The 55,030-nt window shown below is 64.9% G+C and carries 57 protein-coding genes, 1 tRNA gene and 2 pseudogenes; 35 read left to right on the top strand and 25 right to left on the bottom strand.

What is annotated here, in order from left to right; genetic code table 11:
• Positions 1 to 38 precede the first annotated feature (38 nt).
• The 8 genes from C8D95_RS17430 to C8D95_RS17395 form a co-directional block, all read right to left on the bottom strand.
• Entirely contained in the window at positions 39 to 791 is a 753-nt protein-coding gene (locus C8D95_RS17430) for a BatD family protein (RefSeq protein WP_109760479.1), read from the bottom strand.
• The gene (locus C8D95_RS17425) at positions 788 to 1,456 is read right to left on the bottom strand and encodes a tetratricopeptide repeat protein (RefSeq protein ID WP_109760478.1); all 669 of its coding nucleotides are present in this window, start codon (positions 1,454 to 1,456) and stop codon (positions 788 to 790) included. Before C8D95_RS17425 ends, C8D95_RS17430 begins: the two co-directional genes overlap by 4 nt.
• Complete coding sequence (locus C8D95_RS17420) at positions 1,453 to 2,352, bottom strand: vWA domain-containing protein (RefSeq protein ID WP_109760477.1); 900 nt, start codon at positions 2,350 to 2,352, stop codon at positions 1,453 to 1,455. The genes C8D95_RS17425 and C8D95_RS17420 overlap by 4 nt, the downstream gene beginning before the upstream one ends.
• Positions 2,349 to 3,323 (bottom strand): VWA domain-containing protein, encoded by a 975-nt coding sequence (locus tag C8D95_RS17415; protein ID WP_109760476.1) that lies wholly within the window; start codon positions 3,321 to 3,323, stop codon positions 2,349 to 2,351. The genes C8D95_RS17420 and C8D95_RS17415 overlap by 4 nt, the downstream gene beginning before the upstream one ends.
• Positions 3,316 to 3,690, bottom strand: coding sequence for a hypothetical protein (locus C8D95_RS17410; RefSeq protein WP_109760475.1), 375 nt, complete (start codon positions 3,688 to 3,690; stop codon positions 3,316 to 3,318). The genes C8D95_RS17415 and C8D95_RS17410 overlap by 8 nt, the downstream gene beginning before the upstream one ends.
• Positions 3,687 to 4,592: a DUF58 domain-containing protein gene (locus C8D95_RS17405; protein WP_109760474.1), complete on the bottom strand. Its 906-nt coding sequence runs from the start codon at positions 4,590 to 4,592 to the stop codon at positions 3,687 to 3,689. Before C8D95_RS17405 ends, C8D95_RS17410 begins: the two co-directional genes overlap by 4 nt.
• Positions 4,589 to 5,545 carry an AAA family ATPase gene (locus C8D95_RS17400; RefSeq protein ID WP_109760473.1) on the bottom strand — a complete coding sequence of 319 codons (957 nt, stop codon included), beginning with the start codon at positions 5,543 to 5,545 and terminating at the stop codon, positions 4,589 to 4,591. Before C8D95_RS17400 ends, C8D95_RS17405 begins: the two co-directional genes overlap by 4 nt.
• Before the next feature lie 289 nt (positions 5,546 to 5,834).
• On the bottom strand, positions 5,835 to 6,275 hold the full coding sequence (locus tag C8D95_RS17395) for a GFA family protein (RefSeq protein WP_109760472.1): 441 nt from the start codon (positions 6,273 to 6,275) through the stop codon (positions 5,835 to 5,837).
• Positions 6,276 to 6,445: 170 nt separating this feature from the next.
• Here C8D95_RS17395 and C8D95_RS17390 point away from each other — a divergent pair, with 170 nt between their 5' ends.
• Positions 6,446 to 7,165 carry an ABC transporter ATP-binding protein gene (locus C8D95_RS17390; protein WP_109760471.1) on the top strand — a complete coding sequence of 240 codons (720 nt, stop codon included), beginning with the start codon at positions 6,446 to 6,448 and terminating at the stop codon, positions 7,163 to 7,165.
• A complete protein-coding gene (locus C8D95_RS17385; RefSeq protein WP_109760470.1) occupies positions 7,162 to 7,953 on the top strand; it encodes an ABC transporter permease in 792 nt (263 codons plus the stop codon). The genes C8D95_RS17390 and C8D95_RS17385 overlap by 4 nt, the downstream gene beginning before the upstream one ends.
• Before the next feature lie 9 nt (positions 7,954 to 7,962).
• On the opposite strand, the gene C8D95_RS17380 is transcribed toward C8D95_RS17385, so the two are convergent.
• On the bottom strand, positions 7,963 to 8,166 hold the full coding sequence (locus C8D95_RS17380; protein WP_109760469.1) for a hypothetical protein: 204 nt from the start codon (positions 8,164 to 8,166) through the stop codon (positions 7,963 to 7,965).
• A 163-nt stretch (positions 8,167 to 8,329) separates the two neighbouring features.
• Between C8D95_RS17380 and C8D95_RS17375 the strand changes: the two genes are divergently transcribed.
• Positions 8,330 to 9,823, top strand: coding sequence for a sensor histidine kinase (locus C8D95_RS17375; RefSeq protein WP_241239747.1), 1,494 nt, complete (start codon positions 8,330 to 8,332; stop codon positions 9,821 to 9,823).
• A gap of 92 nt (positions 9,824 to 9,915) precedes the next feature.
• On the top strand, positions 9,916 to 10,629 hold the full coding sequence (locus C8D95_RS17370) for a response regulator transcription factor (RefSeq protein ID WP_109760468.1): 714 nt from the start codon (positions 9,916 to 9,918) through the stop codon (positions 10,627 to 10,629).
• On the opposite strand, the gene dapD is transcribed toward C8D95_RS17370, so the two are convergent.
• Positions 10,607 to 11,434, bottom strand: coding sequence for a 2,3,4,5-tetrahydropyridine-2,6-dicarboxylate N-succinyltransferase (dapD, locus tag C8D95_RS17365; RefSeq protein ID WP_109760467.1), 828 nt, complete (start codon positions 11,432 to 11,434; stop codon positions 10,607 to 10,609). The two genes, C8D95_RS17370 and dapD, sit on opposite strands and share 23 nt — an antisense overlap.
• 70 nt (positions 11,435 to 11,504) lie before the next feature.
• Positions 11,505 to 12,500 (bottom strand): asparaginase, encoded by a 996-nt coding sequence (locus C8D95_RS17360; RefSeq protein ID WP_109760466.1) that lies wholly within the window; start codon positions 12,498 to 12,500, stop codon positions 11,505 to 11,507.
• A 155-nt stretch (positions 12,501 to 12,655) separates the two neighbouring features.
• Here C8D95_RS17360 and C8D95_RS17355 point away from each other — a divergent pair, with 155 nt between their 5' ends.
• Complete coding sequence (locus C8D95_RS17355) at positions 12,656 to 13,189, top strand: invasion associated locus B family protein (protein WP_109760465.1); 534 nt, start codon at positions 12,656 to 12,658, stop codon at positions 13,187 to 13,189.
• Between the two features lie 21 nt (positions 13,190 to 13,210).
• Here the strand turns inward: C8D95_RS17355 and C8D95_RS17350 are convergent, their stop codons facing one another.
• The 3 genes from C8D95_RS17350 to C8D95_RS17340 all read right to left on the bottom strand — a co-directional run bounded on the left by C8D95_RS17350 (position 13,211) and on the right by C8D95_RS17340 (position 17,803).
• Entirely contained in the window at positions 13,211 to 16,402 is a 3,192-nt protein-coding gene (locus C8D95_RS17350; RefSeq protein WP_249033330.1) for an error-prone DNA polymerase, read from the bottom strand.
• Positions 16,403 to 16,796: 394 nt separating this feature from the next.
• Complete coding sequence (locus C8D95_RS17345; RefSeq protein WP_126918614.1) at positions 16,797 to 17,282, bottom strand: hypothetical protein; 486 nt, start codon at positions 17,280 to 17,282, stop codon at positions 16,797 to 16,799.
• A gap of 53 nt (positions 17,283 to 17,335) precedes the next feature.
• A complete protein-coding gene (locus C8D95_RS17340) occupies positions 17,336 to 17,803 on the bottom strand; it encodes an RNA pyrophosphohydrolase (RefSeq protein WP_109760462.1) in 468 nt (155 codons plus the stop codon).
• Between the two features lie 164 nt (positions 17,804 to 17,967).
• Between C8D95_RS17340 and C8D95_RS17335 the strand changes: the two genes are divergently transcribed.
• The 6 genes from C8D95_RS17335 to C8D95_RS22120 all read left to right on the top strand — a co-directional run bounded on the left by C8D95_RS17335 (position 17,968) and on the right by C8D95_RS22120 (position 22,098).
• Positions 17,968 to 18,435 carry a BrnA antitoxin family protein gene (locus C8D95_RS17335; RefSeq protein ID WP_109760461.1) on the top strand — a complete coding sequence of 156 codons (468 nt, stop codon included), beginning with the start codon at positions 17,968 to 17,970 and terminating at the stop codon, positions 18,433 to 18,435.
• A gap of 84 nt (positions 18,436 to 18,519) precedes the next feature.
• Positions 18,520 to 19,719 carry an AAA family ATPase gene (locus C8D95_RS17330; protein ID WP_164721761.1) on the top strand — a complete coding sequence of 400 codons (1,200 nt, stop codon included), beginning with the start codon at positions 18,520 to 18,522 and terminating at the stop codon, positions 19,717 to 19,719.
• A 3-nt stretch (positions 19,720 to 19,722) separates the two neighbouring features.
• A complete protein-coding gene (locus C8D95_RS17325; RefSeq protein ID WP_109760459.1) occupies positions 19,723 to 20,322 on the top strand; it encodes a DUF4276 family protein in 600 nt (199 codons plus the stop codon).
• Positions 20,323 to 20,392: 70 nt separating this feature from the next.
• On the top strand, positions 20,393 to 21,415 hold the full coding sequence (locus tag C8D95_RS17320) for an aspartate-semialdehyde dehydrogenase (RefSeq protein ID WP_109760458.1): 1,023 nt from the start codon (positions 20,393 to 20,395) through the stop codon (positions 21,413 to 21,415).
• A 276-nt stretch (positions 21,416 to 21,691) separates the two neighbouring features.
• A complete protein-coding gene (locus tag C8D95_RS17315; protein WP_109760457.1) occupies positions 21,692 to 21,910 on the top strand; it encodes a hypothetical protein in 219 nt (72 codons plus the stop codon).
• Positions 21,911 to 21,942: 32 nt separating this feature from the next.
• Complete coding sequence (locus C8D95_RS22120) at positions 21,943 to 22,098, top strand: hypothetical protein (RefSeq protein ID WP_164721762.1); 156 nt, start codon at positions 21,943 to 21,945, stop codon at positions 22,096 to 22,098.
• Here the strand turns inward: C8D95_RS22120 and C8D95_RS17310 are convergent.
• A complete protein-coding gene (locus C8D95_RS17310) occupies positions 22,095 to 22,745 on the bottom strand; it encodes a carbonic anhydrase (RefSeq protein WP_109760456.1) in 651 nt (216 codons plus the stop codon). The genes C8D95_RS22120 and C8D95_RS17310 overlap by 4 nt on opposite strands.
• Positions 22,746 to 22,894: 149 nt before the next feature.
• On the opposite strand from C8D95_RS17310, the gene C8D95_RS17305 reads away from it, so the two are divergent.
• Genes C8D95_RS17305 through C8D95_RS17295 form a run of 3 tightly spaced genes read left to right on the top strand, consistent with a single transcriptional unit; the run spans position 22,895 to position 25,517 of the window.
• Positions 22,895 to 23,239: a hypothetical protein gene (locus C8D95_RS17305; protein ID WP_126918615.1), complete on the top strand. Its 345-nt coding sequence runs from the start codon at positions 22,895 to 22,897 to the stop codon at positions 23,237 to 23,239.
• A gap of 59 nt (positions 23,240 to 23,298) precedes the next feature.
• Positions 23,299 to 24,687, top strand: coding sequence for a leucyl aminopeptidase family protein (locus C8D95_RS17300; RefSeq protein WP_420902681.1), 1,389 nt, complete (start codon positions 23,299 to 23,301; stop codon positions 24,685 to 24,687).
• Positions 24,684 to 25,517 (top strand): C40 family peptidase, encoded by an 834-nt coding sequence (locus tag C8D95_RS17295; RefSeq protein WP_109760453.1) that lies wholly within the window; start codon positions 24,684 to 24,686, stop codon positions 25,515 to 25,517. The genes C8D95_RS17300 and C8D95_RS17295 overlap by 4 nt, the downstream gene beginning before the upstream one ends.
• On the opposite strand, the gene C8D95_RS17290 is transcribed toward C8D95_RS17295, so the two are convergent.
• Positions 25,514 to 25,861, bottom strand: a complete 348-nt coding sequence (locus C8D95_RS17290; protein ID WP_109760452.1) for a DUF2794 domain-containing protein — start codon at positions 25,859 to 25,861, stop codon at positions 25,514 to 25,516. The two genes, C8D95_RS17295 and C8D95_RS17290, sit on opposite strands and share 4 nt — an antisense overlap.
• A 347-nt stretch (positions 25,862 to 26,208) precedes the next feature.
• Between C8D95_RS17290 and C8D95_RS17285 the strand changes: the two genes are divergently transcribed.
• Positions 26,209 to 26,598, top strand: a complete 390-nt coding sequence (locus C8D95_RS17285) for a hypothetical protein (RefSeq protein ID WP_109760451.1) — start codon at positions 26,209 to 26,211, stop codon at positions 26,596 to 26,598.
• Between the two features lie 115 nt (positions 26,599 to 26,713).
• Positions 26,714 to 27,586 (top strand): S-methyl-5'-thioadenosine phosphorylase, encoded by an 873-nt coding sequence (locus C8D95_RS17280; protein ID WP_109760450.1) that lies wholly within the window; start codon positions 26,714 to 26,716, stop codon positions 27,584 to 27,586.
• 54 nt (positions 27,587 to 27,640) lie between these two features.
• On the opposite strand, the gene C8D95_RS17275 is transcribed toward C8D95_RS17280, so the two are convergent.
• Positions 27,641 to 28,348 carry a DsbA family protein gene (locus C8D95_RS17275; RefSeq protein WP_109760449.1) on the bottom strand — a complete coding sequence of 236 codons (708 nt, stop codon included), beginning with the start codon at positions 28,346 to 28,348 and terminating at the stop codon, positions 27,641 to 27,643.
• A gap of 61 nt (positions 28,349 to 28,409) precedes the next feature.
• Between C8D95_RS17275 and C8D95_RS17270 the strand changes: the two genes are divergently transcribed.
• The 12 genes and pseudogenes from C8D95_RS17270 (at position 28,410) to yaaA (ending at position 39,426) form a co-directional block, all read left to right on the top strand.
• Positions 28,410 to 28,952, top strand: coding sequence for an adenine phosphoribosyltransferase (locus tag C8D95_RS17270; protein WP_109760448.1), 543 nt, complete (start codon positions 28,410 to 28,412; stop codon positions 28,950 to 28,952).
• A 316-nt stretch (positions 28,953 to 29,268) separates the two neighbouring features.
• A complete protein-coding gene (leuC, locus tag C8D95_RS17265; RefSeq protein WP_109760447.1) occupies positions 29,269 to 30,675 on the top strand; it encodes a 3-isopropylmalate dehydratase large subunit in 1,407 nt (468 codons plus the stop codon).
• Between the two features lie 137 nt (positions 30,676 to 30,812).
• Complete coding sequence (locus C8D95_RS17260; protein ID WP_109760446.1) at positions 30,813 to 31,550, top strand: THxN family PEP-CTERM protein; 738 nt, start codon at positions 30,813 to 30,815, stop codon at positions 31,548 to 31,550.
• Between the two features lie 206 nt (positions 31,551 to 31,756).
• On the top strand, positions 31,757 to 32,473 hold the full coding sequence (locus C8D95_RS17255) for a THxN family PEP-CTERM protein (protein ID WP_109760445.1): 717 nt from the start codon (positions 31,757 to 31,759) through the stop codon (positions 32,471 to 32,473).
• A gap of 117 nt (positions 32,474 to 32,590) precedes the next feature.
• On the top strand, positions 32,591 to 33,199 hold the full coding sequence (gene leuD / locus C8D95_RS17250) for a 3-isopropylmalate dehydratase small subunit (RefSeq protein WP_109760444.1): 609 nt from the start codon (positions 32,591 to 32,593) through the stop codon (positions 33,197 to 33,199).
• A 254-nt stretch (positions 33,200 to 33,453) separates the two neighbouring features.
• Positions 33,454 to 34,293 (top strand): hypothetical protein, encoded by an 840-nt coding sequence (locus tag C8D95_RS17245; RefSeq protein WP_109760443.1) that lies wholly within the window; start codon positions 33,454 to 33,456, stop codon positions 34,291 to 34,293.
• Between the two features lie 128 nt (positions 34,294 to 34,421).
• Positions 34,422 to 35,267: pseudogene (locus C8D95_RS17240) on the top strand (endonuclease/exonuclease/phosphatase family protein).
• Positions 35,268 to 35,338: 71 nt separating this feature from the next.
• Complete coding sequence (gene leuB, locus C8D95_RS17235) at positions 35,339 to 36,445, top strand: 3-isopropylmalate dehydrogenase (RefSeq protein WP_109760442.1); 1,107 nt, start codon at positions 35,339 to 35,341, stop codon at positions 36,443 to 36,445.
• Positions 36,446 to 36,548: 103 nt separating this feature from the next.
• Positions 36,549 to 37,430 (top strand): DUF2167 domain-containing protein, encoded by an 882-nt coding sequence (locus C8D95_RS17230; protein ID WP_206508372.1) that lies wholly within the window; start codon positions 36,549 to 36,551, stop codon positions 37,428 to 37,430.
• A 75-nt stretch (positions 37,431 to 37,505) separates the two neighbouring features.
• Entirely contained in the window at positions 37,506 to 38,507 is a 1,002-nt protein-coding gene (locus C8D95_RS17225) for a DMT family transporter (RefSeq protein WP_109760441.1), read from the top strand.
• Between the two features lie 15 nt (positions 38,508 to 38,522).
• Positions 38,523 to 38,599 (top strand) — tRNA-Pro (locus tag C8D95_RS17220).
• A 50-nt stretch (positions 38,600 to 38,649) separates the two neighbouring features.
• Entirely contained in the window at positions 38,650 to 39,426 is a 777-nt protein-coding gene (gene yaaA, locus C8D95_RS17215) for a peroxide stress protein YaaA (protein WP_109760440.1), read from the top strand.
• Here yaaA and C8D95_RS17210 read toward each other — a convergent pair.
• Complete coding sequence (locus C8D95_RS17210; protein ID WP_109760439.1) at positions 39,423 to 41,780, bottom strand: ATP-binding protein; 2,358 nt, start codon at positions 41,778 to 41,780, stop codon at positions 39,423 to 39,425. The genes yaaA and C8D95_RS17210 overlap by 4 nt on opposite strands.
• A gap of 65 nt (positions 41,781 to 41,845) precedes the next feature.
• Complete coding sequence (locus C8D95_RS17205) at positions 41,846 to 43,021, bottom strand: acetyl-CoA C-acyltransferase family protein (RefSeq protein WP_109760501.1); 1,176 nt, start codon at positions 43,019 to 43,021, stop codon at positions 41,846 to 41,848.
• Between the two features lie 132 nt (positions 43,022 to 43,153).
• On the opposite strand from C8D95_RS17205, the gene C8D95_RS17200 reads away from it, so the two are divergent.
• From C8D95_RS17200 to C8D95_RS17185, 4 genes are all read left to right on the top strand, one after another.
• Positions 43,154 to 43,678 (top strand): EF-hand domain-containing protein, encoded by a 525-nt coding sequence (locus C8D95_RS17200; protein ID WP_164721763.1) that lies wholly within the window; start codon positions 43,154 to 43,156, stop codon positions 43,676 to 43,678.
• Between the two features lie 61 nt (positions 43,679 to 43,739).
• Positions 43,740 to 44,345, top strand: coding sequence for an RNA polymerase sigma factor (locus C8D95_RS17195; RefSeq protein ID WP_109760437.1), 606 nt, complete (start codon positions 43,740 to 43,742; stop codon positions 44,343 to 44,345).
• A complete protein-coding gene (locus C8D95_RS17190; protein ID WP_109760436.1) occupies positions 44,338 to 44,700 on the top strand; it encodes a hypothetical protein in 363 nt (120 codons plus the stop codon). Before C8D95_RS17195 ends, C8D95_RS17190 begins: the two co-directional genes overlap by 8 nt.
• A gap of 4 nt (positions 44,701 to 44,704) precedes the next feature.
• On the top strand, positions 44,705 to 45,211 hold the full coding sequence (locus C8D95_RS17185; RefSeq protein WP_109760435.1) for a periplasmic heavy metal sensor: 507 nt from the start codon (positions 44,705 to 44,707) through the stop codon (positions 45,209 to 45,211).
• On the opposite strand, the gene C8D95_RS17180 is transcribed toward C8D95_RS17185, so the two are convergent.
• Complete coding sequence (locus C8D95_RS17180; protein ID WP_109760434.1) at positions 45,198 to 46,607, bottom strand: diguanylate cyclase; 1,410 nt, start codon at positions 46,605 to 46,607, stop codon at positions 45,198 to 45,200. The two genes, C8D95_RS17185 and C8D95_RS17180, sit on opposite strands and share 14 nt — an antisense overlap.
• A gap of 166 nt (positions 46,608 to 46,773) precedes the next feature.
• On the opposite strand from C8D95_RS17180, the gene C8D95_RS17175 reads away from it, so the two are divergent.
• Entirely contained in the window at positions 46,774 to 47,061 is a 288-nt protein-coding gene (locus C8D95_RS17175) for a DUF3572 domain-containing protein (RefSeq protein ID WP_109760500.1), read from the top strand.
• On the opposite strand, the gene phaZ is transcribed toward C8D95_RS17175, so the two are convergent.
• On the bottom strand, positions 47,062 to 48,327 hold the full coding sequence (phaZ, locus tag C8D95_RS17170; protein ID WP_109760433.1) for a polyhydroxyalkanoate depolymerase: 1,266 nt from the start codon (positions 48,325 to 48,327) through the stop codon (positions 47,062 to 47,064).
• A 103-nt stretch (positions 48,328 to 48,430) separates the two neighbouring features.
• Here phaZ and C8D95_RS17165 point away from each other — a divergent pair, with 103 nt between their 5' ends.
• Together C8D95_RS17165 and C8D95_RS17160 are read left to right on the top strand one after the other, a co-directional pair.
• Positions 48,431 to 50,233, top strand: coding sequence for a PHA/PHB synthase family protein (locus C8D95_RS17165; protein WP_109760432.1), 1,803 nt, complete (start codon positions 48,431 to 48,433; stop codon positions 50,231 to 50,233).
• 183 nt (positions 50,234 to 50,416) lie between these two features.
• Entirely contained in the window at positions 50,417 to 50,863 is a 447-nt protein-coding gene (locus C8D95_RS17160) for a phasin, PhaP (RefSeq protein ID WP_109760431.1), read from the top strand.
• 92 nt (positions 50,864 to 50,955) lie between these two features.
• Here C8D95_RS17160 and C8D95_RS17155 read toward each other — a convergent pair.
• The 4 genes and pseudogenes from C8D95_RS17155 to C8D95_RS17140 all read right to left on the bottom strand — a co-directional run.
• Positions 50,956 to 51,792 (bottom strand): annotated as a pseudogene (locus C8D95_RS17155) (ABC transporter permease); the annotation flags it as partial.
• 19 nt (positions 51,793 to 51,811) lie between these two features.
• Entirely contained in the window at positions 51,812 to 53,533 is a 1,722-nt protein-coding gene (locus tag C8D95_RS17150; RefSeq protein WP_109760429.1) for an ABC transporter permease, read from the bottom strand.
• Entirely contained in the window at positions 53,530 to 53,823 is a 294-nt protein-coding gene (locus C8D95_RS17145) for a DUF1330 domain-containing protein (protein ID WP_109760428.1), read from the bottom strand. The genes C8D95_RS17150 and C8D95_RS17145 overlap by 4 nt, the downstream gene beginning before the upstream one ends.
• A gap of 51 nt (positions 53,824 to 53,874) precedes the next feature.
• On the bottom strand, positions 53,875 to 54,996 hold the full coding sequence (locus C8D95_RS17140; protein ID WP_109760427.1) for an extracellular solute-binding protein: 1,122 nt from the start codon (positions 54,994 to 54,996) through the stop codon (positions 53,875 to 53,877).
• Positions 54,997 to 55,030 lie beyond the last annotated feature (34 nt).

Below are 55,030 nucleotides of genomic sequence, written 5' to 3'. Positions count from 1 at the left end.
GCTGCGGTGAGATGACGGCTACCAGCGACTGTCGCGTCTCAGTGTCGAAATAGGGGAATGTGATTGGCTCGACGATCGTCGAGACGTCGTTCGTGGGCCGGATCGTCCAGCGCCAGAAGGCATAGCTGACGGGTCCTTCGGGGGGTAAGTTCGGCCAGCCGCTGCTCGGGGTGCGGGAAGATCATCGCGGAGGGCGACCTCAGTTCGGGCATCGGCGGGATCATCTCGGGCGTGACTCCAAGCGCCTCGACCCGGATCACCCGCAGGACGGCCTCGCCTGGCGCCAATTGGTCGGGTGCGTTCGACCACTGGTCGCTCACGATCAGCCGCTTGACGGGGAACCACACGCCCTCAACCTCGGGCGCCGGCTTCACTTCGATATCGATAGGTTGCGACAGGACGGCGTGTTCAAACCAGTCGTCGCCTTCGTCGGTGAGGGTAAGGTCGTGCGTGAACGCTCCGACCGTCAGGGGTCCGGCCCGTTCGGGAAAGAGCGCCATACGCCGGGTGAAGACCTTCACCTTCTGCCCCCTGATCCGCGCTTCCGTCCACATGTCCTGGCCAAGCTGCGACCAGCTGAACCCCTCGAGCTCCGGTTGCTTGAGCGACTCCCGCGTGATGTGGCGGCGGTAGGTGCCCTTGATGGTGACGAGAACCATCTCTCCCACCAGCCGCTCGGCGGCGTCCTCGATTTCGATGGTCAGGGACAGGTCTTCAGGAAGCACTTCGCGGGTCTGGGCGACGGCAAGCGCCGGAAGGACAAGGCACAAAAGGACCAACAGGCGCATCATCGGTCTGCCTCCCCAGGAGATACGCCCGCCGCCAGTCGTCGCTTGTGCTCCTGAAGGATCCGGGCCGAGAGATAGGCGCCGGGAACGTCGGCCAGCTGAGACAGCCAGCGGTCGTTCGCCACCATGAACTTGTCGTCGAAGACGCGCCGCACGCCAGCTTCGCCCCGGCTTTCCAGCGCGGCCAGGCCAAGCATGGTGTTCGCGTTCGTCACATCGCTTCCCGTGCCCGATGCCCGTCCGCTGCCTTCTCCCACGCTTGCCTCGGTGGTCACCCCTTCCTTGGGCCGGGCGAAGAGGGCCAGCGTCTCGGCGTCGATGCCCAGACTGGCGTAGAAGGCGGATACCACGTCGAAGTTCGCCTGTGCCGTCGGATCGCCCCGCGCGATGGCCACGTCGAGCGCTTCGAGCGCGGCTGCATAGTCTCCCGCGCGTGCAAGTGCCGTCCCCTGGTCGAAGTGCATGTCCGCGTCCTCGAATGCTTCGGCCGATCCCTCGAAGTCGCCGGAACGATAAAGCGCGACGCCTTTCCAGCCGGGCTCATCGAACGCCATGGCGGAAAGGCGCGGCATGTCGAGCGCGAGGAGAATTCGCCCGAAAGGTGCGAGACCTCCCGAAAGAAGTGCCGCAGCTAGGGCGGCCAAGGCGAGGAGCGCGAGAGACCTCATGGACCCGATCTCGTCAGAAGCAAGGCCAGCGGCACCAGCGCCAGAAAGACGAAGACCCGTCCGAGATCCCGCCAGAAGAGAAGCGGCATATCCTGCCGTTCAAGCCTGGTCCGAGCGTCGGCTTCAAGAAATTCTCCGAAAGCCTCGAGGTCGCGCGGCGCGAAAACCATGCCCTGGCCGAGGGCAGCATGAGCCTCCATCTCGGGTCCCGGCTCCGACGCCGCCACGACCGACAGCCGCGCACCGGTTGCGGTGATGGCTTCGGTGGCGCGAAGAGAGTCCGGCCCGAGACCCGTGCCGTCGGTCAGAAGAATGACGTCGCCCGCAAGAATGTCGGCCTCGCGCAACATCTCAGCCGCCAGGTCGAGAGCGCGGTCGGGCCGGGTGCCAGCGTCGGGGACGGTCTCTGCGCCGATGAGGGACAGGGTCTGACCAAGTTGAAGATGGTCCTGCGTCATGTCCGTGGCGACGTAGGCGTCTCCAGCATAGACGATGATCCCCCCGGGACGGGACTGCAACGCCCCGATCCCGTACCGGCCGGTGAACAGAAGATCCTGCCACGATGACGTCTTCACGAGGTCCGGTGACGCATCGACGACGAACAGAACGCCGTCCAGATTTCGGAACGACAGCGTGTCGCGCCGTTGGACCGCAGGGCCAGCAAGGGCGATCACGACAGCCGCTGCCGCGCAGAGGAGAAGGAGCAAGGGCCGGCGCGTACCGCCCGGATCAACCCATCCGAAACGAGCCATTGCCGACAGCAAATCGCGGTCAGCGACTCTCACCCAGTCGCCGAGGGCGCCCTGCTTGCGCCAGAAATGCCATCCGGACAGCGCAAGCGGAACAAAGGCAAGAAGCCAAAGCGGTCGGAGGAGCGTGAGATCGGGCAGGCTCATGCCGACTGCCTCCAACCGAATAGCAGCATCAGGATCAGGGCGCCGCCCGCGGGCCACGGCCAGTGCTCGCGGAAGACCTCGGCGGAGAGGCCGTCGCTGTCCGTCGCCTCTAGCTCGTCGAGCGCCGTTGCGACCGCTTCGAGATCGTCCGTCGTGCGCACCCGAAAGCTCTCTCCACCCGAGATGCGGGAGATGCTGGACAGCGTTCTGGCATCGACGACTCCGAGCTCGCCTTCGTCGGCGGTGTCGAGGTCCTTCGGTCCAAGCGCAATCGTGTGGACTCTGATTCCCTTACGGGCAGCCAGTTCGGCAACTCCGCGGGGATTGGTGGCGCCGGCGTTGTTCACCCCGTCCGACAGCAGGATGACGACCCGCGTCGCCGCCTCGCTGTTCGACATGCGCTTCAGAGCGAGACCGAGCCCATCGGAGATATTTGTGGCGCGACCCGAGATCCCGATCACCGCCTCTTCGATCCGCCGCGCGACCGCTTCGACGTCGAAGGTAAAAGGCGAGGCGTAATAGGCTTCAGAGCCGAAGACGATCAATGCGATGCGGTCGCCGCCTCGTCCACGCACGAACGACGCGCCGACCTTCTTGACCGCGTCGAGGCGAGTGATCGCGGTTCCGTCCAGGAAGAAGTCGTCGCGCACCATAGACCCTGACAGGTCGACGACCAGCGCGAGATCGCGGCCCGACACGCGAAGGGCCGAGACCGGCTCGACTTCGCGCGGATTCGCAATCGCCAGGACGAGAAGCACCCAAATCGCCGTCAAGAGCCCCACCCGAAGCGGAAGTCTGCCCTGCCCAGTGACCGAGCGTCCTTCTGCCGCGACCAGCGCATGTCCAATGCGGTCGGGCAGGATCAGTGCGCGACCGGCCGGGGACGTGGTCTGCGCCAGGCGCGACAGAATGAAGGGCAAAGGCAGCGCTAGAAGAAACCATGGGTCGGCAAAGTGCAGCGTCTCAAACATGACGCGCCGCCTCGCGTTCGATCTCCTCCAGCGTGACCGCCCCTGGCCGGTAGAGACGTGCGCGAAGCCTAGAGAAGATATCGGGCGCAAATCGCTTGAGCCGATGGAGCAGGGCCACTCGGCGATCCGCGTCGGTCAAGCCGTTCGCAAGAGGAAGTGGATCCTCCGAAAGGCCCCTCGACCGGCGGACCGTGAAGAGACGAAGCAGACCCAGGACGAGGATCGCGGCGACACAGGCGATCGCTCCCGCAGCGGCCACGTCGGCAAATGCACCGCCGGCAGCCGAGGCCGGAAGGCGTATGTCGTGAAGGCTCGCCAGCATCGCGGCCTCGCTCATCGCGCCGTCTGTCGCTGCGTCTTCGCTCATGCCGCCCTGCCCGCCGCGTGGCGCAGACCAAGCCGCATGGCAGTCTTCGAGGGCGGATCGGCAGCGTCGACCACCAGCGCCGGACGTCCCGCGACCGTCACCCTTTCAGAATGCGCGGTCCCTTCGCCAGTGGCCCGGATGCGGACGCGTCGGCCGTCCGACAAGCGAACGGGATAGCGGCCCGCAGGCAGCTGTCCCGCCATCGCTGCTGTCACGAGGAACAGCGATACGTCCCGTCGTCGCGCAAGGTCCCCAAGGCGGTCCGCGAGACCCGCTCCCTCGATGTCGAAGCCTGAGGCGATGAACAGACCCGAGCCAGTGCCAGCCAGCCTTTCAGCCCGCAGGAGTTCTCGGTCGAGAGGAGGATCCGCCCGGGTCTCACCCGAGAGGATCGCGTCCAGAGCCTCTCCATGGGCGCTGACGAGGCCGGCGATGACGTCGAGCATCCCGCGAACCCGAGGGCGCGCGGGGACGATCACCGGTCCTACCGGCGTCAGGGCAAGCAGCCCGACGCGCCCGCCGGTTTCCACGACGCTCCATCCGATCAGGGCCAGTGTCTCGGCGGCGGCGACGGACCGGAAGGCGCGCGTAATGCCCCAGAACATCGACGCCCCGAAGTCGGCGACAAGCCAGGCGATGTGGTCGCGCTCTTCCTGGAACAGACGGACGTGGGGCCGACCGGTGCGCGCCGTGGCGCCTCGGTCAAGGTGGCGCAGATCGTCGCCGGGCGCGTAGTCGCGAAGGTCGGCGACCTCGAGCCCGGCACCCTTGTGGCGGGTCGCGATGCCGCCCGGCAGCGGCGACAGAACGGGCGCATCCGAAGCCCGAAGCGCCAGGCGGCGCAGAGCGATAAGGGCTTCTGGCCGCAGCGTTGCGCCCGGCGGAAGCCCGTCGCGGGTCATAGGGGTTCGACCGCGTCCAGGATGCCGCCCACGACCTCGCGCGCCGTGCGGCCCTCGGCGACCGCACGCCAGTTCAACACGATGCGATGCGCCAGCGCATCGCGCGCAAGGTCGGCCACGTCCTCGGGGAGTGCATAGTCGCGACCGGCCAGCCACGCCCGCGCCCGGGACGCAGCTGCAAGCGCCAGACTTCCGCGTGGAGAGGCCGCATGTCCTACATCGCCCGCAAGCGCGCCATCGCGCGTGGCGACGACCAGCCTCACGATGTAGTCCCTCAACTCGGGCGCCAGGTGAACGCGGCGGACCTCGTTGCGCGCCGCGGTCAGCTTGTCCAGAGAGATCGGCGCTGGCGGGTGCGCACCGTCGAGGGTCTCGGCTTCGACAAGGTCGAGGATGCGCCGCTCGGTCTCGAGGTCCGGCAGGTCGAGGACGACGTGCAGGAGAAATCGGTCCAGTTGCGCTTCGGGCAGCGGAAACGTCCCGTCGTGCTCGATCGAATTCTGGGTCGCCACCACCAGGAAGGGGTCTGGCAGCTTGCGGGTCTCGCCTCCCGACGTGACCTGCCCCTCGGCCATGGCCTCGAGAAGCGCGGACTGCACTTTGGGCGGCGCACGGTTTATCTCGTCGACATGCACGAGGTTGTGGAAGACCGGACCGGGTACGAAATCGAAAGTCCCCGACTGCGCGCGCCAGACGGGTGTGCCGGTCAGGTCTGCCGGCATCAGGTCGGGCGTGCACTGGATGCGGGCGTTCGTTCCCGACACGGCATCTGCCAGTGCCCTGACAGCGCGCGTCTTCGCAAGTCCGGGGGCACCTTCGACCAACATGTGCCCGCCAGTCAGAAGCGCGATCAGCATCCGTTCGACCAGCCTGTCATGCCCGATCAGCCGAGCGGCCAGCAAAGCCTGAAGGTCGCGTACCCCTGCGGCGGAAGCGTCGGTGACTGCGTTCATGAAAATTCCGGTTGCGTGGTCATTTCAGGGTAGTTCCGCCGCCCAAGTACGCAAGGACGGCCTGCGCCGGTCGTCGCGGGCGCAGGCCGTCGCACACCCTGCGACGCGGCCGGAGAGGGTCGGCAAAAGGTCCGGATAATGCGACAGGGTCGGGAGTGTACCCGCCGCATTCCTCCCATGCCGCTGCCCCTAGTCCTCCCCGCCGAAGCCGGGAGGACGCAGGGTGCGGGACGACACGCGGGCGCGCCGCGGCGCGCCGGCGTGATCGGGTCCGGTGATGTCCGGATCGTCAGGCGCCTGCCGGCCAGGCGAATTCTGGACGCAGGCCACTGTAGACCGGACGTCCGTCGTCTGGCTTGGGATAGCCCTTCGTTTCATCCCAGAAGGCGTGATAGCTCGCCGGCCCCGGCGCGGGGTCGTAGTTCATCACGTTCGGGACCGCGACGCGGATCCTCTTCTGCTTGTCGTCCAGCATCAGAACGGCGTTGCAGTCCTTGCAGAGACAGATTTCCAGAGGGCCGTTCGGGTTCTCGGCGTTGAACGGGACCCGGTTCATGTTGCCCTCGCTGGATGCCTTGAGGTCGCCGTAGTTGAAGAAAACTACGTGCGTCGTATGCTGCTTCGTCACCGACTTGCAGACGTTGCAGTGGCATTCATGGTTGTCGATCGGCTCGGCGTCCGAGTACACTTCCACGTGCTCGCAGCCGCCCTGATATTTGTGGTTCGACATTGCTTCTCCTCCCTTTTTTAAAGGTTCGCAGAGTGCATCCCTGCAAACGATTCCGGTCAATAGGTACGAAAGTGTGTGTTGTGGGGCGCTTGCATCGAAAGGTCCCCAAGGCCACAGTCTCAGCAGGAAACAAGGGGGTCTGACGGCATGATCGGGGGAGGTTCCGTCGCATGGAATTCGGCCTGACGGTCCGGGACCTGAGTTTCCGATACGGTCGCAAGCTCGCGTTGGACAGCGTGTCGTTCGACGTTCCCCGCGGCAGCTTCACAGCGTTGCTCGGACCGAACGGTGCGGGTAAATCGACGCTCGTGGCCCTGCTGACCCGGCTCCTTGTCTCTCGAGAAGGTTCGATTGTCGTTGCCGGTCATGACCTTGCCAGGGCGCCGCGACGCTCTCTTGCCGCGCTCGGCGTGGTGTTCCAGCAGCCGACGCTCGACCTCGATCTGACGGTCCGGCAGAACCTGTTCTACTTCGCCGCTCTCCACGGTCTGTCGAGGCGCGACGCCTCTGTACGGATCGACAGGTCACTCGATCGGCTTGGTATGCGCGAGAGGGCGGGCGAAAAGGTTCGCGCGCTCAACGGAGGGCACAGGCGGCGCATGGAGCTTGCCCGCGCCCTTCTCCATGAGCCCAGCGTCCTCATGCTGGACGAGCCGACCGTGGGTCTGGACGCGGCGGCCCGGCGAGCGATCACCGGTCACGTCCACGACCTTGCGGACCAAGGCGTCTCGGTTCTCTGGACGACGCATCTCACCGACGAGGTTGAGGACAGCGACCAGCTTCTCGTGCTTCACAAGGGCCGCATCGTCGCCAGCGGCCAGACGGGTGAAGTGCGCGGCGGCCAGGATCTTCAGGACTGGTTCCTGGCCCGGACCGAGGAGGCCGCATGACGGGGTATATGCGCGTAGCTCAGGCGGTAATCTCGCGCGAGTTCCTGCGCTTCATCCACCAGCGCGAGAGGTTTCTTGCGGCCCTCGTCCGTCCCCTCGTCTGGCTTCTTGTGTTTGCCGCAGGTTTTCGTGCCGCGCTTGGCCTGTCGATCATGCCTCCCTACGAGACGTACATCACCTACGAGACCTACGTCGTGCCGGGCCTCTGTGCGATGGTGCTGCTCTTCAATGGAATGCAGAGCTCGCTGAGCCTCGTCTATGACCGGGAGACGGGATCGATGCGCATCTTGCTGACAAGCCCATTTCCCAGATGGTGGCTTCTGATGACGCGCTTGTTCGGGGCGACGATCATCTCGGTCATACAGGTCTATGCCTTTCTCGCCATCGCCGCGATGTTCGGCATCGACATGCCGCCACTCGGCTATGTCGCGGTCCTGCCCGGCCTCGTCCTGGGAGGGATGATGCTGGGGTCGCTCGGGCTGGTTCTGTCCAGCGTGATCCGCCAGCTCGAGAACTTCGCGGGGGTGATGAACTTCGTCATCTTCCCGATGTTCTTCCTGTCATCGGCGCTTTACCCGCTCTGGAAGATGGCGGAAAGCTCCCCGCTTCTGAAGGAGATCTGCGCGTTGAACCCCTTTACCCACGCGGTCGAGCTCATCCGCTTCCTGCTCTACCTGAAGATGGACTGGTTGGCGCTGGCGGTGGTCGTGGGCAGCACGGTCGTGCTGTCGGCCCTTGCGGTCTGGGCTTATGACCCGTCACGCGGGCTGATGTTCAGGAAAGTCTGAGTGGACGTCTCAGGTCTCGCGCTCCTCGAAGTTCAGAGGCTGGCACTTCCAGCTTCGAATGCGGAAATTCGGGTGAGTTTCGACCCATTTGGCAAGCTCGGGCTGAGCGGCGAAAACGCAGGTCTGGGTCGAGATGTCCTGATAAAGCAGGCTTTGCTCTTGGCACTCGGTTGTGGACCCGGCCAGGCAGACGACGAAGAGAAGTTCGATCATATCGGTTCATTAGGTCTCGTGGCGTGGAACCTCCCTGAAAGACAGGGTAGTCCAAAAGTCCGAACATTTCCCTTCGGCGAATTAGCTCTGACGTCTGGAAAATCGACCTGACGCCGAAAAAGCACAGGAAAGTGGCACTTCGGACCCATGATGAGCGCCTAGTATGCGACAGTTTTCGCTCAAGACACGGCTGGCGGCGGGCGCGGTTTCACTTGGAGCCGCAACTCTTCTGACTGCCCTGATCCTCTGGCTGGGGATGGAGGCGGTTGCCCTGCGACTAGACAAGGCTCTCGCCACCGAAGCGCGGATGGACAGCTATGCCTCGCTTTCGACCCAAGCCGCGGGTTTCCTTGTTGTCGCGACCGAGGCCGTCCACAGGGGCCAGCCGCCCGCAACGCGTCAGGACAGGGTGGAGTCCGCTGCGCAGCCCCTACGGCGAACCTTCAGCATGTTGCGCACCGACGTCGAAAGCGCGGTCGAGGATGCGCGCGACCTGGGTCTCGACGAGCAATCCCGCTTCGGCACCCAATCTCTCGGCATTGCCCGGATGGAGGCGCTTCTCGACAACACCCTGCGCGCCCTCGCCGCCGACACCTCGGACACCGCCGCCCTTCAAGCCAGCATCGACATCTTCGCCTCGGGCTTCGATCCCCTCCTCAGCCAGGCCGTGAATACCGAGCTTCTGTTTCGTGCAGGCGTCCTGTCGAGCATCGAGACGCTGCGGGAACGTCTTCGTCTGGCGGCCCTGTCCATCGCGACTCTCACGCTTTTCGCCGTGGCACTGTTCTATTTCGGACTGATCCGGCCCCAGTTCTCGCGCCTCGATCGGCTGCGCGAGGCGGCCCGGAAAATCGGCGGAGAGGACTTCGGCGTCACGCTTCCCGAAGGCGAGACGGACGAGATCGGCCGGATCTACGCCGAGACGAACCGCATGGCCTCCGCCCTCGCGGTCCGTCAAGAGACCGTGGAAGCGGAATGGGAGCGGCTGAACGAGACTATCGCCGAACGAACCGACGCTTTGCGAAGCGCCAACGCGACGCTGGCCGAGATCGACGCGAACCGGCGACGCTTCTTCGCGGACGTAAGCCACGAGCTTCGCACGCCGCTGACCGTGATCCTGATGGAGGCGGAGATCGGCGCGCAGCGGGGCGGTGAGGCGGGCGCGGCCTTCGGAACCATCCAGTCCCGCGCCGCGCGCCTGACCCGGCGGATCGAGGATCTGCTGCGTGTCGCGCGATCCGAAAGCGGTCAGCTTCAACTGGACGCCGGTCCTGTCTCCCTGCCCGCACTCGTCGCGGATGTGAGGGCCGAAATTATCGCCGAGATCGACAATGCGGGCATGGTCCTTGCCATCGAGGAGCCGCCCGGTATCGACCTCGTCGTGGACGGCAACTGGATCCGCCAGGTTCTCGTAAGCCTTGTCCGCAATTCCATCCGCCACGCGCGCGACGGAAGAGCGGTCCGCCTGCGGTTCGCAACCGAGCCCGCCGCGATGGGGATCGAGGTCATCGACAACGGTCCTGGCATCTCGCCTGGAGATCGCGCGCGCGTCTTTGAGCGCTTCGCCCAAGGCGAGGCGAATGCGGCGCAGGGGTTCGGGTTGGGACTTGCCTCGCGAGGTGGGTTGTCGAGGCGCACGGCGGCACCATCGAGGTAGAAAGCCCGGTCGCGCAGGGCGAGGCTCTTGGGGCCGCAGCGGGCACCAAGATCGCCCTTCGCCTGCCCCGGGCAGACCGCTAGGGTGCCGCAATGACGACACGGCTTCTGGTCGTCGACGATGACCCCGAGATCACGTCGGCCGTCCTGCGCGGCCTGGCGCTACACGGCTTCGATGGCGAGACCGCGAACCGGGCCGACGTCGCGCTGGACCGGCTCGAGAACGGTAATTTCGCGGCTGCCATCGTGGACGTCATGCTCGGTGCCGACAGCGGGCTGGACCTCGTGCGTGAAGCTCGTCGGCGGGGGGTCGCAATGCCCATCCTCATGCTTTCGGCCCTGGCCGACGTCGAGGACCGCGCGGCGGGACTTGAGGCAGGGGCAAACGACTATGTCGTCAAGCCTTTCAGCTTCGACGAGCTGGCCGCGCGGCTCAGGGTTCAGGAACTGCGCATCCACCGTGACGAGCCCGTTCCCTGCGTCATCGAGATCGAGAGCCGCCGGCTTCTCTGCGGCTCGGGCGACATCGACCTGACAGAGAGGGAGACAAGCCTTCTCGCTTTCCTCGCCCGTCATGCCGGATCGCCCGTGCCGCGCGGCGACATCTTCGACGCGCTCTGGTCCGGCGGGTCGACCAGCGAGAACGTGGTCGACGTCTACATCGGTTACCTACGCAAGAAGCTCGCCCCGCACGACACGGGGTTCCGCATCGAGACCCTGCGCAACCAGGGTTTCGTTCTGGATGGAACGGCGCCGCGAATCGACGGTGAAGCCGACCCCAGCGTCAGTCGCGAAGAAGCTCGTTGATGGACGTCTTGGACCGCGTCTTCTCATCAACGCGCTTGACGATGACCGCGCAATAGAGGTTCACGCCGTTCTTCGACGGCATCGAACCCGACACGACGACCGAACCCGAGGGGACCTCGCCATACATGACCTCACCCGTCTCGCGGTCGACGATCTTGGTCGATTGTCCGATGAAGACACCCATGCCGAGGACCGAACCCTCACGAACGATGACGCCTTCCACGACCTCGGACCTTGCGCCGATAAAGCAGTTGTCCTCGATGATCGTCGGGCCGGCCTGCATGGGTTCGAGAACGCCGCCGATGCCGACGCCCCCCGAGAGATGGACGTTCCTCCCGATCTGCGCGCAGGAGCCGACCGTGGCCCAGGTATCGACCATCGTGCCGGTGTCGACGTAGGCGCCAAGGTTCACGAAAGACGGCATCAGCACGACGCCCGGCGCGATGTAGGCCGAGCGGCGGACGATGCAGTTCGGAACGGCGCGGAAACCGGCGGCCTTCCACTGGTTGTCACCCCAGTCCTTCCATTTCGAGTCGACCTTGTCCCACCAGGCGCCGCCTTGGGGGCTGCCGGGCTGCATCTCCATGTCTTTCAGGCGAAAGCCCAGGAGCACCGCCTTCTTGGCCCACTGGTTAACGCGCCACGCCCCGTCCGCCTGCCGTTCAGCCACCCGAAGCGTGCCAGCGTCGAGCGCGGACAGCGTCTCCTCGATCGCGTCGCGGGTCTCGCCCCGGGTTGCGGGTGTAATCCCGTCGCGGGCGTCCCACGCGGCTTCAATGGCGGTTTCCAGCGCGGCGTTCGACATGGTCCGTCCTTCCCTTCGATCGGTCCGCGGGGACATATCTCGGAGGCGACGCAAGGGCAATCGCGCAAGGTCAGGCGGGAAGAAGTCCTTCGGCCGGGCGCTCGAAGCCGGTCTTGAGGCCGTCCCAGTTCAGGATCGGACGATGCAGGAAGCTGGCCACGATAGGGTCCTTGGGGTCGAGAACGCCAAGGCGGACGAGGATCGCGGCGATCGCTAGTTCCGAGGCGCGGGTTGCGCCATCTGCCACCTTCAGTGCGACGCCCAGACCGAGTTCAGGCAGGATGGCCGTGTAGAAGCCTTCGGCGCCGGTCTTTATCGCGGCTCGGCCTTTGGCCGCCTGCATCAGTTGTGCGCAAGCCCGGCCTCTACCCGCTACGAGTTCGGGATGTTCGATCATTGCGTCGCGCAGACGTGCCGCTGCAGTGTCACGTGCGCCGCTACCATGACCGGCCACCGCGAAGCGCGCCATCGCGATCGCGATGCCCTTCAGGCTGGCCGCGAAGTTCGGCGCCGAGCAGCCGTCGATTCCGAATCCAGGACTGTCCTCGCCGCACATGTCCTCGAAGGCCTCGCGCACCTGCTTCTGCACCGGGTTCTCGGGATCGACATAGTCGAGACCCGCACCGATATGGCGCGCGACGGTCAGAAAGCCCGCGTGCTTCCCCGAGCAGTTGTTGAACAGCCGCGTAACCGGTTCGCCGGAGCGGATCATCTGGTCTCTCAACTCCGGGTTCCGCGAGACCTGTGGCCCGCAGCAAAGCGCGTGCTCGTCCAGGCCCAGGTCCGCCAGCCAGCGACCCACCTTCTCGACATGCCGACGCTCTCCGGAATGCGACGCGCAAGCCAGCGCAAGCCGTTCGGTCGACAGGTCGCTGCCCGCTCCGGTCTCGAGAAGCGGCAGGGCCTGCATCATCTTGATCGACGAACGCGGCAGCACGACGAGATCGGGATCGCCCCAGGCTTCCACGATCTCGCCGTCTGCCCGCGACACGACGGCGTGGCCCAAATGCAGGGACTCCAGAAATTTACCCCGGTAGATCTCGGCCAGCGGCACAGCTTCGGTCATCTTCGCTCTCCTTTGCGCTGCGGCGATTTTCCGCCTTCAGGGGGGTTCCATCACCGGCGTGAGTTAAGGTATTGGACTCCCACTGGACAGGGGCTTTTGGGACCGGGACAGCAGACGCAAGATCGGCGGCCCGAGCGAAGATACAAGGCAGGACGATGGCTACAGCACGCATTCTCTCGATTTTCGCGGCGGTCGCGCTTCTCTCGGTCAGCGGCGGGGCGCTGGCGCAGGAGGAAACGAACCGGGTCGCTGCCGAGACGGACTGGGCCGTGTTCGAGGGTGACGAGCCCAAGGAATGCTGGGCGGTCACCGCCCCGCGCGAGACGGTCAACACCCGCGACGACCGGGTCGTATCGGTTCGCCGCGGCGATATTCTTCTCTTCGTGACCTACCGGCCTGGCGAAAGCATCGCAGGCGAGGTCAGCTTCACCGGCGGCTATCCCTTCGCCGACGGCTCGACCGTCACGCTGGAGGTGGGTGGGGCGACCTTCGAGATGTTCACCGAGGGCGAGTACGCCTGGCCCGCCACGCCGGCCGAGGATCAGAAGATCGTGACCGCCATGAAGCGGGGATCGGATGCGGTGGTGACCGCACGTTCGTCGCGCGGGACCGAGACGAAGGACACCTTCTCTCTTCTGGGCGCAACGGCGATGATCGAGGAAGCCGAAAAGCGCTGCACCACCGGCTGATCTGAAGGGCGCTCCGGTGCGTCAATGCACCTTGCTTTCCCGACGCGGATCCGTGGCGCCTTCCGCCCCCCACAGGTCTGTGCGCATGAGGCCGGTCGCCCGGTCGAACCCCGAATGGAAGACGGCGCCCTCGACGGGTTCGAGCGGCTCGGCGCCCGGGGTCAGTCGATGACGCAGGAAAGCCATAGGGTGCGCGCGTAGCGTGAGCCTCATGGCGACGTAGTCCTCGACCACCTCCTCGCCCATGGTCATGGCAGGCAGGTCCGCCAGCGCCTCGACGATCCCCTCTCCGTCCAGGTCCCCGGCGAACAGCGGGAGCGGCTTCTCGGAAGCAAGCGCGGCAGCAGACCAGAGCGCCTGACGGCGGTTTAGGCCAAGCGAGGCGAAGACATCGGCCTCGGCCAGCACGCGCAGCGACTTGGGATCGGCCCCGGCCCGGCGCCAGACGTCCTCGACCGAGGTATAGCCGTTGCCGCGCGCGGCGACGATCCAGGAGGCATCCTCCTCACGCAGCGCCTTGATCTGACGGAACCCCAGCCGCAGGGCGAGGCCCCCCTTCCGGTCCGGCTCCATCGCGCTGTCCCAAGTCGAGGCGTTGATGCAGGGAGGCCTGACCTCGACGCCGTGCTCACGGGCGTCGCGGACGATCTGGGCCGGTGCGTAGAATCCCATGGGCTGTGAGTTCAGGAGCGCGCAGGCGAAAATGCCGGGGTGATGGTGCTTGAGCCAGGAGGAGGCATAGACGAGAAGCGCGAAGCTGGCGGCGTGGCTTTCGGGAAAACCGTAGCTGCCAAAGCCCTCGATCTGGCTGAAGCAGCGCTCGGCGAAGTCGTCCTCGTATCCGTTCGCGCGCATCCCCTTCAGGAAGCGGGTCCGGAACTCGGATACGTTGCCGTGCTTCTTGAAGGTCGCCAGCGCCCGGCGCAGGCGATCGGCCTCTTCCGGGGTGAAGCCCGCGCCCACGATGGCGATCTGCATCGCCTGCTCCTGGAACAGCGGCACGCCCAGGGTCTTGCCCAGGACGCGGCCAAGCTCATCCGAGGGAAACTCGACCTTCTCCTCTCCCCTCCTGCGGCGGAGATAGGGATGCACCATGTCGCCCTGGATCGGACCGGGCCGGATGATCGCCACCTCTATCACCAGATCGTAGAAGGTCCGCGGCCGCATCCGGGGCAGGAAGTTCATCTGCGCCCGGCTCTCGACCTGAAACACGCCCAGCGAGTCCGCCCGGCACAGCATGTCGTAGACGTCCGGGTCCTCGGGCGGGAGCGTCGCCAGCGTCCAGTCTGCCTGGTGGTGCCCGCGGATCAGGTCGAACGCCTTGCGGATGCAGGACAGCATTCCAAGCGCCAATACATCGACCTTCAGGATGCCAAGCGCGTCGATGTCGTCCTTGTCCCAGCAAATGACGGTGCGGTCTTCCATCGTCGCGTTTTCGATGGGCACCAGTTCGTCCAGCCGTCCTTCCGTGATGACGAAGCCGCCGACGTGCTGCGACAGGTGCCGGGGAAACCCCTGGATCTGGAAGATCAGGTCGAGGGTCTGCGCCAGCCGCCTGTCGGTCGGGTCGAGCCCGATCTCGCGCAGTTGCTTGTCCGCCATTCCGCTGGTGTCGAAGAAGCCCCAGAGTTGAGAGGAGATGGCGCTGATCGTGTCCTCGGTCAGCCCCATGACCTTGCCCACTTCGCGGATCGCGCGCTTGCCGCGATAATGGATGACCGTCGCGCAGAGTCCGGCGCGGTGGCGGCCGTAGCGTTCGTAGATGTGCTGGATCACCTCTTCGCGCCGCTCGTGCTCGAAGTCGACGTCGATGTCTGGCGGTTCGTCGCGGGCTTCCGACACGAAGCGCTCGAAGACCATCGTGCCGATCTCGGGCGAGACCGAAGTGACGCCGAGGCAATAGCACACGACCGAGTTCGCCGCCGAGCCCCTGCCCTGACAGAGGATGCCGCGCGAACGGGCAAAGTCGACGATGTCGTGGACGGTGAGAAAGTAGGGCTCGTAGCGCAGCTTGGCGATCAGCGTCAGCTCGTGCTCAAGAAGCTTGCGGACATGATCCGGCGCGCCCGAGGGATAGCGCCATTTCAGCCCCTTCATCGACAGGCGGCGCAGGCGGTCCGGGGCAGTCTCGCCGTCGGAGACCTCGGAGGGATACTCATAGCGCAGCTCGTCCAGCGAGAAGGTCAGGCTCTCGGCCAGGGCTGCGGCACGATCGACTGCCTCGGCATGGGAACCGAGAAAGCGGCGCATCTCGTCCTCGGTCCGCAGCCTCTGCTCGGCGTTGGCCAGCGCGGACCGACCGAGTTGGTCGACTTTCACGCCCGTCCGGACGGCGGTCAGCACATCGGCGAGACGGCGACGCGCGCCGTGGTGCATGATCGGCCAGGCCGAGGCGACGGTTGGCAGGCCAAGGCCATCCGCCAGCGACGCCAGCTTGTCGAACCTCTCGGCGTCCTGCCCGTCGTAGCGGGGCGAGAGGATAAGGTGGCAGTCACCGGGAAAGGCCCGCGCCAGTCGCCGCACCTGGTCGCGCCATCCCTTGCGCCCGTCTCGGCCCGGCGGGTGGATCAGAAGCGCCAGCCCCTCGCCGAATTCCACAAGATCGTCGAGGCGCAGGACGCATGATCCCTTCTCGGCCCGCAGTCGCCCGCGCGAGATCAGCCGGCAGAGCCTTCCCCAGCCCGCGCGATCCTTCGGCAGCGCGGTGACCGAGAACCTTGTCTCGAGCACGATCCGCGCGCCGGGCACGAGACGCGGCACATTCAGGATCGCCGCCGAGGCGTCGAGCGGAGGAGGAGGCGCCACCCGCGTCTCGAACCCTGCGACGGGCGTGCCCGGCTCGGTCGTCTCGACCGACGAGAGGGTGCCGTGCTTTTGCCGGGCCTTGCCGCCCGGATAGCTTTCGTAGACCTGCTGCTTGACCTCCCAAGCCGTGACGGGAACCGGGGGACCGATCAGGGCGGCCTCCTGCCGCTCGCGCACCTGGCGCGCGATCTCCTTCACCCGTGCATGCGCGCGCACGATCCCCGCGACCGAGTTCTCGTCCGCGATGGCGATGGCCGACAGGCCGAGAAGCGCGGCGCGGTCGACGTACTCCTCGGGGTGGGAGGCCCCTGTCAGGAAGGTGAAGTTTGACGTCGCGGAGAGTTCGGCAAAGCTCATCCGAGTCCCTCGCACCCGGGTCGCAAGAGAGGCGGCAAAAGGCGAATCCATGTCATGCGGGGATGATATTCATGTTTTGTTCTCATTGCCAGTTCGCCTTCACGGCATCCCTTCACGGGCACCCCAACAGTTTCACGATAGGCTCACGCAAGGCCGGGGACCCCCGATTGACCCAACGGCAACCAGGGCGCAGGGTGTTCGTGGGTCGCAAGTGAAGACCTTGATTTGAGATCGTATTTCAACGCCGACGGGTGGCCAATTGCAGGTCTGTGACAGCCCGTGGAGGCGAGGTAACCAGTGACGCGAAAGCGTGAGGGTGGGTGTGATGAGTGAGGGTGGTTAAGGGTGCACGTTCGCGGGGTCGGGAGGAAAACCTAATCCTCGTCCCCATGGTTCTGACCGGACCCCGCGGGCGTCTCTTCCCTCAGAAGGAACACAGGACACATCAGGGCAGAGGGGCGCGGCAGTCGCCTGTTGCGTGGCACGCCAGAAGGCGGGCGACGCCGTCTTCGGTTGCGGGCAAAACATTGTCGGCGCAAGGACTTACGGTGATGACGGGGCCTTGGGAGGTGGCCTGGACGGCGGCGAGGAACTCGCCGGAGAGATCTGGGGGGTCGGCGCACCAGATGTTGGTGCAGTCGAGGACGAGGGAGACCTGGGCCTCGACGGGATCGGAGAAACCGGTGGGGCCGAGGGAGGCGCCTTCGATGCGGATCCGGCTGATCGCGCTGGCGTCGGGGACGTTGCGGGGCGGCAGGCGGATCTGGGCGGTGCCGACGCTATGCCCCTTGAATATAACGAAAGTTTCGTCGGAATCGCGGGCGGCTTCGTACATCCTCACGGGGTCCGGGGGGAGGCAGGAGAGGGCCGAGACGGGGGTGGCGGCGAGGGCGAAAAGGGTGGCGATCCGGAGCATCATGTGTCCTTTCATGTCTCCCCGCACGGGGGTCAGATAGGGCTCAAGTCCCTGTGTTTCAAGGGTTTTCAGAGCCGATCACGGAAGGCGGCGAGAACCTGCCGGTAGACGTCGCGCTTGAAGGGGACAATGTTTTCAAGGACTTCGTCGGGGGTGGACCAGCGCCAGCGGGCGAACTCGCGGTGGTGGCGGGTGATGTCGATGTCGGCGTCAACCCCTTGGAAACGCAGGAGAATCCACTTCTGCTCCTGACCCCTGTAGCGGCCCTTCCAGACCTTGCCGAGCAACTCGGGCGGCAGGTCGTAGCGGATCCAGACGGGGGTCTCGGCCTCGACTTCGACCAGCGCGGGGGCCACTCCCGTCTCTTCCTCCAGCTCACGAAGTCCTGCAATTTCAACGGTTTCGCCCTGATCTATCCCGCCCTGGGGCATCTGCCAGGCACCCGGCGTGTCGGCGCGTTCGCCCACGAAAACGCGGCCTTTCGCGTCGGCGAGGACGACGCCCACGCAGGGGCGGTAGGGGAGATCGGCGGTCATGGGGGAGTGATACAGGGGTTCGGGAGGGGGGAAAACGGCTATCGGTATCGCGTCGGTATCACGTCGGTATCGCGTCGGTGCCGGATCGGGGCGCGCGCGGCGACATCGCGCGGCGTTAACCCGACGCGGCGATCCTGCCCCCTGACACGACGAGGAGACCCGCGATGGAGACGACCACATGGATGGCCACGAAGGGCCCCAAGACGAAACGGCTGGCGACCGAGCGGCTGTACAAGCTGGCCTTCATCCAGTCGATGGAGAGCGCGCGCGGCATCGCCGAGTTCGCCCGCGACGAGGTGCCCGAGGCCTGGGAGACGCTGGAGCTGGACCTCGACGTCGAGGGGCCGAAGGAGAAGGTGACGCTCTACCTCGACCGGACGGTGGTGCGGATGTTCAGGAGCATGGGCAAGGGCTACCAGGCGCGGATCAACCGGATCCTGGAGCTGTGGCTGCAACTGAAGATCTCGCAGAAGGTCCAGTCGCAGCGGGACATGGCCGACTACATGATGCGCACCCTCGAGGAGCGCCGCCGCGAGGACCCGACGGGGCGGCTGGAGAAGCACTACGAGTGGCTGAGGGCGCACGAGGCCTATGAGGAGGGGGTGAGGGACGCGAAGGCGGGGAAGGCTTAGGGGGGTGGGGGCGTCGAGAATCCAATCACACACTTGCTTCTCCATGCATTTTCACTAATGTCGCTCGGCGTCGGGAGTGCAATGATGGGCATTTTGATTAATAGAGTCAGACTGCGAAATTTCAAGAGTATAGCCAGTTGTGATGTTCGCCTAACAGATCTGTGTGCGTTAGTTGGAGTAAACGGCGCGGGCAAAAGCAATTTCCTGGACTCGTTTTCATTTGTATCCGATGCCTGCAACTCAACTTTGGAAACAGCAATACGAAACCGTGGCGGACTCGGTGCAGTTCGAAGGCGATCTGAAGGGCATCCGAACAATTTCGGCATGTCGTTTTCTGTTAATTTGAGCGGTGGGCTAAACGCATTCTTTGCGTTTGAAATATCAGCAACTCCAGGCGGCCGCTTTGAAGTGAGTAGGGAGAGAGCCGCGATTTCGGAAAGCGACGGCATCGGCGTCGCGGAGTATGAGATTAAACGAGGAGATTTGAACAAGTTTACAATCTCAGGCGCCAAACCTGATGTCCGACCTGATAGACTTTTTCTCACCAGCGTTTCTGGCCTTCGACCCTTCGATTTGCTTTTTGATGCCCTCGCTGGCATCTCAATCTATGACATTAATCCTGAGGATTTTCGATATCCGCAGCCTCACGAAGCGGGAGACGTTTTGTCGCCGTCAGGCCAGAACTTAGCCTCTGTTTTCAGGCGATTGTCAGATTCATCTTCAGAAACATACGATAGAATCGGTGAATACCTTCAAAAAATTGTGAGTAGCGTTGTTGGCGTTCAACCGAAATCTTTGGGACCCACGGAGACTATACAGTTTCAGCAATTCGTTCAAAATAGCAAGCACCCGTGGAAGTTTGATGCACTAAATATGTCCAATGGCACCCTTAGGTCTCTTGGCGTTTTGACTGCACTTTTCCATAGGGAGGTGCTCGCTGAAGGGCAGACGCCCTTTATTGGCGTCGAGGAACCGGAAGGTACAATTCATCCGGGCGCAGCAGCAGTGTTAATGGACGCTATTATTGAAGCCTCGAAGAGTAGGCAGATATTACTGACGACCCATAGCCCTGAGCTTCTGGATCACGAAGGCATAGACGAAGAGAACTTGTTTATTGTTACTAGCGAAAGAAACGAGTCTTGGATTGGTAATGCTGACAGCGCCTCCAGGGAGGCTATGCGGAAAAGTCTTTTAACTGCAGGAGAACTATTGCGGACCAATCAGCTCTCCCCTGAGAACGCCTCAGATAGAATGCTCAAGCAGTCAGACTTGTTCTCGAGCTAAAGAATGGGAAAGATCTTTCTTATAGTCGAGGGCCACGGGGAAGAACGGGCTCTACCGGTTCTGGTTCGGCGAATATTGTACGAACGCTTGGGGATCTTTGATTTTTTGGTCGAAGCTCCCTACCGAATGGCAAGGTCACGAATTGCTCTTTTCGGCGAGGAGCTATCAAAAGCAGTTCGCTTGGGTCGTGGCAAGGTGTTAGACGGGGCTGGCAGGGGTGGAATCATAATTCTTTTAGATGCCGATGACGACTGTCCCAAAGATCTACAAGATAAATTTCAAATCTACATTGAAGAGATTGGCATTGATGTTCCCGTCGCTTTCGTCGCCGCCAATCGTGAGTATGAAGCGTGGTTCATCTGTTGTGCGGAGGATTTGCGGCACCATAAACTGATCCTCAACAACGCTCAGAATCACCAAAATGCTGAAACAGTAAGGGACGCGAAGGGACACTTTGAGAGACACGTTATGGTGCCGGAGGCAAGCTATTCTGAAACGATCGAACAGGAGAAATTCTCGGCAATAATTAACTTGGACAACGTCGGCGTTGCTTGTAGGTCTTTCCAAAAGCTCTGCAAAGAGATCGAACGCTTGGCAGTGTAGCCTTAAGAAGCGACTTCCCCTCCCCTCCCCCTCACGCTATACGCGCCCGACCCAACCGCAGGAGAAGCACGTGGGCTATCGCGTCGTTGTCGCCGGCGCCACGGGGAACGTGGGCCGTGAAATGCTGAACATCCTGGCCGAGCGCCAGTTTCCCGCCGACGAGGTGGTGGCTCTCGCGAGCCGCAAATCCCTCGGCAGCGAGGTCAGCTATGGCGACAGGACGCTCAAGACCAAGGACCTCGCCACCTTCGACTTCACCGGCTGGGACATCGCCCTCTTCGCCATCGGCTCGGAGGCCGCGAAGGAGTACGGGCCCAAGGCGGCGAAGGCGGGCTGCGTGGTGATCGACAACTCGTCGCTCTACCGCTACGACCGCGACGTGCCGCTGATCGTGCCCGAGGTGAACCCCGAGGCGATCGAGGGCTATGCCAAGCGGAACATCATCGCGAACCCCAACTGCTCGACCGCTCAGATGGTGGTGGCGCTGAAGCCGCTGCACGACCGGGCGCGGATCAAGCGGGTGGTCGTGTCGACCTACCAGTCGGTCTCGGGCGCGGGGAAGGCCGGCATCGACGAGCTGTGGGACCAGACGAAGGCGATCTACAACCCGACGTCGCACGTGGGTCCGTCCAAGTTCACCAAGCAGATCGCGTTCAACGTGATCCCGCACATCGACGTCTTCCTCGATTCCGGCGAGACGAAGGAAGAGTGGAAGATGGTGGCCGAGACGAAGAAGATCCTCGACACCAAGATCAAGGTGACGGCGACCTGCGTGCGGGTGCCGGTCTTCGTGGGGCATTCCGAGGCGATCAACATCGAGACCGAGGAGTTCCTGGACGAGGACGAGGCGCGCGACATCCTGCGGGTGTCTCCGGGCATCCTCGTCGTCGACAAGCGCGAGGACGGGGGCTACGTGACGCCGATCGAGTGCGTCGGCGACTTCGCGACCTTCGTGAGCCGGATCCGCCAGGATTCGACGATCGACAACGGGCTGAACATCTGGGTGGTGTCGGACAACCTGCGGAAGGGGGCGGCGCTGAACGCGGTGCAGATCGCCGAGCTTCTGGGGAATCGGATGCTGAAGAAGGGCTGAGCCTTTCCGGGGATCGGAGACGGTCCCCGTGCGCCGGGCAGGATTGTCGCCGGGGTGGAAATCGGCGGGCGCGGGGATGAAAATTTCCCGCGCAGGTTGACGCAGGGTCGGCTATTTCGCCGATGCGGTTCGGATCATTAACCAATTTGTCCTAGAGAGCAGCCGGGGCGGTCCCGCCGCGCCCGGCCGCCACAAAGCTGCCGCAATCCGTGACGATTGCTGCCTCAATCGGCCGATTGCCTGAAGTTCTTGCAGGAGGACGAGAGGATTACGCCGATGTCTCCGGACCAGACCGACCGCGCGCCCAGACCCCTTGGGGACGACGGACGCCGGTGGTTGTCGGCGGACCCGCTGTCGTCGCGCCTGATCGAGTTTCGGCCACCGGCCCTGCCCTGCGACATCAGGGGCCGCGTGATTCCCCTGACCTTGCGCCGCGCCGGGGGGCGGGAGCGGCAGACGGTCAGCGGGTTCTTCTGCTACGCGGCCCGGACATGAGTCCGCGCCCCACACTCACCCCAGGACACACGATGCCCCTGCAACTGACCGAGATCGCCAAGGCCCGACGCCGCATCGCCGACCACAACAAGCTTCTGAAGACGTCGGGCAAGGCCCTGGCGAAGACGGTGCTGCCGCAGAACGCCAAGCCCGTGTTCAGTTCGGTCCGCAGCAGCCGGTCCGTCTAGATCGGTTCGAAGGCGTCGATCTCGGGGATGTACTGCGACAGGCCGCCCTCGCCGATGTCGGTCCACAGGCCGTGGAGCGTCATCTCGTCCGCCTCGACCTTCTCGCGAACGAACGGAAAGGTCATCAGGTTGGACAGCGAGATCTTGACGGCCTCGTGCTCGAGCGTGCGGATCGCCTGGGCATCGTCGGTCATGTCGGCGACCTTCTCGTAGCCAGGCCGAAGAAGGTCCATCCACCGTCCGACGAAGCTGGACTTCTCTTCGAGTTCCGGCGCCTTTCCTGAACACATCGCGTGACAGCCCGCGACGCCGCCGCACTGGGAGTGGCCGATGACGATGAGGTGCGCGACCTTGAGCGCGGTCACGGCGTATTCGACCGCCGCCGAGGTGCCGTGGAGATCGCCGTCCGGCTTGTAGGGCGGGATCAGGTTGGCAATGTTGCGGTGAATGAAGAATTCGCCCGAGTCCGCGCCGAAGATCGAGGTGACGTGGACCCGGCTGTCGCAGCAGGACACGATCATCGCGCGGGGGCGCTGCCCGTCCTCGGCAAGCCGGCGATACCAGATGTGGTTTTCTGCAAAGGTCGTGGCCTTCCAGCCCTGGTATCTCTGGACCAGGTAGCTGGGCAGCGGGCGGGCGTTCTTCATGGCGCTCTCCAGAATTTGAATCGAATGCCGCGCAGCCTTCGGCGGACATCAACGAATTCTTTTCCCCAGACGAGGTACACCGGGCCCGGGTAGAGTGAAAGGGATCAAACGTGACCGAGAAGATAGCCGTATTGTGTCCGCGGGAGGCCGTGAGCCTCAGCATGCCCGCGATCTATTCAGCCGGGGGAGATGGTCCGCGCGGCGAACGGCCTGCAATGGCCGAGGACGCCGTGGAAGAGATCGTCGTCTGCCTCGCGGCGATAGAGGCCGCCTGGTCCGCCGGCGAGTTCCGGCGCCTGTCGAGCACGCTTGCCTCGGTCGCCGGTCTGGCGCGGGCGACGGGATTGCCCGACGTTGCGCGGGTCGCCGACAGCGCGCTGGAGCTTGTGAAGGGTCACGACGACGTCGCGCTGGCGGCGGTCGTCGCGCGTCTCGTCCGGCTTGGCGAGGCGTCTCTCGCGACGCTTCTGGAAATAAGCTATCGCCAGCTTTGACGGGGTTTCCCCTTGTGGCGGTTCGTCCTAGATTTCGGCCGAACCACGCGAGGACCCCTATCGTGTCAGCCCTTACCTTCGCCGAAGCGGGCCGCTCTGCGCGCCCCCTGCACCTGGTTCGCAAGGACGACGCCGCGCGCTGGATCGAAACCCTGGACGGGCCGGCGCGGGCCTGGGTCGAGTCCGTCGGGTTCCGCGGCGCGGCGGGCGAGGTCGTATTGATGCCGGGACCGGACGGGGCCGTCGCCGCGGCTGCGGGCGGGCTGGGCGACGAGAAGGATCGCGCGCGCAAGCGCTTCGTCGCAGCCGACCTGCGCGGCAAACTGCCCGAGGGCGACTGGTCGTTCGAATCGTCGCTCGACGGTGCGGATCTGGAGGAAGCGGCGCTTGGCTGGCTTCTGGCGGGCTATGTCTTCGACCGCTTCGCCACGGCCTCTCCACCCAAGGCCCGGCTGGTCGCACCCAAGGGTGTCGATGCGGCACGGCTGGAGCGGATCGCGGCGGGGGAGGCGCTGGCGCGCGACCTGATAAATACGCCGTCCTCGCACATGGGACCGTCCGAGCTGGAGGCTGCCGCCCGCGCGCTGGCCGAGGAATTCGGCGCGAAGATCGAGGTGATCGAGGGCGAGGCGCTGCTCGAGGCGAACTTCCCCATGATCCACGCGGTCGGCCGCGCAAGCCCGCGCGCACCGCGCCTGATCGACATGAGGTGGGGAGATGCGGGACCCGCCCTGACGCTGGTCGGCAAAGGCGTGTGCTTCGACACGGGCGGGCTGAACCTGAAGCCCGGCACCAGCATGGGGCTGATGAAGAAGGACATGGGCGGGGCGGCGAACGTGCTGGGCCTTGCGCGGATCCTGATGGCCGAGGGCGCGGCGCTGCGGCTGCGCGTTCTGATCCCGGCCGTCGAGAATGCCGTCTCGGGCGAGTCCTTCCGGCCGGGCGACATCCTCGACAGCCGCAAGGGGCTGACGGTCGAGATCAACAACACCGACGCCGAGGGCCGCCTGGTGCTGGCCGACGCGCTGGCGCTGGCCGACGAGGAGACGCCGGACCTCATCGTGTCGATGGCGACGCTGACCGGCGCGGCTCGGGTGGCGGTCGGACCGGACCTGGCGCCGTTCTACACCGACCACGACGCGGATGCGGGCCTGCTGGAAAGGGCGGCGCGCGAGGTGCGCGACCCGGTGTGGCGGCTGCCGTTCTGGGACGCCTACGAGCCCATGATCGAGCCGGGGATCGCGGATCTGGACAACGCCCCCTCGGGCGGCTTCGCGGGGTCGATCACGGCGGCGCTGTTCCTGCGGCGCTTCGTGACGGCGACACCGCGCTACATGCATTTCGACATCTTCGGCTGGACGCCCGTGTCGAAGCCGGGCCGGCCCAAGGGCGGCACGGGCCAGGCGATCCGGGCGCTGCACCGCGCGCTGCCGGAGTTGCTGGGATGACCGACCGTCGGCTTCTCGCGTCGAACGGCCGGGTGGCGCATGTGTCGCTTCAGGGCAAGGTCGAGGCCGAGCGGTTCGTCGAGGGCGAGGCGCGGCAGTTGCGGCGGACGGCCTGGCTGCGGCGCGCCCCGGATGGGGCGGTGGACCGGCAGCTTCTCTTCGGCGATCCGTTCCTGGTGCTCGAGGAGAACGACCGGGCGGCCTTCGGGGTCAGCCGCAAGGATGGCTATGTCGGCTATGTCGAGGCGGACGCGCTGTGGGAGGGGGCAGAGCCCACGCACCGGGTGGCGATCCGCACGACCTGGGCCTGGGCCGCGCCCAGCTTCAAGGTGCCGCCGATCCTTGACCTGCACCTGTCGGCGGAGGTGGCGGTGACGGGCGAGACGACGCCTTGGACCGAGATCGCTGGGCCCGAGGGGCCGCTCTATGTGCCGACGAACCACCTGATGCCGCTGTCCGAGGTCGAGGACCCGGTGACGGCGGCGCACATGATGGTGGGCACGCCCTATGTCTGGGGTGGCAACACGGGGTTCGGGATCGACTGCTCGGGCCTCGTGCAGGCGGCGTTCCGTGCCGCGGGGCGCGCCTGTCCGCCGGACAGCGACCTGCAGATGGCGATGGAGGGGGCGAGCCTCGAACATGGCGCGCTGAAGCGGGGCGACCTGGTGTTCTGGCGGGGGCATGTGGCGATGATGGCGGACGAGGTGTTCATCGTTCACGCCAACGCGCATCACATGGCCGTCGCGGTCGAGCCGCTGACAGAGGCCATCGACCGGATCAAGAAGACGGATGTCGGCGAGCCGCTTCTGATGCTGAAACCAGGACGCTAGTCGACCGGGCGGATCAGCTTGCGCTCGAGGACGCGGAGGACGGCGCGGAGGTCGGAGCCGCGCTTGAGGATGCGGCCGTCCATGCCGATGACGGCGTACATGCCCTGCTTCTGGCGGAGCTTCGGGCGCTTCTCGATGCGGTACATCGGCACCTCGGCGGTGCGGCGGAAGATCGAGAAGACGGCGACCTCGCGCAGGAAGGACATGCCGTAGTCGCGCCACTCGCCGGCCGAGACCATGCGTCCGTAGACGCCGAGGATGACGTTGAGTTCCTGGCGATCAAAGGCGACCTGCTCGGGCACCGGGCTGGATTTCGGGAAGGGCGTCGGGTCCTGGACCGTCATGGGCGGATCCTGCCCCCGCGGGGGGAGTGAATCAAGCCTCGCCGCAACTTCGCCACAAAAAAACCTCTGCCCCGGGATGCGCCGGACGTCATGTTGCCCAAGTTGCAGGGCATCAAGATCATGTAGCGAAAGACGCTATCCCCGATACCGTGGAATCAACAGCCCCCACCCAGCCCGCGGCATCGGGGAACCCCCACACCGAGACGAGGGACCCCTCGCTTGTTGAAAGCGGGGGTTTTTCGCGTTTAGGAGGTGGGCGTGGGTCGTCAAGCCTTATACGCGAGACCAAATCGCCATCCAGTGGACCCACAGTTGACCGCTTTTCGCAAACGGTAGACGGTTTCGACATGAAGTTTTCGTGGACAGGCGAAGTCAGCGCCGGGGTCTTTCAACGGTATCTCCGTGTCGGCACATACCTTGAGGAGTCCTTTCGCCGAGAACAGGCATTTTCGCCGCTGGCTTCGTCGGAAGTAAAGATTTGTTTTATTCCCATAATCATGGATGCCACGCTAAGACGCTATTATCCCGCGCGCTCAGAAGTCGATCTAAAGGAGGGAGTGTTCTATTGCGCTCCTCAATTGGACTACGACCTGTTCGCGAAAGGTGACTTCTCAGAGCAAGTTGCGCACTGCCTCGACGAACTGAGCGCTTCGGAGAGGTATCTGAGAAAGCTCCTAGATGAGGATGAGATCACTGCACTTCAGGCAATATTCGAGCGGATGCGGGTAACGGGATAGCAGCCAAGTCTCTGCCCAGCCCGCAGCCAGATGCGCGTCCCACGGCGCGGACATGTGAGTTGCCAATCTCCCACCCGACCCCTCTAGTCGGGCCAAACGGGACAGGAGACAGCACATGAACGACACGGTCATCGGCGTCATCGGCGGCAGCGGCATCTACGAGATCGAGGGGCTGGAGGGCTCGGAGTGGGTGGCGGTGGACACGCCCTGGGGTGAGCCCTCGGACCGGATCCTGACGGGGTCGCTGAACGGTGTGCGAATGGCTTTCCTGCCGCGGCACGGTCGCGGGCATGTGCATTCGCCGACGACGGTGCCCTACCGCGCCAACATCGACGCGCTGAAGCGCCTTGGAGTGACGGACGTGGTCAGCGTCTCGGCCTGCGGGTCGTTCCGCGAGGAGATGGCGCCCGGGGACTTCGTGATCGTCGACCAGTTCATCGACCGCACCTTCGCGCGCGAGAAGTCTTTTTTCGGGACGGGCTGTGTGGCGCATGTGAGCGTCGCGCATCCGACCTGTGCGCGGCTGGGCGCGGTCGCGGCCGAGGCGGCGGAAGCGGCGGGGGCGAAGGTGCATCGGGGCGGGACGTACCTGGCGATGGAGGGGCCTCAGTTCTCGACCCTGGCCGAGTCGCGGATGTATCGCGAGGTCTGGGGCTGCGACGTGATCGGGATGACGAACATGCCCGAGGCCAAGCTCGCCCGCGAGGCGGAGCTTTGTTACGCGAGCGTGGCGATGATCACGGACTATGACTCCTGGCATCCCGACCACGGCGAGGTGGACGTGAGCGAGATCATCCGCACGCTGATGGGGAATGCCGAGAAGGGCCGCGCATTGGCCGCGGGTCTGCCGGGGCGGCTGTCCGGCGAGCGGGCGGCCTGCGGGCAGGGCTGCGACCGGGCGCTGGACCATGCGATCCTGACGCGGCCCGAGGCGCGGGATCCGGAGTTCGTGGCGAAGCTCGACGCGGTGGCGGGGCGGGTGCTTTAGGAACGAGGGGCTCTGCCCCTCGCGCTCCCCGGGATATTAGCGGACCGATGAAGATCAGGGGCAGCGCGGGCGGTCCTGTTCGAGCGCGATGAGGCGGTCGAGGGTGTCGGCCGGGACGTCTCCCATGACGAGGGTGGTGCCGAGCGTGAGCGCGGGCGTGCCCCAGACGCCGAGGGTGTCGGCGGCGGCGGCGTGGGTGGCGAGGGTGCGGGCGACCTCGGGGCTGTCCATCGTTTCGGCAAAGGTGGCGGGGTCGATGCCTGCGGAGACGGCGCCCTGGCGGATCATGGCGTCGGCGCCTCGGCCGCGCGGTGTGGCGTCGAGCGTGACGCCGAGGAGGCCTGCGGCGATCTCGGCCTTTGCGGCGGTCTCGGAGCCGGGACCGAGAAGGGGGAGCTGGAGGCGGGTGAGATCCAGGCGGTCGGTTCGGGTGGCGAGCTTCGCCTCGAGGCTGCGGCAGTTCGGGCAGTTGGCGTCGGTGAAGATCGCGGCCGGGACCCCCTGCCCCGTCGCCGGGTAGAGAACGGCGCAGAGGTCGGCGGGCGAAAGATCGCGCCGTTCGGTCGCCTCGATCCCGGCGAGGATCGCGCCGGTGGCCGAGCCTCCGGGGTCGGTGATGCCGTCGAACGCGACCTGCCGCCAGCCGGGCAGGCCCTCGACCGGGGCGAAGGCGAGGTCGTCGTCCTGCGCGAGCCAGAGCTGCCAGCCTGCCGCGAGGGCGGCGAGGATCGCGAGGAGGAGAAGCCCGTTGCGTCGGTCCAACCGTATTGCCTTTCCCGGTTCGAGCCGTCTTGATGACCCGGGCGTCAGGATAGGTCAGGCGATGGACAACCGGAAGAAGACGGTCAAGGACTACATCCGCACCATCGTGGATTTCCCCCACGAAGGGATCATGTTCCGCGACGTGACGACGCTGTTCGCGGACGCACGCGGCTTTCGCATCTGCATCGACCAGCTTCTGCACCCCTATGCCGGAGAGCGCATCGACAAGGTCGTGGGGCTCGAGGCGCGGGGGTTCATCATCGGCGGCGCCATCGCGCACCAGCTGTCGGTCGGCTTCGTGCCGATCCGCAAGAAGGGCAAGCTGCCGGGCGCCACGCTGACGCAGGCCTATACGCTGGAATACGGCGAGGCAGTGATGGAGGTCCACGACGACGCCATCCAGCCAGGCGAGAAGGTGCTTGTCGTCGACGACCTTCTGGCCACGGGCGGGACCTGCGAGGCCGGCATCCGGCTGATCGAGCGGATGGGCGGCGACATCGTCGGGTGTGCCTTCATCATCGACCTGCCTGATCTGGGCGGGCGCAGGAAGCTGGAGGCGCTGGGGATGGACGTGCATGTCCTCTGCGAATTCGAAGGCGCGTGATCGTCGAATTTTAAGCGATCTTTAGGATTCGGCCCCTAGGACGGGCGCACGATCTGCAGATCAGGTGTCTCTCACGAGTTGCGCCCCGCCCGGTCCCCCACCTGGGCGGGGCGATGCGTTTCACGCCGCTTGTTCTGCGTGCCGCAGGGTAGTATCACGCGGCGCATGACGCGTTTTTTCGACATGGACGATCGTGCCCGCCTGCCGTGGCGCTTTCACGGATCGAGGCGGACCGTGCTGGCCGGGCTCTGAGCCCGGAGGCAGCCCTTCGTCCCTGTCCGGCCCTCGGGCCACATCTCCGCCAAGGAACACCGCCATGACCGCACCCCGCACCATCTATGACAAGATCTGGGACGACCACGTCGTCCACCGCGCCGAGGATGGCACCTGCCACCTCTACATCGACCGCCACCTGGTCCACGAGGTGACGAGCCCGCAGGCCTTCGAGGGTCTGCGGATGACCGGGCGCGGCGTCCGCGCGCCCGAGAAGACGGTTGCGGTGCCCGACCACAACGTGCCGACCGACCCGACCCGCCTCGAGGGCATCAAGGACGAGCAGTCGCGCATCCAGGTCGAGGCGCTGCGGCAGAACGCCAAGGATTTCGGGATCGAGATCTATGACATCGACGATGCGCGCCAGGGCATCGTCCACATCGTCGGACCCGAGCAGGGCTGGACCCAGCCCGGCATGACCATCGTCTGCGGCGACAGCCACACCGCGACGCATGGCGCCTTCGGGGCGCTGGCGCACGGGATCGGGACGTCCGAGGTCGAGCATGTGCTGGCGACGCAGACGCTGATCCAGAAGAAGGCGAAGAACATGCTGGTCGAGGTCGAGGGCGACCTTGCCCCCGGCGTGACGGCCAAGGACATCACCCTGACGGTCATCGGCAAGACCGGCACGGCGGGCGGCACGGGCCACGTCATCGAGTACCGCGGCTCGGCGATCCGGGCGCTGTCGATGGAAGGCCGGATGACGGTCTGCAACATGGCGATCGAGGGCGGCGCGCGCGCGGGGCTGATTGCGCCCGACGAGAAGACCTTCGCCTATGTGAAGGGTCGCGCCCATGCGCCCAAGGCGGGGCAGTGGGAGATGGCGCTGGAATACTGGAATAGCCTGACCACCGACGAGGGCGCTCATTTCGACAAGGTCGTGCGCCTCAAGGCCGAGGACATCCCGCCGGTCGTGACCTGGGGCACCTCGCCCGAGGACGTACTGCCGATCACCGGCGTCGTGCCGGCCCCCGAGGACTTCCAGGGCGGCAAGGTCGAGGCCGCGCGGCGGTCGCTGGACTACATGGGCCTGACGCCGGGGCAGAAGCTGTCGGAGATCGAAATCGACACGGTCTTCATCGGGTCCTGCACCAACGGGCGGATCGAGGATCTGCGCGAGGTGGCGAAGATCATGGAGGGCAGGCGCGTCAAGGAAGGCCTACGCGCGATGATCGTACCCGGCTCAGGCCTTGTGCGGCTTCAGGCGGAAGAAGAGGGGCTGGCGCAGAAGCTTCAGGAGGCCGGATTCGAGTGGCGGATGGCCGGGTGTTCGATGTGCCTCGGCATGAATCCGGACCAGCTTGCGCCGGGCGAACGCTGCGCCTCGACCTCGAACCGCAACTTCGAGGGACGCCAAGGCTACAAGGGCCGGACGCACCTTCTGTCGCCCGGCATGGCGGCCGCGGCGGCGATCACCGGACGGCTGACCGACGTGCGCGACCTGATGTGAGGCGCCGCTGCCACGGCTGAGGCCGTCGCGGAAATCTTTCGCGGCGGCTCTCTACAGTCTGCACGGACTCTGATAAATTGGTTCCTCATGAGAACAAGTCGCGCAAGCAAGCGCGTCGTCATCATTGAGGAAGAGACATGTTTCTTGCACGTATGGCGGCCATCGCCACGGCGGCCCTGTGTGTGGCCGGTCCGGCGGCCGCAGCTTCGCTGACCATCACCTCGATTTCGGGCATCTGGTCGTCGTCGACCCCGACGGTGTCCGGCATCGGCTCGGAGGACATCAGTTGGGGCGTTCCCGCAGAGACCCGGAGAAGCGGCTATAGCTTCGACCATGCGGCAACGCCGGTCACGGTCGAAAGCGACAGCGACTTCGTCATCGGCACCTTCACCCACAACAACTTCCCGATCCGGGGCAGCTTCCTGCAAAGCGCGAACCTGCGTGTAACGCTGGAGATCGCTGGCTTGGCCAACCCCATCGTCTCGGTCTTCTCGTTCCTGCACGACGAGACGCCGAACAGCCCGGCACGCTGCCGCAACGGCGAGGCGAACGCACAGGGCGTGAACGCCAACGGCTGCGCCGACCTGGTAACGGCGACCCTGAACCAGGGCCGGTCCGAGGTCTTTTCCATCGACGGGGTGAACTATGTCCTCGACATCATGGGCTTCCAGTACCTTGGCCAGAAGCTGACGGATTTCTGGACGACCGAGAACCAGTCGAACGCCGCGCAGTTGCTGGCGGTGTTCTCGACCGACGTCGAACAGCCCGGTCCGGGACCTGATCCGGAAACCCCGTCCGAGGTTCCCCTGCCCGCCACCGCGCTTCTGCTTCTGGCCGGTCTCGGGGCGCTGCCGCTTCTGCGGCGCAAAGGCTGACATCCAGGAACGCGGCGTCCCTTCGCCGCGTCCTTTCTCACGCCTATCAGCCGTACAGGGCGTCACTTTTCGGTGACACTATCTGCCGTTGGTCATTAACCAACGGTTAGGTCAGTTGTTGCATGGATCGATTGTGGCCATACTGTGTCACTAGTGTGTGGAAATTCCGGCGACGCGCTGAGTCGCGCCGCGTGAGTAGGTGGTAGATGAAACTTCAAAGGTTCTTCGCGGTCCTTTGTGCCGCGCTTTGTCTGGGAGGCTCTGCATCCGCGGCCACCCTGGACATCACGTCAGTCCATGGCATCTGGGAAAACGCTGGCCCGGCCGTCAGCGGTCAAGGCACGTCGCGGATCAGCTGGGGTAAAAGCACGGGCTGGGGCAAGAGCGGATACACCTTCGCTCCGACGCCGGGCACGATCCATGCCGAGGAAGAGACGCCCTTCAACCTGGGCCTCTTTCAGCACCTCAACCATCCGATCAGGGGCAGCTTTCTCGAGACGACCGACCTGGCTGTCAGTTTCATGGTCGATGGGCTGGACCGGACGTTCACGTCAGTCTTCTCGTTCGCGCATTGGGAGACTGCCAACAGCCCCCGCACCTGCGCCAACGGCGAGAGGAACCGCCAGGGCGTCAACGCCGCAGGCTGCGCCGACCGCGTGACGGCGACGCTGAACCTCGGCCAGTCGGACAGCTTCGTCATCGACGGGGTGAGCTATGTCCTCGATATCCTCGGGTTCTATCGGGGCGGAGACGTGCTGACCGAGTTCTGGACGCGCGAGAACGCAATCAACTCGGCCTCCCTGGTGGGCGTTTTCCGGACGCTTCCCGGCGAAGACAACCCGCCCGAAGTGCCGCTGCCCGGCACGGCGCTTCTGCTGCTGGGCGGTCTGGCAGGCCTTGCTGCGGTGCGCAGGCGGCGCTGACTCAGGCCCAAAGACGACATCAGGGGCCCCTCACGGGGCCCTTTCGTCTGTCGTGCGCCCTTGCGCCCTGTCCCCTCGTGGGGCAGAAACGCTGCGGCTTCAGGAAAGGACCGCCGGATGGACAAATTCACCAAGCTCACGGGTATCGCGGCGCCGATGCCGCTTGTGAACATCGACACCGACATGATCATCCCGAAGCAGTTCCTGAAGACGATCAAGCGTACCGGGCTGGGCGTGAACCTGTTCGACGAGATGCGTTTCGACCGCGAGGGTAACGAAAACCCGGATTTCGTGCTGAACAAGCCGGCCTACCGGAATGCGCAGATCCTCGTCGCGGGCGACAACTTCGGCTGCGGTTCGTCGCGCGAGCACGCGCCCTGGGCGCTGCTGGACTTCGGCATCCGCTGCGTGATCTCGACGAGCTTTGCCGACATCTTCTACAACAACTGCTTCAAGAACGGCATCCTGCCCATCGCGCTGCCGCAGGAAGACGTCGACAAGCTGATGGACGACGCCGAGCGGGGCGCCAACGCTGTCGTCACGGTCGACCTCGAGAGCCAGACGATCACCGGGCCGGACGGCGGCTCCATTTCGTTCGAAGTCGACGAGTTCAAGAAGCACTGCCTTCTGAACGGGCTCGACGACATCGGCCTGACGATCGAGAACGCGGCTTCGTCCATCGACGCCTACGAGGCAAAGGCAGGCCAGGAGCGTCCCTGGGTCTGATCGATCCGACAACCACAAGATGCGGGGCCATTCTTCGGCGTGGCCCTTTTTTGTTTCTTTATTGATGCAATGTCGCACCATTCAGGACACGAAATTGTCCAGAAATTCATTTAGTTTTCAGAGGTTATTGCTGTGATGTCCGCAACAAGGCAGAAATGGGGCAACAATATGGCAGACCGTCGGACCGGACGGTTGGAACCGGACGAGCGGACCTGCCGGCCTGAAGGTCGGCGCCGCGACAAGGGGCAGAGGCAGTGATATACCGGCTGGTCGGCGCGGCGGTCCGTGCATTTCTCGTGGTTCTTTTGATCGCGACGCCGTCGCTGATCCTTCCGGGAATGTCGACGGATGTCTCGCAGATCGTCACGCTGATCGCGATCTTCGGCGCGGGCCTCACCTTCTTCGAATACGCCTCGACCTATCCGGGCCTCGTCGAGTTCCGCGATGCGCCGCCGTTCAATCGCATCCGCTTCGGATCGCTGTTCGTCACCGTGATCCTCTTGTCGCTTGTCACGCGAGGCTCGATCGCGCCGACGATGCTCACCTCGGTCATCGACGGCATCGGCGCCTCGGTCGGACGGCTGATCGATTTCCCCTATTCGCCGGTACGCCTCGTCGTGCTGATGCTGCCGCCCGAGGCGTCGGTGCGCCACGTCCAGCTTGTCCGGGACTCGGCCGGGATCGCCTATGTCATCTCGCTGGCGACCCTGGCGATCTTCGTCGTGGTGCAGCGCATGTACCGCTGGCCGCTTCAGCGCGGCAGCTTCAACGTCTGGATCAACCTGCCCACCTTCGACCCCACGGCGGGCGGCGACGTTGTGGAACGGCTGGAACGCGACGCGCGCTTTAACATCGCCTTAGGGTTTCTACTGCCATTCCTGACGCCGGCGGTCATCAAGTCGGCGACGGCGCTGTTCGGCGCCGTCACGCTGGAAAGCCCGCAGACGCTGATCTGGACGGTGGCGGCATGGGCATTTCTTCCGGCATCCCTCTTCATGCGCGGCATCGCCATGGGCCGGATCGCTGCACTTATCACGGAAAAGCGGCGCATGTCGTCGCAGGACGAAGGCAACGCCGGGCTCTTGCCGGTCTGATCCTTCTCTGCCTCGTCGCCGCGCCCGTTTGGGCCGAGCGGCTGAAGATCGCCACCTTCCACACCGAGCTTTCGCGCGACGGCCCCGGCCTGCTGCTGGAGGCCATCCTGTCGGACGGCGACCCCCAGGTGGGCGCAGTGGTCGCGGTGCTGAAAGAGGTGGATGCGGATGCGGTTCTGCTTCTCGACATCGACTGGGATCTGGGGGGCGTGACCCTGAACGCACTTGCGGATCAGGTCGGAGGCTATCCGCACCGGCTGGCTTTGCGACCGAACCGGGGGATGGACAGCGGTCTCGATCTGGACGGCGACGGGAGACTGGGCGGGCCCGGCGATGCGCAGGGCTGGGGCGAGTACGCCGGACAGGGCGGCATGGCGATCCTGTCGCGGCGGCCTGTCGCGATGGAGGAGGTCAGGGACTTCACCGGCCTCTCCTGGACCGACCTGCCGGGACATCGAGCGCCGAACGGAACGCCCGAGGCGCAGCGGCTGTCGACGACAGGGCATTGGGACGTGCCCCTGATCTTGGCCGACGGCACGCGCCTGCACCTTCTGGCCTGGCACGCGACGCCGCCCGCCTTCGAGGCGCGGAACGTGGCGCGCAACAGGGACGAGACGCTGTTCTAGTCGCAGTTCCTCGACGCCGGCTTCGGGCCGCCCCCGGAGCGGTTCGTCCTTCTGGGCGATGCGAACGCCGACCCCGAGCGCGGCGAGGGGGACAAGAACGCGCTGGCCGATCTTCTGGCTCGGCCGGACCTGACAGACCCGGAAGGCACACGAGGCATCACCGCGGACTGGACGGAGCTCGAAGGCGGACCCGGCGCGCTGAGGGTCGACTACGTGCTTCCGTCCGCGACGCTTGAGGTGATCCGCGCCGGCATCCACTGGCCCGAAGACGACGGCGCCAGAGACGCTGCCGCGCGCACGGCCTCACGGCATCGGCTGGTCTGGGTCGAGGTCGAGACGCGGCCCTGACCCGGCACCGCTTGACGCTATGGAACGCCCGCGCTAGGCCCCGTCCGACCCATTCAGGAAGGCGTTTCCCCATGAGCACCCCCTCGCTTCTCATCCTGCCCGGCGACGGCATCGGCCCCGAAGTCATGGCCGAGGTCCGCAAGGTCATCGACTGGTTCGGCGACAAGCGCGGCCTGAAGTTCGAGGTGAGCGAGGATCTGGTCGGCGGCGCCTCCTACGATGTCCACGGCACCCCGCTGACGGACGAGGCGATGGAGCACGCGCAGTCGGTCGACGCGGTGCTTCTGGGCGCGGTAGGCGGGCCGAAGTACGACGTCCTCGACTTCAGCGTGAAGCCCGAGCGGGGGCTGCTGCGGCTGCGCAAGGAGATGGACCTCTATGCCAACCTGCGCCCTGCCCAGTGCTTCGATGCGCTGGCCGACTTTTCGTCGCTGAAGAAGGACGTGGTGGCCGGACTGGACATCATGATCATCCGCGAGCTGACGAGCGGCGTCTATTTCGGCGAGCCGCGCGGCATCTTCCAGGAAGGCAACGAGCGTGTCGGCATCAACACGCAGCGCTACACGGAAAGCGAGATCGCGCGGGTCGCGCGCTCGGCCTTCGAGCTGGCGCGGAAGCGGGGCAACAAGGTCTGCTCGATGGAAAAGGCGAACGTCATGGAGTCGGGCGTTCTCTGGCGCCAGGTGGTACAGGAGGTTCACGACGCCGAATATCCGGACGTCGAGCTGTCGCACATGTACGCCGACGCGGGTGCGATGCAGCTGACGCGCTGGCCCAAGCAGTTCGACGTGATCGTGACCGACAACCTCTTCGGCGACCTCCTGTCCGACCTCGCCGCGATGCTGACCGGTTCTCTCGGGATGCTGCCGTCGGCGTCGCTGGGTGCGCCGATGGCGAACGGCCGTCCGAAGGCGCTGTACGAGCCCGTCCACGGGTCGGCCCCCGACATCGCGGGGACAGGCAAGGCGAACCCCATCGCCTGCATCCTGTCCTTCGCAATGGCGCTGCGCTATTCGTTCGACAAGGGCGACGAGGCCACGCGGCTTGAGGAGGCGGTCAACGCCGTCCTGGCGGATGGCCTGCGCACGGCCGACCTTCTGGGACAGGACGGCGCGGCGCCCGTGTCGACCGCCGAGATGGGCGATGCTGTCGTGGCGAAGTTGTCCGCCAGCCTTTGATCCGGTCGCGGGCGGCGCCGTTCGGGTGCCGCCACACGGTCGCACGCTCGCCCGATTTGGGTGGATAAGTCCGGCAGGACTCTTCTGCCAAGGACCTTCAGCGATGAGAGCCATTTTCGCCTGCGCCGTGATTGCGGCCACCGCAGGTCATGCGAACGCGAAGACGTTCGACGAGATGTTCCCCGGCCACAAGGGCTATGAATACGCCGAGGTGAACGAGGCGCTGCGCAGCTTCGACTACCAGCAGGGCACCGTGCTCTTGCCGGGCGGGCAGGCAAGGCTCGAGGTGCCGGAGGGCTATTATTATCTTTTCCCGCAGGACGCGAACGTCGTTCTGACCTTCCTCTGGGGTAACCCCGAGGCCGAGACCCTGGGCATGGTGTTTCCCGCCGGCATGACACCGTGGGACGATGAGGTCTGGGGCGCGGACATCAACTTCGACGCCATCGGCTATGTGTCGGACGACGATGCCGAGGACTATGACTACAGCTCCCTCATGCGCGAGATGCAGGCCGACGCCCGCGTGGCCTCGGCGCAACGCGTCGCGGACGGATACGATACACTCGAGCTTCTGGGGTGGGCCGAGCCGCCCCGCTACGACAAGGCGTCGCGGAAGCTGCATTGGGCGATGGAGCTGAAGTTCGGCGGCGCGGACGCCAATTCTCTGAACTACTCGCTCCGGGCTTTGGGCCGCGAGGGCGTCATGACGGTCAACTTCATCGCCGGGATGGATCAGCTCGCCGCAATCAAGACCGCGCTGCCCGATGTCGCGCGCATGGTCACCTTCGTCGACGGCAAGACCTATGCCGACTTCGATCCATCGGTTGACCAGGTCGCAGCGGTCGGCGTCGCGGGCCTGATTGCGGGCAAGGTCCTGGCATCCAAGGCCGGGTTCCTGGCGGTCGGGCTTCTATTCCTGAAGAAATTCGGGATCCTGCTCCTGCTTCCGCTTGTGTGGCTGAAAAACGCCTTCCGCCGAAGCTGACATCGGTGCTCGAGCCTTGACGCCGACGGCGGCGTGGTGTCGTTCTGGCCGCATAGCACTAGCGACCGGAATCCGATGAGCCTCGAGAAATCGAACCTGAAGGGCGTCGCCTTCGCCCTTTTCGCTTTCGCGGTCTACTCGGGCCACGATGTCGTCATCAAGTTCCTGGGCGAGAACATCTCGCCCTTCCAGATCCTGTTCTTCAGTGTCCTGCTCAGCTTTCCGCTGGTCACGCTGATGATGATGCGCGAGCGCACGCAGGGGAACCTGAGGCCGGTCCATCCGGGCTATGTCGCAGTGCGGACCATCGCGGGAACGATCACCGGGGGCTGCGCCTTCTACGCCTTTTCCGTCCTGCCCTTGGCGCAGGTCTATGCCTTCATCTTCGCCGCGCCGCTTCTGATCACCGTGCTGTCCATACCGATCCTGGGTGAAAAGGTCGGCATGCACCGATGGGCTGCCGTGGCACTTGGTCTGATCGGCGTCCTGATCGTGCTGCGCCCGGGGGCGGCGCCCTTCACGCTCGGCCATATCGCTGGCCTGACCGCGGCGGCGGGCAGCGCCATCGTCAGCGTCGTCACGCGCAAGATCGGGCGTGAGGAGCGGAGCGCGGTGCTGATGCTCTATCCGATGATGACCAACGTGATCGTCATGGGCGCGATCCTGCCTTTCGTCTGGGTGCCGATCGAGTTGGGACAATTCGGGCTTCTGGCGCTGATGTCGACGCTCGGGTTCATCGGGGGCGTGTGCAGCATTGCCGCCTATCGCAACGGCGATGCGGCCATCGTCGCGCCGATGCAGTATTCCCAGATCATATGGGGCGCGCTGTTCGGGCTTCTCATCTTCTCGGAAGTGCCGGACCGTTACACGCTCGTGGGCGCGTGCGTCATCATCCTGGCCGGCATCTACGTCGTCGTGCGCGAAAGCCTGGGCGGGTCGAAGCACACCCCGGTGCTCGAGACCCGCACCCAGCCGCGCACGCCCTCGGGCATCACCATCAGCGCCATGCTGAGAGACCGTGCGGTGCGCGTCCTGCCGGGACATGAGGCCCTTGCAAAAGGGGCGGAAGCCAAGTAATCCGCCCCGCACGGTCGGGCAGTGGCGCAGCCTGGTAGCGCACCTGCTTCGGGAGCAGGGGGTCGGAGGTTCGAATCCTCTCTGCCCGACCAAGATCGACGCGGGCCCCTTCGGGGGCCTTCTTCGTCTGGGGGGAGGCCCGATGCTCGTCACCATTTCGCCCGCCAAGCGGCTCGACTGGACCGGGCGTGAGGGGGTCACGACCGAACCCGAGTTCCTGGCCGACGCCTCACGGCTGGCGGGGCACGCGCGGCAACTTTCGCTCAAGGCGCTGAAGGGCCTGATGGACCTGTCCGACGACCTCGCGCGGCTGAACCGCGAGCGGTTCCGCGACTTCGCCTCCGACCCTGGCGACGCGACGACCCGACCCGCAATCCACGCCTTCGCGGGGGATACCTATCGCGGCTTCGATGCCGCCTCGCTGGGTTCAGACGACATGGCCTGGGCGCAGGATCACCTGCGCATCCTCTCGGGTCTCTATGGCGTTCTACGCCCGCTCGACGCCATCCAGCCCTATCGGCTGGAGATGGGCAGCCGCCTGAAGACGCGGCGCGGCACGACGCTTTACGCCTATTGGGGCGACAGGATCGCAATGGCGCTGAACGAGGCGGCCGAGGCCGTCGGCACCGATGTCGTCGTCAACTGCGCCAGCCGCGAGTATTTCTCGGCCGTGGAGCTGAAAGCGTTGAAGCCGCGCGTCGTCACGCCAGAGTTCTACGAGGTGACGGGTGGCACGGGGCGGATGGTCGGCGTCTTCGCCAAGGTCGCACGGGGCGCCATGGCGCGCTTCATCGTCGACAACCGCGTGACGACGGTCGAGGGGCTGCGCGACTTCGACCTTGGAGGCTATCGCTTCGTTGCGGCCGAAGGCGACGGCGCAAGGCTGATATTCCACCGCGACGAGGACGTGCGGGACTAGGCGCGGGCGGCATCCGCCGCCTCGAAAGCGATCGCCTGCTGGAGCGGTTCGCTGTGCGGCGGCCGGGCGGCTTCGATGTGCCGGATGAGCTCGCCCTTCTTCACGGGCTTCGTCAGGTAGTAATCGATCCCCGCCGCCAAGATCTCTTCGGCGTCGCCTTCCATCGCGTGCGCCGTGATGGCAACGATGGGGCAGGGCATGGAACCTTCCGAGGCCTCGATGCGACGTATGCGGCGCGCGGCCTCCTTTCCGTCCATGCGCGGCATCGAGATGTCGGTGAAGACGATATCGGGCCGCCACCACTGGAAGATGTCGACCAGCTCCTGTCCGTTTTCGGCGAAGACGAGGTCGATGCTCAGGGATTTGAGCATCTTTTCGATGACCATGCGGTTGGTTCGGTTGTCCTCGGCCACGAGAACGCGCGCGAGGCGGGGTCCGGTCTCCCGGGGTGGCGTGTCGACGAGGTCGAATTCGGGTTCTGTCGCGTCGAAACACGCATCGAGTTGAGCGCTGTCGTCGTCGGGGGTCGTATCAGAGGTGACGGGACCCAGGACGGGCATATCGACCAGGACGGCGGGCGTAAAATCGCCCTCAGCCTCTGGCTGACTCTGAGGCTCCGGGGGGAGGACCGAGCGCAGGACGCGCAGCATCTCGGCGCGCAAGACGGGGCGTTGCAGGGCGCCCGCGAAGGCGGTCTGGCCTTTCGGCATCCGTCCGATGGTGTCGGTCACGAGGAAGATCGCAGCAGGGCGGTGATGGGCGGACACATCGGTTGCAAAGACCTCGACGTCTTCGGCCGCGTCGCTGCCGATGAAAACGATGTCCTCGGGTCCCGGCGGAAGCGCGTCGATTTCCTGCCTCGACGCCGCCACGACCGAGCGGAGGCCCATCAGCCCGAGTTGCTTGATGAGAATGTCGCGGTTCATGCCGTCGCGATCGAGGACGATGGCGCGGTGCATCCATCCGGGCGCCGAAACCTCGTCCGAAGCCGCGTCCTCGACGATCGGAAGCGTGATCTGGAAGCCGAAGACCGACCCCTGCCCTGCTTCGCTGTCGACCCAGACGTCGCCCTTCATCAGCTCGATCAGCCGACGCGTGATCGCAAGACCCAGGCCGGTACCGTCGTGAGTTCTGTCACGGTCGTTCTCGACCTGGTGAAATTCGCGGAAAATGTCGCCCAGCTTGTCGGAGGGGATGCCGACGCCGGTATCCTCGACCGTGAGGTGGATGCGGTACTCGGTATCGGCTTCGACCGGCAGCCCCACGACGCGGATCGCGACATGCCCTTCGGACGTGAACTTGATGGCATTGCCCACGAGGTTGGTCAGCACCTGCCGGATCCGTCCCGCGTCGCCCAGATAGCTCGTCGGCATGAAGAGGTCGTAGTCGACGGCGATCTGAAGCCCCTTGTCCGACGCACTGGGGCTGAGCAGCATGACGACGTCGTGGATGCAGCGTTCCAGATCGAACGGCCGCGCCTTCAGACTGACCTTGTCGGCCTCGATCTTGGAATAGTCGAGCACGTCGTTGATGATGACCAGAAGCGCCTCGCCCGAGGTGCGGATGGTGTCGATATAGGCGCGCTGCTCGTCGTCGAGGTCGGTCTCGGCCAGAAGGTCGGCCATTCCGATCACGCCGTTCATGGGCGTCCGGATCTCGTGGCTCATGTTGGCGAGGAAGGCCGACTTGGCGCGGTTCGCCGCTTCGGCGCGTTGGCTCGCCTCTTGCAGGGCATGCTCGCGCTCGATCTGGTCGGTGATGTTGAGCGCCAGCGTGACGAGGTCCCCATCGCGCGTGCGGCGGTCGATGAGCTTGATATAGGTTCCGTTCCAGACCTTGAGGACCGCGCTTTCGATGCGGTTGGCCTTGAGCCGGTCCAGCATCTTCTGCTTCCACGTCGCCGCCTTGATGCGGCCGGTGTCGACGATGCCTTCCTCAGCCAGAAGAGCGAAAAGCTCGGACAGCGCGATGCCGGGCCGCACCATCTCGAGCCCGTCGAAGATCGCGAGATAGGCGCGGTTCGCCGCAATCAGCACGTCGTCGGGACCGAAGACCGCGAAGCCGTCGCGGATCGTTTCAAGCGAGTCCCACAGCCGCCGCTCGGCGATGGTGATCGCGCTTTCGGCGGTGCGCAGGTTTTGCTGCGCGCGGTCATACCGTTCCTGAAGCAGGGCCGCCTCGGTCCGGACGCTCGCCACCTCTTCCTGCGTCACCGCGATCTCGCTCGACAGGTGGCGGGCGTGAAGCGACAGGCTTTCGTTGGCCTGGTAGAGTTCGGACTTCATCTGCTGGAGAAGCCGCTCGGCCGCGAGCCGGGCGCGGCGCTCGGAGGCCAGTTGGTTCGACAGGTCCATTGCGTGCGCTCCCTCTCGGCAACGCACTCGTTATGAAATCCTTTAGGTAAACGAAGGCTTAAGCGTCATAGACGCTCGATCGCCAGCGCGATTCCCTGCCCGCCTCCGATGCACATTGTGACCAGCGCCCGCTTGCCGCCGATACGCTCGAGTTCGTAGAACGCCTTGATGGTAAGGATGGCACCCGTCGCGCCAACGGGGTGACCCAGTGCGATGGCGCCGCCGTTCGGGTTGACCCGCGCCGGATCGAGGCCGAGGCCCTTGTTGACGGCGAGCGCCTGCGCGGCGAAGGCTTCGTTCGATTCGATCACGTCGAAGTCGGCGACTGTCAGGCCGGTGCGCTTCAAGAGCGCCTCGACCGCGGGCACTGGACCAATGCCCATGACCTCGGGCCGGACGCCGGCGTGGGCGTAGCCGACGATCCGCGCGCGTGGGGTCAGTCCTGCCGCCTGCGCCGCCTCGGCGGTGGCGAGGACCAGAGCCGCGGCGCCGTCGTTGATGCCGCTCGCGTTGCCGGCGGTGACGCTGCCGTCCTTCTGAAAAGCCGGGCGTAGGGACGCGAGCTTGTCGAGAGAGGTCTGCTTGGGGTGCTCGTCCGTGTCGAACGCGACCGTTTCGCGCTTCACCTTCACCTCAACGGGCACGATCTGGTCCTTGAAGCGCCCCTCGGCGATGGCGCTCGCCGCGCGTTCCTGGCTCTCCATGGCGAAGGCGTCCTGCGCCTCGCGGGAGACGTTGTGTTCCTTCGCGACATTTTCCGCGGTGACGCCCATGTGACCTGTGCCGAAGGGACAGTTGAGCGCGCCCAGCATCATGTCCTGCGCGCTGGCGTCGCCCATCTTCTGACCCCAGCGCGCCTGCGGCAGGATGTAGGGCGAGCGGCTCATGCTCTCGGCGCCCCCGGCAAGTCCGAAGTCGGCGTCGCCGAGCGTCAGCGCCTGGACGACCGACACGATCGCCTGCGCGCCCGAACCGCAAAGACGGTTCACGTTCATCGCAGGTGTGCCGCTGGGGATACCTGCCTCCATCGCGGCCACGCGGCTGAGGTACATGTCGCGCGGTTCGGTATTGATGACGTGACCGAAGACCACGGTGCCGATCTGCGAGGGCTCGACTCCCGACCGCTCCATTGCTGCCCTTGCCACGGTCGCGCCGAGGGTGATCGGCGCCACATCCGCCAGGCTGCCGCCGAAGGTGCCGATGGCGGTCCGTGCGCCCCCGAGGATGACGATATCCTTCATGTTCTTCACTCCGAGTCAGGTCGGCTCAAGGAAACAGGTTCGCCCGCTCGCGGCCAGTGCGGAAATTTTCTGCGACGGAAATGCCTGCCAGCTCCGTTGAATGCACATGATCGGAACATGGAGTGCATACCGATGGACAAGAACAAGTTGAAGATCCTGCTGGCCACCACCCTGATCGCCGCCGGCGCAGGGATGGCGATTGCGCAGGACACTGCCACGACGCCCGACGCCGAAGCGACCGAAGCCGGGCCGATGGATTTCGCCACGCTTGACGCCGACGGCTCGGGCGAGATCACGGTCGAGGACATGGAGGCGATGCGCGCCAACCGCTTCGCCGAGTTCGACACGAACGGCGACGGCAATGTCACGCTCGAGGAGTTCACCGCCCACGCGCAGGCGAAGGCAGCCGAGCGGGCGGGCGAGATGTTCGGACGTCTCGACGCCGACGGCGACGGAAACCTCAGCCGCGACGCGCTTGAAGCCCGCATGGGCCGCGGGGGTCCGGGCGCCCGGATGATCGACCGCTTCGACACCGACAACTCGGGAGGTGTGAGCCAGGAAGAGTTCGACGCCGCGAAAGAGCGGATGACCGAGCGTCGCGGCATGCGAGGCGGACATGACGGGGAAAAAGGCGGGTGGCACAAGTTCCGCAACTGACGCCAGCCGCATGCGAAGCCGGATTGCCTGACGGGCGGTCCGGCGCTACGCCGGGGTCGCGATGGACGGACAGAACTCAAGGCCAGACGCCCCGGCGGACGAGGCGCCCGACGCGGCGCTTCTCGTCGCCTTCGCCAATGGTGACGCGGCGGCGGGGCGCGACCTCGTCGCCCGCCTCGCCCCGCGGCTGTTCGGTTATTCCGTGCGCGTCCTGGGCGACAGGGCCGAGGCCGAGGACGTGGTGCAGGAGACCATGATGAAGCTGTGGAAGGTAGCACCGGACTGGCGGCAGGGTGAAGCTCAGGTCTCGACCTGGGCCTACCGGGTTGCGGTCAACCTCTGCACCGACCGCCTGCGGCGGCGAAAGGTGCGCGGTCAGGTCCCGCTGGAGACCGTGCCCGAACCGGAAGCCGACATCGCCTCGGCGGTCGACCGGATGACCGAAACCGCGCGCGCCGATGCCTTGCAGGCGGCGCTGGACGAGCTGCCCGACCGGCAGCGCCAGGCGGTCGTCCTGCGGCATCTCGAAGGTCTGTCGAACCCGGAGATCGCGGCGATCATGGACATCGGGGTGGAGGCCGTCGAAAGTCTGACCGCCCGCGGAAAGCGCGCCCTTGCGGCCATCCTGGCCGGGCGCAGGGAAGAACTGGGGTATGACAATGGATAGCTCTCAGGACGGCCGCGATGATCGAGCGCTGGACGCGCTATTCGAGGCCGGGCGCGCAAGGCCTCCCCTGCCCTCGTCCGCGTTTCTTTCGCGCCTCGAGGCCGACGCGGTGGCGTCCCTGTCGCAACGCCCCGTCGAGACCGCCCCCCGGCGGCGGGGCCTCCCCCGGCGGTTCGGCTTCCCCGGGATCTTCGCTGCCTCGGGATTGTCTCTTTCGGCGGCGGCGGGCGTGATCATCGGCTTCGCCTCGCCGGACCTCGTCAGCCCCTATACGACGCTGTCCGACACCGGCGACGATATTGCGACGCTCTACACCTTCCTTCCGGGCGCTGATCTTGCCGCCCTCGACGAGTGACCCCATGACCGACACCTCGCCTGAACAGCAGCCGAAGCCTGCCACGCCGCGCCACCGAGGGCGCTGGGTGATGCCCCTTCTCTTCGTATCGCTCGCCGTTAACCTTCTGGTCGTGGGACTCGTGGTCGGTCACGCGCTGTCGCCCGATGCCCGCTTCGAGCGTGAAGGGCGGCCCGCGCGCGGGGTCATCGGAGAACCGTTCATCCGCGCGCTGCCCGACGCCGACCGGCGCGCGCTTATGCGCGATGTGATGCAGGACCGTGACCGGATCCGGGAAAGTCGCGAAAGCCTGAAGCAGCGCTTCGAGGCGTTCCTCGCCGCCCTGCGCGCGGTTCCTTTCGATTCGGACGAGGTGCGCCGCCTGCTTCTGGAACAGCGCGAGGCCGCGGTCGGACGCCAGGAAATCGGCGAAGCACTGTTGATGAAGCGCCTGGACGAGATGAGCGACGACGAGCGCGCCGCTTACGCCGACCGGCTGGAGGAGTCGCTGGCGCGTCTCAGGCGGCGCTGAACTCGACCCGATTCCGACCTGCGGACTTGGCACGGTAGAGGACTTTGTCCGCGATTTCGAAGGCCTGCGAGATCGGCGTCATGCCGGAGCCACCGATCCTGTCGAACGTTCCTGTCAGGGCGGCATGGTGGACTAGGGTGTCGATGCAGTGGACGGCGACGCCAATGCTGGCCGTCACCGGTACGCTGCGGTCGGCCTCGAGCGATACCGGTCTGGAAGAAATCGCGTCGCGCAGTCGTTCCGCCGTGCGCTCGACCTCGCGGCCCTCGGTCTCGGGCAGGATCACCAGGAACTCCTCGCCTCCGTAGCGGCAGACCAGGTCGCAGGCTCTCAGGTTGTCGCGCAGCCGTGCCGCGGTCTCGACCAGAACTCGGTCTCCCGAGGTGTGGCCGAAGCGGTCGTTGATCTCCTTGAAATGGTCGATGTCGATAAGCATCAGTGCAAAGCCCCGTTCGTCGTCATGGGCGCGAAGCACCATGTCGGCCAGGTAACTTTCGGCGTATCGGCGATTGTAGAGACCGGTCAGCGGATCGGTGGCGGCCAGTCGGTAGCTTTGTTCGTCGGACTGCCTGAGGCTGTCACGAAGACGCTTGCGCGAAAGCATCGCGTCGATGCGGATTGCCAGCTCTTCTCCGGTGGAGCTGCCGGCGGCGACGTCGCCTGCACCCAGATTCAGGGCGCGCGTGGCGATGTCGGGACGGTCGCCCGGATGGACGACCAGTACTGGGGCATGACGCGAATGGCTGCGGTCGCGCAGTTCGGGTAAAAGCGTGTCGAGAGACAAATACCCCGGTCCGCTGACAAAGACGTAGGCCTCGGGAGCTGCGGCGCTCGCATCGTCCCTCAGAACCTCGTCGAGCGAGGGCGTGTCGAAGCGATGCGGGAGGGTCGTCCCGAGGATATTGGGCAGGGCCGGCATCGAGGCGAGGTCTCCCACGCAGGCCACATGCGCGCGACGACGGAACCCTGCCGCGGCCTCGGCGAACCCGAAGCTTGTGGCGGTCGCGCGACGCCGCTCGCACTCCCTCTCGGTCTCGCCGTCGCGCAACAGGCCCCGGATCCGCGCGAGAAGAAGCGCATCCGGCATTGACCGGCTGAGGATGTCGCGCGCGCCTGATCGCAGGGTTTGAAGCCGGCGCATTGGCGAAGGCGCCGTATCCAGACAGAGGATCGGGGCATGGGCCAGACCTGGCGTGCCTCGCAGCCCGGAAATAACCTCGCCCGAAGAGCCCCCGTGAAGGCCGAGGACGATAAGGTCGGGTTCGGGTGCGTCCAACCGCCCTGCCTCGGCCGGGGTTTCGGCGCTGGCGACGCGGTGGTGGGCCTGCTCGACCAGAGCGGACAGCCGTATCCGGTTGGTGGCGACCGAATCGATGACGAAAACGCACTTGGGCATTCGGTTGGGCTTTCGTTAAACAGCGAGGACCGATGCCGTCAGTTTTGGCGAAAACGGTTAACGAAACCTTTCCGGGAGCCAGGCCAGCCGAGGTTTGGCAGCACGCCGCGTATTTGACAGCGAAGCGGAATGATCGCTTGATGCAACTGAACGGATGGGAGACCGCATGACCCCCCTCTCGCGCGATTCAGCCGAGCTTCTCGCCATTGAGGCCCTGTCGTGGCTTGTCGGCAACGACGATCTCTTGCCGACGTTCCTGGGAGCGACGGGTGCGACGGAGGCCGATCTGCGGGAAAGGGCGAGGGATGCGGACTTTCTGGCGTCAGTCCTGGATTTCCTGTTGATGGACGACGCCTGGATTTCGGCCTTCTGCCAGTCGGCCGACTACAAGCCCGACTTTCCGATGCGCGCCCGCGCGGCCCTGCCGGGCGGTGCCGAGGTCAACTGGACCTGATCAGGCCGTCTCGCGCCGCGCCTTCTGACTGGACGCCGGGGTGTTCTGATCAATGAAGTTCAGCACCAGCGGCCGGATGTTGTTTCGCCAGCTCTTGCCGGCGAAGATGCCGTAGTGACCCGCCTTGGGCTCGAGGTGCGAGGCCTTCTTCGAGGCGGGCAATCCGGTCAGCAGGTCCAGTGCGGCGAGGCACTGTCCCGGCGCCGAGATATCGTCCTTCTCGCCCTCGACGGTCTTGACCGCGACGTCCGTGATTGCGCCGATGTCGACCTTCCGTCCTGCGACGGTGAAGTCGTTTCGGGCAATCTCGCGGTTCTTGAATATGCGTTCGACGGTCGAAAGATAGAACTCGGCCGTCATGTCCATCACGGCGAGGTATTCGTCGTAGAACTTGTTGTGCTTGTCGTGGTCGCCCGCTTCGCCCTTGGCGACGCGCACGATCTGTTCGCTGAACGCCCGGCTGTGCGTTTCGCCGTTCATCGACATGAAGGACGAGAGCTGCAGCAGGCCCGGATACACCTTTCGGCCGACCCCGGCATACTTGTAGCCGACGCTCTGGATGATGAATTGCTCGAGCTGCCCCATCGTCACACGGCGGCCAAAGTCGGTCACATCGGTCCGCGCGGCGTCGGGGTCAATGGGACCGCCGATCAGCGTCAGGGTGCGGGGCTGCGCCTTGGGCTCTTCCGCCGCGAGATAGGCGGTGGCGGCAAGGGCCAACGGCGCGGGCTGGCAGACAGCGATGACGTTGATCGATGGACCCAGATGCCGGATGAAATCCGACAGGTACATCGTGTAGTCCTCGACGTCGAACTTGCCGGCGCTGACGGGAATGTCGCGCGCGTTGTGCCAGTCGGTGATCCAGACTTCCGCGTCCGGTAGCAGGCTTTGAACCGTCGAGCGCAGGAGCGTGGCGTAGTGCCCGGACATGGGCGCAACGAGAAGGATGCGGCGTTTGCGTTCGGCGCGTCCCGAAGCGCGGAAGCGGATCAGGTTGCCGAAGGGGCGCGACAGTTCGGTCTGAACCGTCACGACGTGGTCGCGGCCGTCGTCGCCCACGATCGCGTCTATCCCCCAGTCGGGCTTCACGACCATGCGCGAAAAGCTGCGCTCCGTCACCTCGCCCCAAGCCGCCATCAGGCGGAATACCGGGTGAGGCACCGCCCCGAAGACCGGGTAGGACGCCATGGCGAATGCCGTCGCACCGATCCACTGGTTGGTGTTGCGGACCGTTTCCATCAGATCGTAGGTCATCATCTGTCGCATGGACATATCCCTGCTGCGCCAAACCTGCCTTTGCCATGACGCCGGGTCACGAGTAAGGTTCCAGCAGGATGCTGCAGATGCAAAGTAGGTCGGATAGTAGCGCATGACAACTGAAGAAACCGGAAACGAGGCCGAGCGGCTGGAGCTGTTGAACAAAAACCTCGCCCGGATCGAGGAATTGTCGCAGCGTCTTGTCGCTGCGCTGGCTCACAAGAAGTCGTCTCCGTCCGGTCTTCAGGGCCCCGGCCACGAGCTCTATGCCAAGGCCGCTGCCGCCTACATGTCGGAAATGGTGACGCACCCGTCGAAGATATTCGAGAACCAGGTCCAGTATTGGGGCAAGGCGCTGACCCACTACCTTGAGGCGCAACAGACCCTGATGCAGGGAAAATTGGCCCCTCCGCAGGACACTGGCCCCAAGGACCGCCGCTTTTCGAGCCCACTCTGGGACGAGCACCCCTATTTCAACTTCATCAAGCAGCAGTACCTGCTGTCGTCCGCCGCGATCGCGGATGCCGTCGACGATCTGGACGAGCTGGATTCGAAGGACAAGAAGCGACTGCGATACTTCTCGCAGCAGATCATCGACATGATGAGCCCGACGAATTTCCTGGGAACGAACCCCGAGGCGCTCGCGAAGGCGGCCGAAACCCAGGGACAGAGCCTTGTCGACGGGCTCGAGAACCTCGTCCGCGACATCGAAGCGTCGGACGGCGAGCTTCTGGTGACTCTGGCCGACAAGAACGCCTTCAAGGTCGGCGGAAACATCGGGACGGCGGAAGGCTCGGTCGTCTATCGAAACGAGTTGTTCGAGCTGATCCAGTACGCGCCGACCACCGAGAAGGTGCACCGGGTCCCGCTTCTGATCTTCCCGCCGTGGATCAACAGGTTCTACATCCTCGACCTGAAGCCGCAGAACAGCCTGATCCGCTGGATCGTCGACCAGGGCTATACGCTGTTTGTCGTATCCTGGAAGAACCCCGACGCCTCCTACCGCGACTTCGGCATGGACGATTATGTCGAGAAAGGCTTCCTGACGGCCATCGATCAGGTCAAGGAGATCACCGCCCAGAAGAAGGTCAACGTCATCGGCTACTGCATCGCCGGCACGACTTTGGCCCTGACGCTGGCCCTGATGAAGAAGCGGAGGGACACATCCGTCGCCTCGGCCACTTTCCTTACGACGCTGACCGACTTCGAGGACCAGGGGGAGGTCGGCGTCTTCCTGTCGAACGATTTCTTGGACTCGATCGAGGAACAGGTTCAGCGCGTGGGCGTGCTGGAAAGCTTCATCATGAGCCGGACGTTCAGCTATCTCCGTTCGAACGACCTGATCTACGGCCCCGCCATCCGCAGCTACATGATGGGAGAGGCGCCGCCCGCCTTCGACCTTCTCTACTGGAACGGCGACGGCACGAACCTGCCCGCCCGCATGGCCATCGAATATCTGCGTGGCCTCTGCCAGGAGAATCGCTTCGCCCGCGACGGCTTTACCGTCCTGGGCGAAACCGTGCGCATCGGGGACATCAGTGTGCCGCTCTGCTCGGTCGCCTGCGAAACCGATCACATCGCCGCATGGCCATCGTGCTACCAGGGCGTCCGCCGGATGGGCAGCAAGGACCGGACCTTCATCCTGTCGGAAAGCGGACATATCGCGGGCATCGTGAACCCGCCCTCCAAGAAGAAATACGGACATTACGTCAACGACGACTGGCCCGAGAACGCGTCGGATTGGCGCGAGGCGGCCCAGCACAGTGATGGCTCGTGGTGGCCGACGTGGGAGGCCTGGCTGGCGGGGTGGTCGGGCGCGATGATCGCCGCGCGTACGCCCGGCACCGAAAAAGGACATTCGATCCTCGCGGCGGCTCCTGGAACCTACGTCACGGAGCATCCTGCCCTCGCGTGACGATTTTTTTGCCCTGGAACCGCGGATTCGGGGGCTATTACCAGACCAAGTTACTGAAATCGTGATATTTTAAATTATTGCTGCACTGCAGCATTGCCTCTTGATTTCTGCGCTGCAGCGTGTATGTATTGTGCACACGCAGCAACGCGGGTCCTCCCCGCCAGCTAACCAGGAGAGAGACCAATGGCCAAAGCCACACAAGACTACACCAAGATGATGAAAGACATGATGGGCACCTTCCCCGTGGACACCTCCGCGATGCAGGAAGCGTTCAAGACGCAAGCCTCGTTCGCCGACCGTATGTCGAAGGTTGTTCTGGAAGCCGCCGAGAAGTCGACCGAGATTTCCGCCAGCTGGACCAAAGCCACCATCGGCAAGCTCGGCGTCGTGACCAACGTCAAGGAAGACCCGGCCGACTACACCAAAGCCATGACCGACTTCGCTTCGGCCCAGGCCGAGATGAGCGCCGAGTCGATGGCGTCCTTTGCCGAGATCGCGAAGAAGGTCCAGATGGAGACCGTCGAGCTGATGCTCGCCGCCGGCAAAAACTTCGGTGACGACGCCACGAACGCCGTCAAGAAGGCCACCGATGACATGACCGCCGCCGCGAAGAAGGCAGCCGTCAAGTAAGATTTCGAGTTCAGATCGCCAACTCCTCCCTGTTGGCATCTTACCTCCGGCGGGTCCTTGCGGCCCGCCGATTTTTTTGGCCGTTCCCGGCTTCAGCCCGGCGACATGCCCCGCAGCCTCTCGGACCTGCGCCGCAGGATCTCCAGCGTCGCAAGCAGCAGGATCGACAGCGCGACTAGAATCGTGGCAACCGCGAGGATCGTCGGGCTGATCTGCTCCCTCAGACCCGTGAACATCTGCCAGGGCAGTGTCTTCTGTCCCGCCGATCCCACGAAAAGAACGACCACCACCTCGTCGAAGGACGTGATGAAGGCGAAAAGCCCGCCCGAGATGACCCCCGGAAGGATCAGTGGCATCTGCACCCTGAAGAATGTCGTCACCGGGTCCGCGCCCAGGTTCGCCGAAGCCCGCGTCAGCGAACGGTCGAACCCGACGAGCGTCGCGGTCACCGTGATGATGACGAAGGGAATGCCCAGAGCCGCGTGCGCAAGGACGACGCCCCAGTAGGTCCCTTGAAGTCCGATCCGCGAATAGAAGAAATACATGCCCGCGGCCGAGATGATGAGTGGCACGATCATGGGCGAGATCAGCACCGCCATGATCACCCGCCGGAAGGGAACGTGCTGCTGGCTGAGTCCGATGGCGGCCAGCGTGCCGAAGCTCACGGACAGGATCGTCGCCATCGGCGCGATTCGGAAAGAGTTCCACAGCGCCTGCTGCCAGTCGTTGTTGGTGAAGAAGTCGCGGTAGTGCTTCAGCGAGTATCCGTCCGGGTCGAGCGCCAGCATCTTCGGTGTGAAGGTGAAGAAGTCTTCGGCGTTGAACGACAGAGGAATGATGACGGCGATCGGGGCGATCAGGAAGAAGAAGATCAGCCCGCAGATGACGCGGAAGGTATAATACCAGACGCGCTGGCCGGTCGTGGCATAGATCGGCAGTCCGCTCATCTCAGCCTCCCAGCTTCACGTTGTCGATCCCGACCATGCGGTCGTAGGTGTAGTAAAGCATCAGGACCGCAGCGAGGAGGATGGTGCCCAGCGCCGCCGCCAGTCCCCAGTTCAGCGAGGACGAGATGTGATAGGCGATCCGGTTCGAGATGAAGACCCCGGATGTGCCGCCGACCAGTTCGGGCGTGATGTAGTAACCGATGGACAGGATGAAGACGAGGATCGACCCCGCCCCGATGCCCGGTACCGAGTTCGGGAAGTAAACGCGCCAGAACGCCGTCCAGTCTGTCGCCCCCAGGCTCTTTGCGGCGCGGACGTAAGTCACCGGGATCGTCTTCATCACGGAATAAAGCGGCAGGATCATGAACGGCAGCAGGATATGCGTCATGGCGATGATCGTGCCGGTCTGGTTGTTGATGAGCACGAGTCGCCCCGTGTTGCTGACGATGCCGATCCATACGAGCAGATCGTTGATGACCCCCTGTTGCTGGAGGAGGATCTTCCAGGCGCTGGTCCTGACCAGAAGCGAGGTCCAGAAGGGAAGAAGCACCAGGATCATCAGCAGGTTCGCCGAACGCATCGGAAGGTTCGCCAGAAGCCACGCAATGGGATAGCCGAGGATGATGCAACTGATCGTGATGATCAACGACATCACCAGCGTGCGCTGGAACAGCATCAGGTAGATGCTCTCGCGATCCGGACGCTTCTCGATGCCGTTCGGCGTGAGTTGAAGGTCGATGGCGTTCAGGAAATACCCAATCGTGTACTCGCTCGAGTAGGTGCGCAGGGTGTTCCACACCTCGGTCTCACCCCATCCGTCATCCATCTCGACGAAGGCGGCGCGGTAATCGACCGAAGGCAGGTCTGCCTCCGCAGCCGCGCGAAGCTGATCGGCACCCGGCCCAGCGTAAGTCGCAAGCGCCTCCAGCGTCGCGTCGCGTTCCAGATCGACGCCCAGCGCGGCATAGACGGCTTCCCAAGGCTCTTCCTCGGCCACGACGTCGTCGTCGATCAGCGCGATGTAGACCGCCCAGGCCGTGTAGGCGCGCGTCGTGCGTGGAAGAATCTGCGCAATCTCTGCCGAGGGCGCGAATGCGATGTCTCCACCGGTCGGTTCGGCGGTCAGGGCTTTGACGCGCGCGCGTTCGGACTTCAGGAGGGCGTCGTCGCTGTCGTCGGCGTTGTTCATCAGGCCGTACCAGAACCCGGCCTCGCCCCAGCTTTCGTCGAGGTCCTCCAGAGCGTCCTGGGTCTCTTCGCCGATGTCGTCCAGCCGCCGGCCCGACGAGCGGAAAAGCGAGCTGACGCCGGCACTTTCATAGTTGAGGCGGGTGCCAAGCTGGGTGTGCTTCTTCGCCTCTGCAGCCAGGAACAGATCGAAGTACAGATCCTCGAAGGTCGGTTCGCCCGGCACCTCCAGCGACGACTGGTCCAACCCCGCCACGGTCTGCGGCAGCGTATCGGCGACGATGCGGTTTTCGACCGAGCGGAACAGCATGTCCGCGATAGGTGCAATGAAGGTGACAAGGATGAAGATGAGAAGCGGGGAAACGAGCAAGAGCGCCCGCATCTTCTCGCGGCGAAGCGCGCGGTTGAGGCTCGTTTTCAGTGGCGTGCCGTCGGCCGAGAGGACCGGGCCCGCCTCGGCGCGATCGGCCGTCCGAAGCGCGTTGTCGGGCGTGGCGCCTGTGATCTGGTCCGGTCCCGTCGCCGCGTCCGTCATTCGCCGTGTCCCTCCACGACGAGGATGGTGCTGTCAGCGGTGCGCCGCCGTATATCGGCGACTTCCTGGTACTCGGGGTCGTGGTAGGCCTTGAGGGCGGCTTCGTACGACGGAAACTCGATCACTACATGCCGGGCATGGGCCTCGCCCTCGACGATTTCGCTCTGGCCGCCCCTCACGATGAACCGGCCGCCAAGACCTTCAAGGATCGGCGTGTCCCGCGAGATGTACTCCTTGTACGCCTCGGGATCGCGGACCGTGATGTGACCGATGATATAGCCTTTCGGCATGACGTCCCCCTCGATGATGTGCGGGGCCCCGAAGGGCCCCGCGACGTCGGATTATTGCGACAGCCAGTTCTGGAAACGGGCTTCCACGTCGTCCTGATTGTCAGCCCACCACTCGATGTTGTTGACCAGATAGTTCTTCTGGTTCTCGGGGTTGGTGGGCATGTGCGGCGCCATCTCGATGCCGAGGTCGGCATGGGTCGAGACGAGCGGCTGCGAAGACGCACGAGCCGGACCGTACGAGATGTACTTGGCCTGATCGGCCAGACGCTGCGTGTCGGTGGCAAAGTTCAGGAAGTGCATCACGCGGTTGAGGCGCGGCTCGTCGAGCCCTTCGGGAACGATCCAGCCGTCGAAGTCGAAGACCTGCCAGTCCCAGAGCATCGCGATCGGCTGGTTCTGCTCGGCGATGGCCGAGAACAGACGACCGTTGTAGGTCGAGCCCATGACCACTTCGCCGTCGGCGAGAAGCTGGGGCGTCTCGGCGCCGGCCGACCACCAGATCACGTCGTCCTTGATCGTGTCGAGCTTGGCGAGAGCACGCTCTACACCATCCTCGTCGAGGACGTCATAGAGGTCTTCCTTGGCGACGCCGTCGCAGAGAAGAGCCCATTCGATGTTCTTCTTCGGACGCTTTTCAAGCGCGCGCTTGCCGGGGAAGGTCTCGGTGTCGAAGATCGCGCAGACGCTGTCCGGCGTGGCACCGTTCCACTCGGCCACGTCCGTGCGATAGCCGAAGGTTGTCGAGAAGACGATCTGCGGGATGAAGCAGTCGTTGATCGCGCTGTCGCCGAAGTCTTCCGACGCAGGCGTGCCATCCGGCGCAGCGGCCAGAGACTCGTCCAGGTCGACTTCCATCGCGAGACCTTCGTCGCACAGGCGCTGGCTGTCCGGACCTTCGACGTCGACGAGGTCGTAGGTCATGTTTCCGGCTTCCGAGGCGGCGCGGATCTTGGCAGTCGATTCGTTCGAGCTTTCGTCCCAGGTGACGTTAACGCCGGTCGCTGCCGCATAAGGCTCGGTGTAGGCCTTTTGCTGGCTGGACTGATAGGCGCCGCCCCAGGACATGATCGTCATCGAATCCGCGCAGTTCTCGCAGGGGGGCAGGTCCTGCGCACCGGCGATCACCGGAGCGACAGCCAGAGCCGTCGAGGCCAAAAGTATTCTCAGTTTCATTTCAATCTCCCAGTCATTGTACCCGTTAATGTCA

Source organism: Silicimonas algicola (assembly GCF_003148765.1).
GTDB classification, from domain to species: Bacteria; Pseudomonadota; Alphaproteobacteria; order Rhodobacterales; family Rhodobacteraceae; genus Silicimonas; species Silicimonas algicola.
Note: the sequence above shows the minus strand (reverse complement) of the source record. Positions and strands in the feature narration are given on the sequence as shown.

Coding starts and splice junctions, on each gene's coding strand:
- phaZ (WP_109760433.1), bottom strand. CDS start 48,327: ATGCGACAGATGATGACCTACGATCTGATGGAAACGGTCCGCAACACC.
- C8D95_RS17340 (WP_109760462.1), bottom strand. CDS start 17,803: ATGACCGCCGATCTCCCCTACCGCCCCTGCGTGGGCGTCGTCCTCGCC.
- C8D95_RS17210 (WP_109760439.1), bottom strand. CDS start 41,780: ATGGACCTGTCGAACCAACTGGCCTCCGAGCGCCGCGCCCGGCTCGCG.
- C8D95_RS17280 (WP_109760450.1), top strand. CDS start 26,714: ATGAACGACACGGTCATCGGCGTCATCGGCGGCAGCGGCATCTACGAG.
- C8D95_RS22120 (WP_164721762.1), top strand. CDS start 21,943: ATGCCCCTGCAACTGACCGAGATCGCCAAGGCCCGACGCCGCATCGCC.
- C8D95_RS17180 (WP_109760434.1), bottom strand. CDS start 46,607: ATGCCCAAGTGCGTTTTCGTCATCGATTCGGTCGCCACCAACCGGATA.
- C8D95_RS17380 (WP_109760469.1), bottom strand. CDS start 8,166: ATGATCGAACTTCTCTTCGTCGTCTGCCTGGCCGGGTCCACAACCGAG.
- C8D95_RS17415 (WP_109760476.1), bottom strand. CDS start 3,323: ATGTTTGAGACGCTGCACTTTGCCGACCCATGGTTTCTTCTAGCGCTG.
- C8D95_RS17160 (WP_109760431.1), top strand. CDS start 50,417: ATGGCCAAAGCCACACAAGACTACACCAAGATGATGAAAGACATGATG.
- C8D95_RS17140 (WP_109760427.1), bottom strand. CDS start 54,996: ATGAAACTGAGAATACTTTTGGCCTCGACGGCTCTGGCTGTCGCTCCG.
- dapD (WP_109760467.1), bottom strand. CDS start 11,434: ATGTCGAACGCCGCGCTGGAAACCGCCATTGAAGCCGCGTGGGACGCC.
- C8D95_RS17400 (WP_109760473.1), bottom strand. CDS start 5,545: ATGAACGCAGTCACCGACGCTTCCGCCGCAGGGGTACGCGACCTTCAG.
- yaaA (WP_109760440.1), top strand. CDS start 38,650: ATGCTCGTCACCATTTCGCCCGCCAAGCGGCTCGACTGGACCGGGCGT.
- C8D95_RS17395 (WP_109760472.1), bottom strand. CDS start 6,275: ATGTCGAACCACAAATATCAGGGCGGCTGCGAGCACGTGGAAGTGTAC.
- C8D95_RS17310 (WP_109760456.1), bottom strand. CDS start 22,745: ATGAAGAACGCCCGCCCGCTGCCCAGCTACCTGGTCCAGAGATACCAG.
- C8D95_RS17230 (WP_206508372.1), top strand. CDS start 36,549: ATGAGAGCCATTTTCGCCTGCGCCGTGATTGCGGCCACCGCAGGTCAT.
- C8D95_RS17425 (WP_109760478.1), bottom strand. CDS start 1,456: ATGAGGTCTCTCGCGCTCCTCGCCTTGGCCGCCCTAGCTGCGGCACTT.
- C8D95_RS17165 (WP_109760432.1), top strand. CDS start 48,431: ATGACAACTGAAGAAACCGGAAACGAGGCCGAGCGGCTGGAGCTGTTG.
- C8D95_RS17420 (WP_109760477.1), bottom strand. CDS start 2,352: ATGAGCCTGCCCGATCTCACGCTCCTCCGACCGCTTTGGCTTCTTGCC.
- C8D95_RS17260 (WP_109760446.1), top strand. CDS start 30,813: ATGTTTCTTGCACGTATGGCGGCCATCGCCACGGCGGCCCTGTGTGTG.
- C8D95_RS17185 (WP_109760435.1), top strand. CDS start 44,705: ATGACCGACACCTCGCCTGAACAGCAGCCGAAGCCTGCCACGCCGCGC.
- C8D95_RS17315 (WP_109760457.1), top strand. CDS start 21,692: ATGTCTCCGGACCAGACCGACCGCGCGCCCAGACCCCTTGGGGACGAC.
- C8D95_RS17285 (WP_109760451.1), top strand. CDS start 26,209: ATGAAGTTTTCGTGGACAGGCGAAGTCAGCGCCGGGGTCTTTCAACGG.
- C8D95_RS17175 (WP_109760500.1), top strand. CDS start 46,774: ATGACCCCCCTCTCGCGCGATTCAGCCGAGCTTCTCGCCATTGAGGCC.
- C8D95_RS17195 (WP_109760437.1), top strand. CDS start 43,740: ATGGACGGACAGAACTCAAGGCCAGACGCCCCGGCGGACGAGGCGCCC.
- C8D95_RS17205 (WP_109760501.1), bottom strand. CDS start 43,021: ATGAAGGATATCGTCATCCTCGGGGGCGCACGGACCGCCATCGGCACC.
- C8D95_RS17350 (WP_249033330.1), bottom strand. CDS start 16,402: ATGGATTCGCCTTTTGCCGCCTCTCTTGCGACCCGGGTGCGAGGGACT.
- C8D95_RS17295 (WP_109760453.1), top strand. CDS start 24,684: ATGACCGACCGTCGGCTTCTCGCGTCGAACGGCCGGGTGGCGCATGTG.
- leuD (WP_109760444.1), top strand. CDS start 32,591: ATGGACAAATTCACCAAGCTCACGGGTATCGCGGCGCCGATGCCGCTT.
- C8D95_RS17430 (WP_109760479.1), bottom strand. CDS start 791: ATGATGCGCCTGTTGGTCCTTTTGTGCCTTGTCCTTCCGGCGCTTGCC.
- leuB (WP_109760442.1), top strand. CDS start 35,339: ATGAGCACCCCCTCGCTTCTCATCCTGCCCGGCGACGGCATCGGCCCC.
- C8D95_RS17335 (WP_109760461.1), top strand. CDS start 17,968: ATGGAGACGACCACATGGATGGCCACGAAGGGCCCCAAGACGAAACGG.
- C8D95_RS17405 (WP_109760474.1), bottom strand. CDS start 4,592: ATGACCCGCGACGGGCTTCCGCCGGGCGCAACGCTGCGGCCAGAAGCC.
- C8D95_RS17190 (WP_109760436.1), top strand. CDS start 44,338: ATGGATAGCTCTCAGGACGGCCGCGATGATCGAGCGCTGGACGCGCTA.
- C8D95_RS17255 (WP_109760445.1), top strand. CDS start 31,757: ATGAAACTTCAAAGGTTCTTCGCGGTCCTTTGTGCCGCGCTTTGTCTG.
- C8D95_RS17225 (WP_109760441.1), top strand. CDS start 37,506: ATGAGCCTCGAGAAATCGAACCTGAAGGGCGTCGCCTTCGCCCTTTTC.
- C8D95_RS17330 (WP_164721761.1), top strand. CDS start 18,520: ATGGGCATTTTGATTAATAGAGTCAGACTGCGAAATTTCAAGAGTATA.
- C8D95_RS17370 (WP_109760468.1), top strand. CDS start 9,916: ATGACGACACGGCTTCTGGTCGTCGACGATGACCCCGAGATCACGTCG.
- C8D95_RS17385 (WP_109760470.1), top strand. CDS start 7,162: ATGACGGGGTATATGCGCGTAGCTCAGGCGGTAATCTCGCGCGAGTTC.
- C8D95_RS17345 (WP_126918614.1), bottom strand. CDS start 17,282: ATGAAAGGACACATGATGCTCCGGATCGCCACCCTTTTCGCCCTCGCC.
- C8D95_RS17410 (WP_109760475.1), bottom strand. CDS start 3,690: ATGAGCGAAGACGCAGCGACAGACGGCGCGATGAGCGAGGCCGCGATG.
- C8D95_RS17355 (WP_109760465.1), top strand. CDS start 12,656: ATGGCTACAGCACGCATTCTCTCGATTTTCGCGGCGGTCGCGCTTCTC.
- leuC (WP_109760447.1), top strand. CDS start 29,269: ATGACCGCACCCCGCACCATCTATGACAAGATCTGGGACGACCACGTC.
- C8D95_RS17375 (WP_241239747.1), top strand. CDS start 8,330: ATGCGACAGTTTTCGCTCAAGACACGGCTGGCGGCGGGCGCGGTTTCA.
- C8D95_RS17390 (WP_109760471.1), top strand. CDS start 6,446: ATGGAATTCGGCCTGACGGTCCGGGACCTGAGTTTCCGATACGGTCGC.
- C8D95_RS17145 (WP_109760428.1), bottom strand. CDS start 53,823: ATGCCGAAAGGCTATATCATCGGTCACATCACGGTCCGCGATCCCGAG.
- C8D95_RS17325 (WP_109760459.1), top strand. CDS start 19,723: ATGGGAAAGATCTTTCTTATAGTCGAGGGCCACGGGGAAGAACGGGCT.
- C8D95_RS17360 (WP_109760466.1), bottom strand. CDS start 12,500: ATGACCGAAGCTGTGCCGCTGGCCGAGATCTACCGGGGTAAATTTCTG.
- C8D95_RS17200 (WP_164721763.1), top strand. CDS start 43,154: ATGGACAAGAACAAGTTGAAGATCCTGCTGGCCACCACCCTGATCGCC.
- C8D95_RS17290 (WP_109760452.1), bottom strand. CDS start 25,861: ATGACGGTCCAGGACCCGACGCCCTTCCCGAAATCCAGCCCGGTGCCC.
- C8D95_RS17270 (WP_109760448.1), top strand. CDS start 28,410: ATGGACAACCGGAAGAAGACGGTCAAGGACTACATCCGCACCATCGTG.
- C8D95_RS17150 (WP_109760429.1), bottom strand. CDS start 53,533: ATGACGGACGCGGCGACGGGACCGGACCAGATCACAGGCGCCACGCCC.